42 protein-coding genes (2 of these 42 only partly in view) are annotated in these 57,671 nt (G+C 58.2%); 35 read left to right on the plus strand and 7 right to left on the minus strand.

The window, feature by feature from the left end; translation table 11 throughout:
• The 8 genes from gshAB to G3M56_RS11220 form a co-directional block, all read left to right on the plus strand.
• Nucleotides 1-1,918, plus strand: the 3' portion of a protein-coding gene (gene gshAB, locus G3M56_RS11185; protein WP_164365086.1) for a bifunctional glutamate--cysteine ligase GshA/glutathione synthetase GshB. It extends 392 nt beyond the left edge of the window; 1,918 of the gene's 2,310 nt are visible here — the last part of the coding sequence; the start codon falls outside the window, past its left edge; its stop codon occupies nt 1,916-1,918.
• A gap of 212 nt (nt 1,919-2,130) precedes the next feature.
• On the plus strand, nt 2,131-3,363 hold the full coding sequence (locus tag G3M56_RS11190; protein ID WP_164365085.1) for a nucleoside recognition domain-containing protein: 1,233 nt from the start codon (nt 2,131-2,133) through the stop codon (nt 3,361-3,363).
• Between the two features lie 27 nt (nt 3,364-3,390).
• The gene (locus G3M56_RS11195; RefSeq protein ID WP_235203404.1) at nt 3,391-4,548 is read left to right on the plus strand and encodes a hypothetical protein; all 1,158 of its coding nucleotides are present in this window, start codon (nt 3,391-3,393) and stop codon (nt 4,546-4,548) included.
• Nucleotides 4,549-4,822: 274 nt separating this feature from the next.
• Complete coding sequence (locus G3M56_RS11200; RefSeq protein WP_164365083.1) at nt 4,823-5,221, plus strand: hypothetical protein; 399 nt, start codon at nt 4,823-4,825, stop codon at nt 5,219-5,221.
• A 15-nt stretch (nt 5,222-5,236) separates the two neighbouring features.
• Nucleotides 5,237-5,461, plus strand: a complete 225-nt coding sequence (locus G3M56_RS11205) for a hypothetical protein (RefSeq protein WP_235203405.1) — start codon at nt 5,237-5,239, stop codon at nt 5,459-5,461.
• A 3-nt stretch (nt 5,462-5,464) separates the two neighbouring features.
• Entirely contained in the window at nt 5,465-6,145 is a 681-nt protein-coding gene (locus G3M56_RS11210; protein ID WP_164365081.1) for an MBL fold metallo-hydrolase, read from the plus strand.
• 51 nt (nt 6,146-6,196) lie between these two features.
• Complete coding sequence (locus G3M56_RS11215; protein ID WP_164365080.1) at nt 6,197-6,406, plus strand: addiction module protein; 210 nt, start codon at nt 6,197-6,199, stop codon at nt 6,404-6,406.
• The gene (locus tag G3M56_RS11220) at nt 6,403-6,705 is read left to right on the plus strand and encodes a type II toxin-antitoxin system RelE/ParE family toxin (RefSeq protein ID WP_164365079.1); all 303 of its coding nucleotides are present in this window, start codon (nt 6,403-6,405) and stop codon (nt 6,703-6,705) included. The genes G3M56_RS11215 and G3M56_RS11220 overlap by 4 nt, the downstream gene beginning before the upstream one ends.
• A 141-nt stretch (nt 6,706-6,846) precedes the next feature.
• On the opposite strand, the gene G3M56_RS11225 is transcribed toward G3M56_RS11220, so the two are convergent.
• Nucleotides 6,847-10,086: a DEAD/DEAH box helicase gene (locus tag G3M56_RS11225; RefSeq protein WP_164365078.1), complete on the minus strand. Its 3,240-nt coding sequence runs from the start codon at nt 10,084-10,086 to the stop codon at nt 6,847-6,849.
• A gap of 918 nt (nt 10,087-11,004) precedes the next feature.
• Between G3M56_RS11225 and G3M56_RS11230 the strand changes: the two genes are divergently transcribed.
• From G3M56_RS11230 to G3M56_RS11265, 8 genes are all read left to right on the plus strand, one after another.
• Nucleotides 11,005-11,847, plus strand: a complete 843-nt coding sequence (locus G3M56_RS11230; protein WP_164365077.1) for a ParA family protein — start codon at nt 11,005-11,007, stop codon at nt 11,845-11,847.
• A gap of 149 nt (nt 11,848-11,996) precedes the next feature.
• Entirely contained in the window at nt 11,997-15,170 is a 3,174-nt protein-coding gene (gene secA / locus G3M56_RS11235; protein ID WP_164365076.1) for a preprotein translocase subunit SecA, read from the plus strand.
• An 836-nt stretch (nt 15,171-16,006) separates the two neighbouring features.
• Nucleotides 16,007-17,419, plus strand: a complete 1,413-nt coding sequence (locus G3M56_RS11240) for a Wadjet anti-phage system protein JetA family protein (RefSeq protein WP_164365075.1) — start codon at nt 16,007-16,009, stop codon at nt 17,417-17,419.
• Nucleotides 17,416-18,120, plus strand: coding sequence for a DUF4194 domain-containing protein (locus G3M56_RS11245; protein ID WP_164365074.1), 705 nt, complete (start codon nt 17,416-17,418; stop codon nt 18,118-18,120). The genes G3M56_RS11240 and G3M56_RS11245 overlap by 4 nt, the downstream gene beginning before the upstream one ends.
• On the plus strand, nt 18,117-21,464 hold the full coding sequence (locus tag G3M56_RS11250) for an SbcC/MukB-like Walker B domain-containing protein (RefSeq protein ID WP_164365073.1): 3,348 nt from the start codon (nt 18,117-18,119) through the stop codon (nt 21,462-21,464). The genes G3M56_RS11245 and G3M56_RS11250 overlap by 4 nt, the downstream gene beginning before the upstream one ends.
• 1,380 nt (nt 21,465-22,844) lie before the next feature.
• Nucleotides 22,845-23,900 (plus strand): quinone-dependent dihydroorotate dehydrogenase, encoded by a 1,056-nt coding sequence (locus tag G3M56_RS11255; RefSeq protein WP_164365072.1) that lies wholly within the window; start codon nt 22,845-22,847, stop codon nt 23,898-23,900.
• 117 nt (nt 23,901-24,017) lie between these two features.
• On the plus strand, nt 24,018-24,662 hold the full coding sequence (gene pdxH / locus G3M56_RS11260) for a pyridoxamine 5'-phosphate oxidase (RefSeq protein WP_164365112.1): 645 nt from the start codon (nt 24,018-24,020) through the stop codon (nt 24,660-24,662).
• Nucleotides 24,663-24,707: 45 nt separating this feature from the next.
• Nucleotides 24,708-25,058, plus strand: coding sequence for a DUF2288 family protein (locus tag G3M56_RS11265; RefSeq protein ID WP_164365071.1), 351 nt, complete (start codon nt 24,708-24,710; stop codon nt 25,056-25,058).
• A gap of 215 nt (nt 25,059-25,273) precedes the next feature.
• Here G3M56_RS11265 and murI read toward each other — a convergent pair whose 3' ends face one another.
• Nucleotides 25,274-26,080, minus strand: a complete 807-nt coding sequence (gene murI, locus G3M56_RS11270; protein ID WP_164365111.1) for a glutamate racemase — start codon at nt 26,078-26,080, stop codon at nt 25,274-25,276.
• A gap of 127 nt (nt 26,081-26,207) precedes the next feature.
• Here murI and G3M56_RS11275 point away from each other — a divergent pair, with 127 nt between their 5' ends.
• From G3M56_RS11275 to G3M56_RS11310, 8 genes are all read left to right on the plus strand, one after another.
• Entirely contained in the window at nt 26,208-26,771 is a 564-nt protein-coding gene (locus G3M56_RS11275) for a sigma-70 family RNA polymerase sigma factor (protein ID WP_164365070.1), read from the plus strand.
• Nucleotides 26,768-28,315: a FecR domain-containing protein gene (locus G3M56_RS11280; RefSeq protein ID WP_164365069.1), complete on the plus strand. Its 1,548-nt coding sequence runs from the start codon at nt 26,768-26,770 to the stop codon at nt 28,313-28,315. Before G3M56_RS11275 ends, G3M56_RS11280 begins: the two co-directional genes overlap by 4 nt.
• 143 nt (nt 28,316-28,458) lie before the next feature.
• Nucleotides 28,459-29,127: a PEP-CTERM sorting domain-containing protein gene (locus tag G3M56_RS11285; protein ID WP_235203408.1), complete on the plus strand. Its 669-nt coding sequence runs from the start codon at nt 28,459-28,461 to the stop codon at nt 29,125-29,127.
• 258 nt (nt 29,128-29,385) lie between these two features.
• On the plus strand, nt 29,386-30,087 hold the full coding sequence (locus G3M56_RS11290) for a PEP-CTERM sorting domain-containing protein (RefSeq protein ID WP_235203409.1): 702 nt from the start codon (nt 29,386-29,388) through the stop codon (nt 30,085-30,087).
• Between the two features lie 178 nt (nt 30,088-30,265).
• Nucleotides 30,266-30,970: a PEP-CTERM sorting domain-containing protein gene (locus tag G3M56_RS11295; RefSeq protein ID WP_235203410.1), complete on the plus strand. Its 705-nt coding sequence runs from the start codon at nt 30,266-30,268 to the stop codon at nt 30,968-30,970.
• Nucleotides 30,971-31,135: 165 nt separating this feature from the next.
• Nucleotides 31,136-31,786: a discoidin domain-containing protein gene (locus G3M56_RS11300; protein ID WP_164365110.1), complete on the plus strand. Its 651-nt coding sequence runs from the start codon at nt 31,136-31,138 to the stop codon at nt 31,784-31,786.
• Between the two features lie 178 nt (nt 31,787-31,964).
• Nucleotides 31,965-34,490: an alpha-N-acetylglucosaminidase gene (locus G3M56_RS11305; RefSeq protein ID WP_164365068.1), complete on the plus strand. Its 2,526-nt coding sequence runs from the start codon at nt 31,965-31,967 to the stop codon at nt 34,488-34,490.
• A gap of 164 nt (nt 34,491-34,654) precedes the next feature.
• Complete coding sequence (locus G3M56_RS11310; RefSeq protein WP_164365067.1) at nt 34,655-37,945, plus strand: proprotein convertase P-domain-containing protein; 3,291 nt, start codon at nt 34,655-34,657, stop codon at nt 37,943-37,945.
• Between the two features lie 177 nt (nt 37,946-38,122).
• Here the strand turns inward: G3M56_RS11310 and nagA are convergent, their stop codons facing one another.
• Nucleotides 38,123-39,268, minus strand: coding sequence for an N-acetylglucosamine-6-phosphate deacetylase (nagA, locus tag G3M56_RS11315; RefSeq protein WP_164365066.1), 1,146 nt, complete (start codon nt 39,266-39,268; stop codon nt 38,123-38,125).
• A gap of 296 nt (nt 39,269-39,564) precedes the next feature.
• Between nagA and G3M56_RS11320 the strand changes: the two genes are divergently transcribed.
• Nucleotides 39,565-43,137, plus strand: a complete 3,573-nt coding sequence (locus tag G3M56_RS11320; RefSeq protein WP_164365065.1) for a bifunctional proline dehydrogenase/L-glutamate gamma-semialdehyde dehydrogenase — start codon at nt 39,565-39,567, stop codon at nt 43,135-43,137.
• A 191-nt stretch (nt 43,138-43,328) separates the two neighbouring features.
• Here G3M56_RS11320 and G3M56_RS11325 read toward each other — a convergent pair whose 3' ends face one another.
• The 4 genes from G3M56_RS11325 to G3M56_RS11340 all read right to left on the minus strand — a co-directional run bounded on the left by G3M56_RS11325 (nt 43,329) and on the right by G3M56_RS11340 (nt 47,901).
• Nucleotides 43,329-44,537, minus strand: a complete 1,209-nt coding sequence (locus tag G3M56_RS11325) for an IS256 family transposase (RefSeq protein WP_235203411.1) — start codon at nt 44,535-44,537, stop codon at nt 43,329-43,331.
• Between the two features lie 214 nt (nt 44,538-44,751).
• Nucleotides 44,752-45,345 carry an SET domain-containing protein gene (locus tag G3M56_RS11330; RefSeq protein ID WP_235203413.1) on the minus strand — a complete coding sequence of 198 codons (594 nt, stop codon included), beginning with the start codon at nt 45,343-45,345 and terminating at the stop codon, nt 44,752-44,754.
• A gap of 136 nt (nt 45,346-45,481) precedes the next feature.
• A complete protein-coding gene (locus G3M56_RS11335; protein WP_164363605.1) occupies nt 45,482-47,419 on the minus strand; it encodes an O-antigen ligase family protein in 1,938 nt (645 codons plus the stop codon).
• 50 nt (nt 47,420-47,469) lie between these two features.
• A complete protein-coding gene (locus G3M56_RS11340) occupies nt 47,470-47,901 on the minus strand; it encodes a hypothetical protein (protein ID WP_164363606.1) in 432 nt (143 codons plus the stop codon).
• A 79-nt stretch (nt 47,902-47,980) separates the two neighbouring features.
• Between G3M56_RS11340 and G3M56_RS11345 the strand changes: the two genes are divergently transcribed.
• The 10 genes from G3M56_RS11345 to G3M56_RS11390 form a co-directional block, all read left to right on the plus strand.
• Nucleotides 47,981-48,508 carry a low molecular weight protein-tyrosine-phosphatase gene (locus G3M56_RS11345; RefSeq protein ID WP_164363608.1) on the plus strand — a complete coding sequence of 176 codons (528 nt, stop codon included), beginning with the start codon at nt 47,981-47,983 and terminating at the stop codon, nt 48,506-48,508.
• A 242-nt stretch (nt 48,509-48,750) separates the two neighbouring features.
• On the plus strand, nt 48,751-49,398 hold the full coding sequence (locus G3M56_RS11350) for an ATP-binding cassette domain-containing protein (protein WP_164363610.1): 648 nt from the start codon (nt 48,751-48,753) through the stop codon (nt 49,396-49,398).
• Nucleotides 49,399-49,431: 33 nt separating this feature from the next.
• Nucleotides 49,432-50,202 (plus strand): hypothetical protein, encoded by a 771-nt coding sequence (locus G3M56_RS11355; RefSeq protein ID WP_164363611.1) that lies wholly within the window; start codon nt 49,432-49,434, stop codon nt 50,200-50,202.
• A gap of 27 nt (nt 50,203-50,229) precedes the next feature.
• Entirely contained in the window at nt 50,230-51,531 is a 1,302-nt protein-coding gene (locus tag G3M56_RS11360; protein WP_164363613.1) for an urease accessory protein UreE, read from the plus strand.
• A 21-nt stretch (nt 51,532-51,552) separates the two neighbouring features.
• Nucleotides 51,553-52,872 carry a type IV pilus twitching motility protein PilT gene (locus tag G3M56_RS11365; RefSeq protein ID WP_164363615.1) on the plus strand — a complete coding sequence of 440 codons (1,320 nt, stop codon included), beginning with the start codon at nt 51,553-51,555 and terminating at the stop codon, nt 52,870-52,872.
• 68 nt (nt 52,873-52,940) lie between these two features.
• Nucleotides 52,941-53,363: a type II secretion system protein gene (locus G3M56_RS11370; protein ID WP_164363616.1), complete on the plus strand. Its 423-nt coding sequence runs from the start codon at nt 52,941-52,943 to the stop codon at nt 53,361-53,363.
• A 230-nt stretch (nt 53,364-53,593) separates the two neighbouring features.
• Nucleotides 53,594-55,369, plus strand: coding sequence for a hypothetical protein (locus G3M56_RS11375; RefSeq protein WP_164363618.1), 1,776 nt, complete (start codon nt 53,594-53,596; stop codon nt 55,367-55,369).
• Nucleotides 55,370-55,405: 36 nt separating this feature from the next.
• Nucleotides 55,406-55,951, plus strand: coding sequence for a hypothetical protein (locus G3M56_RS11380; protein WP_164363619.1), 546 nt, complete (start codon nt 55,406-55,408; stop codon nt 55,949-55,951).
• Nucleotides 55,952-55,965: 14 nt separating this feature from the next.
• The gene (locus G3M56_RS11385; RefSeq protein ID WP_164363621.1) at nt 55,966-56,436 is read left to right on the plus strand and encodes a hypothetical protein; all 471 of its coding nucleotides are present in this window, start codon (nt 55,966-55,968) and stop codon (nt 56,434-56,436) included.
• A gap of 78 nt (nt 56,437-56,514) precedes the next feature.
• Nucleotides 56,515-57,671, plus strand: the 5' portion of a protein-coding gene (locus G3M56_RS11390; protein ID WP_164363624.1) for a type II secretion system protein GspD. The gene runs 700 nt beyond the window's last position; the window shows 1,157 of its 1,857 coding nt (coding positions 1-1,157); its start codon is at nt 56,515-56,517; the stop codon falls past the right edge of the window.

Consider the following 57,671-nt stretch of genomic DNA (forward strand, 5'->3'; position numbering starts at 1 on the left):
CGCTCAAACCTACGGACGCAAACGCCAGCTAATCTCAGGAGTGCACATCAACCTGAGCTTTGCACCTGAGCTGATTGCCTGCATGCGCACATCTCTGGGGCTCGAATCCGTCCCCCTCTCCGAGTTCAAATCTCAGATCTACATGAAGGCTCTGCGCAACATGATGCGCTTCCGGTGGATGCCACTGGCACTTCTAGGCAACAGCCCTGCCGTGCACAACAGCTACGCCGAAACATTCTGTGAAATGCAGGCACTCGGCCCCGACAGCCGCGGCAACCCACTCACCACCTCTATTCGAGCCAGCCAGTGCGGCTATCGTAACAAACTCGATTTCATTCTAGACTACTCAGACTGGCCCCGCTTCCACCGGTCGCTACGTAATCTCGTCGAAAGTAAGCAACTCGTTCACGAGAAAGAACTCTACAACCCAATCCGGGTGAAAACCGATCTCACCAGCGGCGAGATCACCCATTTGGAAATTAGACTGGTCGACTTGGATCCGACAGTCAAAACCGGCGTCCGCCCCGAAAGCCTCCACCTCCTCCACCTCTTTATGCTGTGGGCCATCGCGATTGAGGAACCCGGCGAGTTCGATGAGGTGCAACAACTCATCGCCAGCAAGAACCAATACAACTGTGCTTGTTGCGGTTTGAAAAGCCGGCTCAAAACGATCGCCGGCGATGAGCTCACCGAGGAAGAAGCATCCAACCACGTGGACAGCTTCCTCACCGAACTCAGTGCACTGGTTCCCGCTTCCGCCTCCGAGGCGCAGGACTATCAGGCATCGATCGAAACACTGCGCACCGAACTCAAGACCCCCACCTCATCGCCACTCGAGATTGTACGCAAGGGAGTCATCGAGCAGGGGTTCATCCAGTACCACCTCACTCAGGCGCAGCACTTTGCCGAACTGAGCCAAGTCCGCGGATTCCGATTCAACGGTCTGGAAGATTTGGAGCTCTCGACCCAACTCATGCTGCGTGAGGCCATTGTCAGAGGCGTGACATTCGAGCTTCTCGACCGCAGCGAAAACTTCGTCAAGTTCAGTCGCGACGGACACGATGAGTTCGTCCAGCAAGCCACCAAAACCTCGAAAGACCGCTACAGTGCGGTGCTGATGATGGAGAACAAATTGGTCACCAAAAAAGTGCTCGCCGCTGCCGGTCTCTCGGTACCGCCTGGCGGGCACTACACGGATCAAGATCAGGCGCGAGCCGAGTTCCCCCGCTACCAAGGCCGCCCCATTGTCATCAAACCCAAGTCGACCAATTTCGGACTGGGGATCACCATCCTCAAAAGGAACGACGACCCACTCCACTTCGAGCGAGCGCTGGAGATGGCATTTTCCGCTGACAGCAGTGTGCTGGTAGAACCCTTCGCAGCCGGTCGTGAGTTCCGCTTTTTCCTCATCGGAGACCACGTGGAAGCCATCCTCCACCGGGTTCCAGCCAACGTTCGGGGCGACGGACATCACACCATCGCCGAACTCATCGAGCGCAAGAACCAATCGCCGCTGCGAGGCAAGGGCTATCGCACGCCACTTGAGCTCATCGCCACCGGTCAGGCTGAGCAACTCTTCCTCGAAACGCAGGGGCTCAGCTTTGAATCGGTTCCCGATAGCGGCGAAACCATCTTCCTGCGCGAGAACTCTAACATCAGCACCGGTGGTGACAGCATCGACTTCACCGACGACGTGCACGCCAGCTACAAGGAGATCGCCGTACAGGCAGCACAGGCAATGGGTGTCGCGATCACGGGACTCGATATGATCATCGCAGACATCACCACCCCTGCCACGGACGAAAACCACTCGATCATCGAGATGAACTTCAACCCGGCGATCCACATCCATTGCTTCCCGTTCCAAGGCGAGAACCGTCACCTCAACGCGAAGCTGATGGACTTCCTCGGCTACTAGCGTGCAGCCGCTTCGCTGACGCCCTAGTGGTCTCACAGAGAGTCCTCTTGTTTGGCGTGGCGCAGGAATCACTGCTTTGGCTCTCCAGAGCAGGCTGTGGCCGGACACGATTATCGGGATTTCGCAGTTTCTATCGCCTGTCAGATTCTGTTATCTGATGACGATCAAAGCCCCCGCCCTCCATCTGCGGATCCTTTCCCCTCCCCTCCACCATGGTTCTCAACTTCATCTTCGTCGGGTTCTTCCTGACCGCCTTCGTCTTCGCGTTCGTTCAGTGGACGTTCTACGGTAACCACGAGATCTTCCCCGCAATGCTCGACGCCACATTCTCGATGTCGAAGACGGCATTTGAGATCGCGCTGGGGCTCACCGGCGGCATGTGCCTTTGGTTAGGCATTATGAAGGTCGGCGAGCGCGCCGGGGCGGTAAACATTCTCGCCCGTTTGGTAAGGCCTCTGTTCCGCAGACTCTTCCCCGACCTGCCGCCCGACCACCCCGCCCACGGCAGCATGCTGATGAACATCAGCGCCAACATGCTCGGCCTCGACAACGCCGCCACCCCGCTCGGGCTCAAGGCAATGCAAGAGCTGCAGTCGGTCAACGCCAGCAAGGAGACCGCGTCGAACAGCCAAATCATGTTCCTGGTACTCAACACGTCCGGGCTCACATTGATCCCGATCTCAGTCATGATCTACCGGGCGCAAATGGGAGCCGCCAACCCGGCCGACGTCTTCCTCCCCATCCTGCTGGCCACTGCGATCTCCACACTCGTCGGACTGATTGCGGTCTCTTTGTTCCAGCGCATCAAGCTGTACAACCCAGTGGTGATCGCGTGGCTCCTGGGGATCATCGGCGTGCTCGGAACATCGCTTTGGTTTCTCACCCAACTCCCGCAAGACACCATCTCCGTGATCTCGCGCACGTGGTCTGCCTTTATTATCTTCTCGGTAATTTCAGGGTTCATCGGCCTTGGACTCGCCCGCAAGATCAACGTCTACGATGCCTTCATCGACGGAGCAAAAGATGGGTTTTCCGTCGCCACGCGCATCATTCCCTACCTCGTCGCCATCCTGGTAGCCATTGCTGTCTTCCGTGCAGCCGGGGTGATGGACCTACTGTTGGACGGCCTGCGCTACGCTGTCGCGTTCACCGGACTCCCCAACCAGTGGATCGACGCCATGCCCACTGCCCTGATGAAGCCACTGAGCGGCTCAGGCGCACGCGCCATGATGGTCGATGCCATGGACACCCACGGCGCCGATTCCTTCATCGGCCAACTCGTCAGCACCCTCCAAGGCAGCACCGACACCACCTTCTATGTGCTCGCGGTCTACTTCGGCTCGGTCGGCATCAAAAACACACGCCACGCCGTCACCTGCGGCCTCCTCGCCGACGCCGCCGGCATCATCGCCGCCATCATCATCGCTTATATGTTCTTTGGGTAACCCGCGATGTCGTCACTGCAGCTTCAAATGAAACCACAACTTATACTGATCACACTTTTGAGTGTGATTCTCCTGAGTACAAGTCAGGCGAGCATTGTCTCAACGCCCGAACCGTTCATCATCACATCCCCAAACGGCCAAGCCACCCTGAAGTACATTCCCAATCCCAAAGCCTACAGATCACTCACTGTCGCCCACCGGCTAACTCCGAAGGGCAAACTCAAGGAAGTTTGGAGAGCTTCCGGGCTGAATCTTGGGAAGAGATCAACCCACATCTCGAACTGCGGTCGATACTTGGCTGTACGCGGCAGCGCCAACTTCACCGCTGACTTTGACGTACAGAAAAAAACCAACTCTGAGACGCTCATTACATTTGTGAGGGACGGCCAATCCTTCAAAACGCACACCGCCGACACGCTCATCAAAGATTGGTCACTAGTCGAAGAACGGTTTGCCGGCACAGCTTACAACTTCCACCCATTCGAGCAAACCACACCCAATGGATTTTCGAATGAAACCTTCTTCATGACGCTCATCGACGGCACATGCTACCACTTCGACTACACTACCGGAGAGATTGTCGCCTCAGGCACCGATCGAGGTGCAAAAGGATATTGGGCTCAGGAAAAAGAGGGCATCAAAAGAGGGCTGCAAATCCTCCACACCAACAACAAAATCAAGCAGTTTGAGGAAGAGTTTGAGTTCTCCGGAACCAGAGCAACTAGCTCCTGCGATCGACCCACAAGCAGCCACATCGAACTTTGCAACGAGGGAGCGAACTGGCGCACCGTGATGCTGCTCAAAGATAGCAAAGCTCCTGAGATCGTCGTTGTACACTCTTATATCCCGCTCACGAACGACCACAAAGCAATCCTGAATCTCACCCCGCAGGATCTACTCGCTGTGATCGACCTGGTAAAAGCCAACCAGCAAGTCAGAGCGAAGCTACAAGAACATGAAGCCTTTGGATTCGAGCTATTTATGCAGGGTGACCGCTTCCATTGGAATCAAATCGCGCTCAACCGAGCACTCCTCCAATCCGGAAAGGCCATCAGCGAAACAGATCTGACTGACTGGGTCGGCATCTACGTGAACGACGATACCTACCGCGGAGAAAACGAACGAGAATACCTTTTCCTAAACCGCAAAACCGGAGAGCTACTCGAACTCGAAGACGACGAATAGTCCCACTTCCCCATAGCGCTTGAAACCAGCGCTCTCCAAGGAGATCTTCCCGTAGCTTGAAAACGGCAGACCATTTCCATCCCTCACACTGACGGCGGGACGCCGTCACTCCCGAGACGAGTCTGGGCACTCGAACGCAGATCTCTGCGTCTCCGCGTCTCTGCGTGAGATCGCCCCTTATCCACTCCGCCCGCCAAATCCGCGCCTTTTGCTCTTTGACTCCCGCGCCAGGGCACTGAACACTAGCAAACCGAACACGAGCAAACTTCTACCCATGGAGACCTACGATCCTTACACCGCCCCGGACCCGCAAGAATGGCTCGCGCTGAGCGAACCGAACCGATTCGAGTTGGTCACTGAGTACCTGACCGAAAACGAACCACGGGTGGAAGGTGCGATGATCCACGTGGCCATCCACGTGATGGTGGAAACCCAAGCCGCACTCGGCGACCAAACCAATGTCGCCTACACGCTGGAGCGCTTGCAGGACGAAGGCCTCGACCGCCATGAAGCCATCCACGCCATCGGCCTCATCTTTGCCGAGTTGATGATGGAGTCGGGCGGAACTCAGTTCACCGCCGATGACTACACCGGCGCGCTCGACCGCCTCAGCGCCAGCGCCTGGCTCGAGATGACTGAGGAGCGCAAAAACATGGACGAAGAGGAAATGTAACGGATCGACCACGCCATGTCCCCACATTCCCCCAAACCAAAAATGAGCCCCATGGTGTTCCGCATCATCATGGCGGTGATCGTTTTGTCATCCATCGGCTTCCTGATGATGGTCCACCAGATCGGGTTACCAGACATCGCCGGCATCCCGATGATCGTCCCGATCGCGATCTTTGAACTCGGCACCATCGCAATCGTCGGGTTCGTCCTCCATCGGTCAATGGTTGGTGGAAACCACTAAGCCATGGAGCCGTCCGACATCCTGCGCATCCGCGGAAGTGGCGTCCGCCACCACGTGATCCGCGATGCCTCGGAGCTCTATCTCATCGATACCGGGTTCATCGGAGGAATCCGTCAGCTTGAACAGGCTCTCACTGCTCGCGGATGGCGCCATCTTCCCATTCGCGGGATCCTACTAACCCACGGTCACCTCGACCATATCCTCAACGTCGCACGACTGGCGGCCCAATACGACGCGTGGATCGCCGCACCAGAGGCGGACCTCGCCCACTACGAGGGCAAAGCCCGCTATCACGGAATGTCCCGGATAGCCGGCGCACTGGAAGCGGTTGGCAAACCATTACTCGGCTTCCACACATTCACTCCGAACCGCCTGATCAACGACGGAGATCAAATTGAAATCGGCAGTGGGCTTCGCGTCGTCCAACTGCCCGGACACACCGCAGGGCATTGTGGATTCTTAAATGAGGCATCGGGCCTTCTCTTCTGCGGCGACCTGTTTGCCAGCTTCGACCGGTTCAGCCATCTTCCTCCGACCATCTTCAACCAGGACAACCATCAAGCCAGAGCAAGCCTGACCAAAGCGCTGGATCTACCACTGACCGGCGTTCTACCCAACCACGGAGACATGGCACCATCAGGAGTACATCTGAAACGGATGCGAAAGCTGGCAGAGCGGCTGTGATCTTTTTTTCAACTCGCGCCCCAAGCTGATTTGACGCTATAAATAGACGCGATGATTCCCACTGACGTCTCAAAATTAGCTCCGCAAGAGAAGTTCCAGCTAATGGAAGCTTTGTGGGACGACATGCGTGAAATCGTCGATGGAGCCGATGTTCCAGATGAGCACAAGGAGCTCTTGGATGGCAGACGCAGTCAGGCAGAAGCAGACCACGCCGAACTCATCCCTTGGGCCCAAGCCAAAGCCGATCTGATCAAGGGGTGAAAGCTCTGGTCATCTCCAAAGGTGCCGTTCAAGACATTCGTGACGGAAGCTCATTTTACGATGCTCTGGATCTGGGTCTTGGCGAGTATTTCACCTCAACGATGATCGCCGAGATCGAAGGGCTCCGGATCACCGGAGGAACCCATCGGAAAGCCTACGCGGATTACCATCGACTACTCGTCCGAAAATTTCCGTACGCCGTCTACTACACGTCGGAAGATGACAGAATCATCGTTTGGGCCGTTGTCGACTGCCGCCGCAATCCAGACTGGATTCGCGACCACTTGAAGCAGCTGTAAGCCGCCTCCAGCTAACCCGCCGCTCCCGACTGCCGCTCATTGTCCGATGACCTTTTTCATAAAACGTAAAACCTAACCACCCTAAAACCATCTCCATCGAACCGCGACAACTGAAAACTGCCAGCTGGCACACCCGCAAACTTACCCCAACAACTCCTTCAAATCCTTGTCATCGAGGCCACCCATCATCGGTGCACGGTCGTCGATTGCCAGGTCGATCACGCCCTGTTTGCGTCGCTGAAGGCGCAGCACTTTCTCCTCGATCGTTCCGCGGGTGATGAGCTTGTAGACGGTCACCGGACGGTCCTGTCCGATACGGTGGGCGCGGTCGGTGGCCTGGGCTTCGACCGCTGGGTTCCACCACGGATCAAAATGCACGACGGTATCGGCGGCGGTGAGGTTGAGGCCATAGCCGCCGGCCTTTAGGCTGATCAAGAACACAGGAGCCTTCCCCTTTTGGAAACGATCCACGACCTCGCGGCGGTTCTGGGTCTGGCCGTCGAGATAGCCATAATCCCACCCTTCCGCCTGCAGGTCCTCTTCGATCAATCGCAGCATTTGAACGAACTGACTAAAGACCAAAACGCGGTGTCCCCCCTCAATTGACTCGCGCAATATCTCGCGCAAGAGCTCACGCTTGGCACTCAGATCGGCGTCTGAAACCTTCGCCAATGCCGCCTCATCGAGCCCCAAAAGACGCAAATCACAGCACGACTGACGTAGCCGCAGCAGTGCGGTGAGCATCGCCATCCGGCCTGCTCCGCCACCCTGTTTTGCCAGATCCTTGACCTTGCCACGTGCCTCGTTGACGAGCTTTCTGTACAGGGATGCCTGGGCTGCAGTGAGGTCGGCATAGGCAACTTGAACCAACTTTTCGGGCAACTCCGGAGCCACTTCCGACTTCGTCCGACGCAGGAAAAACGGCTCGACCCGACGTGCCAATCGCCGCCCGATCGACGTATCCGGAGCCCCTCCGGCGAGTGGTTTTTCATAGCGATCCTGGAACGTTTTGAAGCCTCCGAGATACCCCGGTTGGATGAATTCGAAGATCGACCACAGGTCGCGAACCGAGTTTTCCACAGGCGTTCCAGACAGTGCCACACGCGCTTTAGCCTGCAGTTCGCGCACTGCTTTCGCTGCCTGTGATCGAGGGTTTCTTAACAAACTCGCCTCATCCAAAATCACCGCCGAAAACTCAAAATCTCGGTACAGCGAATCGAGGTCACGAGACACCAATCCATAGCTCGTGATGACAATATCCGAGGCATCCAACCCTGTGAATAACTTCTTACGCTGGGGGCCGTGGAGCGTCACCACCTGACGATCCGGCAACCACTTGGCCGCCTCCTGCTGCCAGTTCCCCAGCAGCGAGGTGGGAACCACAACCAGCGCCGGCGCCGACTTCTTTTCCCGCCGCTCCCCGCGCTTCAACCAATAGTCGATGAAGGTCAATGTCTGCAGCGTCTTGCCCAAGCCCATGTCATCGCCAAGCAATATGCCTCGTCCAGCCTCCGCCTGACGAATCATCCACTCAATTCCCTTCTTTTGGTAGTCGCGTAAGAAGCTCTCCAGATCAGCGATAGAGGACCAATTAACCGGCTTTTCCACAAGTCGCTGTGGTGGCTCGCTCCCCACCGCAGCCGACAGGAAATCGGCCTGCACAGAGTCCACCTGGTAGCGCCCGGCGGCCGATTGACGCGGGTCGACATCGAGCAAAGTCTCGTGCATTTCCCGCACGGAATCGAGGTCGACTGCCACCGTCTGGCCACCAGCCTTGAAATGACTGCGGTTTGAGCGCAGCAAGTTATTCACATCCGCGCTGCTCAGACTGATCTCACGCCCCTGATGAACGACCTTGTAGTCGATTTCTGCCATCAACCAGTCCTCCCCGGAGCCCTGCCAGGCAATTTGGGGCCGAACCACCGGTACATTGCCCGCGACGAAGGTAAACCGCTCGCCAAACTCGACGACCCACCCGTTTTCACGCCATCGTGGTGCTTTTTCTGCAATGAACTGAAAAATAGCGTCCGGTTGCTTATTCTTAAAGGATCCGTCAGCTTCCAAAATCCAGCCGTTCGACTCAATTTCGGCCAAAACCGCCTTCTCGAAGTCCCTGCGGCGCTGACGCATCATCGCCCGGCCATTTTCATCGATCGACCACACAACACTCGATTTTGCGTCGGGAGCGACCAAATTGGCACTTTTTACGCCCTCAGAGGAAGATCCTTTATTTACAGGGATGTAAGCGAATTTGACCGATCCTGCCAAATAGTTGGTCGACCCCTCGACTTCGAGCACAGGAACCGGCGGCGCATCGTCGAGTTGTACACATTGGGCCAGCTCATTTTCCAACGCAGTCATCTCAAAGGTCTCGCGCAGATCGTCCAAATGGCCGACCAACCACTCAACTGAAACCGTCAGTGGCGCGACGGTGGCGTCGAGGGCCGCTGCCAGCCAACCTGCGAGCTCGCGCTGCTCGATCGGTGACCAGCCATCGCCAGGGCCAGCAACAGGAACCGCAGACCAACGACCCGACTGTGAATAACTCAACCGCCAGCAATTTACGCCTCCAGCCCCTTTAAGAAGGACATCCGCAGACTTACTCTCAGACTTATTGATGCAGTTATTCGCATCATTATTCACAGTTATCGACACCTCCCAATCGCCCGGATCATCAGAGTCGCATGAGAATTCCGCAGTGAGCTGGGGTCGATGTTCCAAGCCATTCAGAGAGACCGCGTGATCGCCGACAAAGACAACCTCCCCTTCCCCTCTGCCCGTGGGGATCGATCCCTGGGCGGCTCTAAGCTGTGTGAATAACTCAAGCACCTGCGCAACCGGCACCGACAGCATGGCCGAAGTGCGCGGAGCACCAATCTTCTCCAACCACTGGTTGAGCACCATCTGCTCGACCGGTGAAGAGTTCGCATTCGAGGCATCGCCACGCACCACTTTGAGCCCGGCATTTTTCGCACCGGCAGCTTTTCCAACCCATGCTTCGGAGAGCTCGACTGCGGTCGCCCATTCCGAATCGCTCAGAGGCTTCGCTTGAGAGTTATTCACAGCGGCCGGCTTAGGCTTCTTCGCGGTCGGCTTCGGTGTCGGTGCAACCGACTGCTCGATCCACGCCAACGCAACCGCTACCGAGTGACCGCACAGCGCCCCGGTTGATCGCGCTTCCGGACAGCTGCAAAAGTTTTTCACATCGTCACGCCCGAGCACGCGGAAGCCGGCAGCCATCGCGCGTCCACCGGCACGCACCGATCCACGCATCACCGGGTCCTGCCAATCGGCCGCGGTGACCGAGGCGACGAGTTCCTTGCCTTGTTTCATTGCCTTCCATCCGGCGACGTTGCCGAGCCATTGCGTGGTGAGTTCCATGAAGATGATTGGGTAAAGGGAGCGAGCGCTTGTTCAACGCCGAGTCTGCGGGTGGATTCGACGATACGCCATCCCGCATGATCACCCGTACCATGATTTCGCCGTGCGCAAAGACGTAGAAGCCCCGAGGCGTGAATCGCAGCGACCATCTTCGTCCCCCGCCCAGGTAAACCGCACCTTCGGCGCGTGGATCAATTGGCCAACCCACCTGCGGTTGAAACCGCAGGCTAACCAGTAAGCGATCGCTCCGCGATGTCCCCGAGATCCAACCAGCCCCTCCAAAGGCTACGAGCCCGACGCGGGCCTCGATGACGCCCGGCAACCAATCCCCACACCTCACCTCTCCTTCCTCTGCGTCTCTGCGTGAGCCCTCCCTGTCATTCTCCCTTTGGGTTCTTTGGGGCTTTGCGTGAGATTCCAAATCCCCTCCGCGACTCGATTGCGATATCGATGAGAATATCGATGAGGATTCCGCCCCGACGCCCAATCCCCACTCCTCACCTTTGCGTGTCACCGGCTCCGCGTGAGCCCTCCCTTTTAAATTCCCCCTTTGGGTTCTTCGGGGCTTTGCGTGAGATTCCAAATCCACTCCGCGACCCGATTGCGATATCGACGAGAATATCGATGAGGATTCCGCCCCGACACCCAATCCCCACTCCTCACCTTTGCGTCTCCGCGTCTCTGCGTGAGCCATCCCAATCGATCACCTCTCCTCGGTGCTCTGCGTGAGCCCCCCCACACACAAAAGGCGGTCGAATTTTCTGAAAGGTCACCTACCATCGCGGGATTTTACTTTCCCTTTTCCGAAGGCGGAGGATTATGCTTGCCGTCTTTGGTGAATCCATTCACTCATCCACCAGCACCGCCCGGATGCGCTCATCCCGGCGCGATCACCCTTCGCTCACTTCCGACTGCTTCATGAAGATCATTGCCATTGCCAACCAGAAAGGGGGCGTGGGAAAAACCACGACCTCGATCAACCTCTCCGTATGTCTTGCCGAGCTGGGCAAGCGGGTGTTGTTGATCGATCTGGATCCGCAGGCCAATGCAACCTCCGGACTCGGAGTCGAACTTCCCGACGATGACGAGGACGCCTCATTCAGTCTTTACCACCCGTTGATCGGTGACGTCCCCGCATTGGACAAAGTGATGCCGACCCGGATTGAGAACCTGTCGATCATTCCATCGGAGATGAACCTGGCGGGAACCGAGATCGAGCTCGCCCGCACCGACAACCATCTCACTCGATTGCAAGAGGTGCTCGCCCCATTGCGCGAGGCCGATCAATTCGATTACTGTTTCCTCGACACCCCGCCCTCGCTCGGTGTTCTGATGACCACCTCGCTGGCCGCGTCCGACGAAGTACTCATTCCACTCCAGTGCGAATGGTTCGGCTTGGAAGGCTTGGCCAAGATTGTCGGCGTGATCGAGCAGATCCGCGATTCGGGTGCCAATCCTAATACCGGGGTGGAAGGCATCGTGATGACCATGTTCGACAGCCGCACCAATTTGGCACGTCAGGTCACCGACGAAGTACGCGCCCATTTTGAGGAACAGGTTTACAACACAGTGATCCCACGCAGCATCCGTCTCGGAGAGTCCCCTAGCTTCGGCTTGCCGATCATCGAGCACGACCCACGAGGTCCGGGTGCCAATGCCTACCGCTCGCTGGCAAAAGAGTTTCTTGCACGTCACACGACCACATCCGATCCATCAACAGAGGAACACAGCGCGACGGATGCAGCCGCCGATGGCGCTTAATACCCACACTCCTGAACCCGTGCCGACCGCACGGGTTTTTCGTTCCCCGACAGGTGCGATGCAAGAAATCCGCCCTATATCACATATTTTCCTTCCATCATCCGGCGCAATGCCTTGACTTTGCCCCACAACTCGAAAGATTTCCCCAAATGCTTAAATGGATCATGAACAAGGTCGTTGGTTCCCGAAACCAACGAATCCTGAAAACCTTCCGTCCGCTGGTCGCCGAGATCAACCAACTCGAAGAAGAACTGCAAAAGCTTCCTGAAAGCGTCCTGCAGCAGAAGACCGCCGAGTGGCAGCAGCTCTTCAAGCCGTTCCACAACCCGAACATTGCGCCGGAAGCCAAGCTGGCGCGGATGGAGGTCAGCGAACTTCGCGAGATCGGAGACGCGCTGAACAAGCAGTTGCTCGCCATTGCAGACCACCTGCCTGGGTTCGACACCACGGTGCTCAGCGGCAGCGAAAGCACCGCAGAAGAATTTGCAGCAGCCATCACAGCGGCCAAGGAACGCTTCCTCGAAAACGAAGAGAAGTTCCCCGCGATCGAAGAGAAACTCCTCAACGACATTCTCCCTGAAGCCTTCGCCGTGGTGAAGAACGGCGCACGCCGCCTCTGCGGCCAGAGCTGGGACGCCTGCGACACTCCGGTGGAATGGAACATGGTCCACTTCGACGTCCAGCTGATGGGCGGCATCGGCCTCCACCGCGGACTCATCGCCGAGATGCAGACCGGTGAAGGTAAGACACTCGTCGCCACCCTTCCCGTCTACCTGCGCGCGCTCACCGGCCGCGGGGTGCACGTCATCACCGTCAACGACTACCTCGCCCGACGTGACTCGGAGTGGGTTGGTTACCTCTACAAGTTCCTCGGTCTGACCGTCGGCTGCATTCAGAACCAGCAGCCACCGTCATTCCGCCGCGAGCAGTACGAGTGCGACATTACCTACGGCACCAACAGCGAGTTCGGCTTCGACTACCTGCGCGACAACGGCATGGCAACGTCCAAGGCCGAGCAGGTGCAGCGCGGCCACTACTTCGCAATTATTGATGAGGTCGACTCCATCCTCATCGACGAAGCGCGTACCCCGCTGATCATTTCCGGTCCGGTCACCACATCGACCCAGCAGTTCGACCAGTACAAGCCGCTCGTCGAGCAGCTGGTGCGCAAGCAGAACGTGTTGGTCAACGAAACTCTGGCCGATGCCAAAAAGGCGATCGAAGCCGAAGACCTCGAGACCGCCGGATTGTTGCTCTACAAAGTGAAGTGCGGCCAGCCTCGCAACCGCGGACTCGCCCGCTTGATGGAAGAACCGGAAATCCGCCGCGCCATCGACAAAGCCGAGTTGACCCTTCTTCAAGACACGAAGAAGAAGGCCATGATCGACCTCAAGGAGGAGCTCTACTTCTCCGTCGACGAAAAAGGCCACGACGCCGACCTCACCGAGATGGGCCGTCAGTTCCTCAACCCGGACGATCCGGATGCCTTCATGCTGCCTGACCTGGCCACCGAGTTCGCCGAGCTCGACGCCCGCACCGACGTCGACGACGCCGAGCGCGCCCAGCTCAAGGAAGAACTCCAGCAGCGCCTCGACCACCAGGGCATGCGCATTCACAGCATCACCCAGCTGGTCAAAGCCTACACGCTCTTCGAGAAGGACGTGAGCTACGTCGTCACCGAAGGCAAAGTGGTCATCGTCGATGAAAACACCGGCCGTGAAATGCCGGGCCGCCGCTGGTCCGACGGTCTCCACCAGGCGGTGGAAGCCAAGGAAGGCGTCACCATCGACAAGGAAACCCAGACGCTCGCGACCATCACCATCCAGAACTATTTCCGGATGTACGAGAAGCTCGCCGGCATGACCGGAACCGCGGAAACAGAAGCCGCCGAGTTCCACGACATCTACAAGCTCGATGTGTTGGTGGTCCCTACCAACCGCCCGTCCCGCCGCGAAGACGAAAACGACCGCATCTTCAAGACGCGTCGTGAGAAGTTCAACGCCGTGATCGGCCGCATCAAGGAAGCCCATGCCGCCGGCCAGCCGGTGCTGGTGGGTACCGCCTCGGTGGATGCCTCGGAAACCTTGGGCCGCATGCTCAAGCGCGAGAAGATCCCACACGCCATCCTCAACGCGAAACACCACCGTCAGGAAGCGGAGATCGTGGCACGCGCCGGCCAGCCCGGTGCCGTCACCGTCGCCACCAACATGGCGGGCCGTGGAACCGACATTAAGCTCGGACCAGGCGTGGACGAACTCGGCGGCTTGCTGGTGCTCGGCACCGAACGCCACGAGTCGCGCCGAATCGACCGCCAGTTGCGCGGACGATGCGCCCGTCAAGGTGACGCCGGCCAGTCCGTCTTCTACCTCTCGTTCGAAGACGACCTGATGCGTAACTTCGGAGCCTCGGAGCGCATGACCTCGATGATGGAGCGCTTCGGCATGGAAGAAGGCGAAGAGCTGCAACACCCATTGCTCAACCGTTCGGTGGAAACCGCTCAAAAGCGTGTCGAACAACGCAACTACACCATCCGTAAGCGCGTGCTCGAATACGACGACGTGATGAACCAACAGCGCCAGGTGGTCTACACCTACCGCAACGAGATCATCGAGTCGGAGCGCCCACGCGACCTCATCTACGAACTGATCGAGGAAGCCGTGCCAGCACGTGTCAGCACGTATCTTTTCGACGACGCCGACGCCGAGAACCCGAACGACTACGAAGGCCTGATGCAGTGGGTCAACTCCACCTTCCCGCTGCGCATGACCCAAGAGGAAGCCGACTTCGAAAACAAGTCGGTGGACGAAGCCTCACAGTTCATCATCGACCAGGTGCGCAAAGCGTACGACCTCAAGGTGGCTCATGAGAACGAGGACGTGGTCGAGGAGCTAGAGCGTTACATCGTACTCAGCGCGGTCGACAAGCTGTGGCAGGAGCACCTCTACAGCATGGACTCACTGCGTGAGGGCATCCACTTGCGCTCGCAGGGCCAGAAGGACCCACTCGTCGAGTACAAGAAGGAAGCTTACGAGTTGTTCGACGAATTGATGGGCACCATCCAACAGGAAGCGCTCGGCAATTTGTTCCGATCGACCACCAACTTGCAGCAGTTCGAGCAGTTCTTGCAAAGCCTGCCGACCCAGCTCAGCGGCGCCGGCCTGCCGGATGGCGGGATCCCACAGCCAGCATCGGACGCACCAGCCGAGCCTGCCAAGAAGCTCAGCATTGGATTGCGCAAGGCACAGCCACGCGTGGGACGCAATGACGACTGCCCATGCGGCAGCGGCAAGAAGTTCAAATCCTGCTGTGGACGCACCGCCTAAGCGCGAGCTCTGGCAGTAGAAACTCATCAAGGAGCTTCGGGAAACCGGAGCTCCTTTTTTGTTTGAGTAGCAGGTAGCCAGTAGGGCGTAGGTTGGGCTTGTTCGGCGTCCCACGAGATCGCGGACGTCTACTGGAACGCGCCCCGGACCGCCGGATTGCACCCAGCCATCAAAAAACAAGCCGAGCGCAGCGAGCACTCTCGCCCGTCGCTTCCAGACACGTCTTCGCACGCGCCCCACCATCCCGTCGCAGCGCGACGACTTACCGGCTAGCCTGCGGTTTCAACCGCAGGAAATCCCCGTCCGCATAGATCTCGTCCCGCAAGGGACGGATTACCATCGCTGACCTTGTTGGCGGATAAACCGCACCTTCGGCGCGGGAACACATTCATTCCTCTCCCCAGAGGATAAATCCTCTGGCTAACCAGTAACCCATCGCTTCGCGATGCCCATGGGACGAGCGCCAAGAGCGCCACAGAGACAACATCCATGCGGATCCCATCGCAATCCCAACAAGAACGCGCCCATCGGACCGCCGGATTGCACCCGGCCATCGAAAGCCAACGCGAGCGCAGCGAGCACTCTCCTCGTGCCTTGTTGTGCTTTTTCGTAGCTATCCCAGCGCCGCACGACACACACCGCATTTGATTGCAATATCGATCCGGCTCTGACGGGCTCTCTGTGAACCCCGCGTCCTCTGTGGTTGCTCCTCCCCCCCACCGCCGCGCAGCGCGCTGACTTCTACTGAAAACCGCCAATCTAAAAACGAGCAAACTATCGCCGCATTTCCCGCTTTTCAGAATGCCGAATCGGTCCTAGTCTGCGCGGCTGTGAGTTTGAGCCAACATATCTTTGACGACACCCCATCGTCGTTTTTCGCCGTGCTGACCTGGCGCTACGGACGCCAGTATATCGACGCGCTCGACCGCATGGAGGAAATGCAACGCCATCGCCATGGCGTGGGGCTGACGCGTGAGGAATTGCTCGATGTGTGCGAGGACGTGATCTCCGCCAGCCGGGAAACACTCGACACCAACGGGGACGACGACGACACCAAACTCACCGCCCCAGGCATGCTGCGCCAGATGTTGGTTTCCAAATGGCTCGAAGAACCCAAGCGCAGCGACTACCAGCGCGTCTACTACTTGGACAACCGCGCAGAGATCCTGCTCGACTGCCTGCGCCGCATGGCCTACCCCGAGCAGGTCACGTTCACGGACAAACTGCACCTCGTCTGCGCCCGTATCCAGGACAAGACTGCGTTCACCGATCATCCGTTGTCGGACTTGGAAGCCTGTACCGACAACCTTCGCTACGGCTTGCAGGAACTGCGATCGCTGCAGCAAGGCATGGCACGCCTTACCCAGCGCCAGCTGCGCTCGGACTCGCTGAAGGAGAACCTGCAGGTGCTCTATGATGATTTCTCCGAGAACATTGGCCAGCGTTGTTACAAACAACTGATCGATCTCGATATCCCGGTGCGCCTCCCATTGGTGCGCGAGCAACTCGACGCCATCCGCCACGACCCGACCATCGTTGCCAAGATGGAGATCGAGCTGCAAAAGCGTCGCCCCGAGCTCAGCGATGACGAAATCTCGCTGCGCGTGGCACGCAGTATCCAGGATGCCGTGGACATGCTCGACAGCGTGGAGCCGCAAAGCGAGGCGGTTGACCGTCGTGCCGCGGACTTTGCCCGCCGATCGTTCGCACGCTTCCGTTACCTGCAGGAGGTTTCCAGCGGCCGCCGCTCCGAAATGCGTTCGCTCTTTGAACTGATCAACGAACGTTACGCGGAGTGCAAACTGAGCAACCTCCCGGAGGACTTGCAATTGCCATCGCTGAACATTCCAGCAGTCGGCCTGCTCTCCGGCACGGATTCACTCTTCCGCCCGCGCGGTCCGCGTGCCAAGGGCGTGAAAACGCGCATCCTCGAAGATCTCGACGACGGCGTGGATCTGGACCACGCGGTGGATGAGATGACCGACAACATCAACAGCTCGCTGACAACGATGCGGGCCAACCGATTCTACCAAAGCCTAGGTGTTCCCAAGGACGGCCTCGCTTCACAACACCTCGAGCCCGCCGACGACGAATGGCTGCTCGAAGTGGTGGGCTTGCTGCTCCACGGAGAGACCACCGAAAGCGATTACCGCGTGCACTCACCGCGCGAAGACCACAACGAACCGGAAACCAGCACGACCGGCGACTACGTGCTCGACCAATTTACGATCCATCCGAAAGCGCGATGAACGAGATTCCCACACCCCAAGATGAAGCATCCCAGCAGTCCGCCGGGTTGTTTACTCCCAACCTGCAACCGCGGGACAAGCAGATGCTGCAAGACGTGGCGCACCGATTGCTGGCGCACGGATCGTTGCTACGCGCCCGCGGATCGGAAAAAGCACTCTACGACTGGGCGATGGAGCACATGGGCTGGCTTGAGGACTGGGCGGAGGTCATTGGTCTCAAGATCATTGTCCAACGGGACGACCGCTTGATCATGGCGGTGCCTGAGGTGCCGAGCCTGACGCGCCGCCTGCGCCGGGACGAGACGCTCGTGGCGCTGGCCTTGTGGTACGACTACGACGTCGAGGTGCGTGAAAATGGCGCGCACGATGTGTTCCTGACGGTGCGCGATTTCAACGAGCAGTTCTGCAGCAAGTTCCCATCGATGCAGCCGCTGTCGGCGTCGCGCTTGCGCGAGATCCTGCGAGGCTTTGCCAAGTTCAATTTGATCGAAACCGATTGGACCGACGACTTTTCCGACAGCGTGATCCAAGTGCTGCCGACCCTGCGCTTCGCCATTCCATTCCCGGACATCGAAGAGTGGCTCAAGGCTGCCAGTGCGTTCAACACAGAGGCCGAAAACCCGGCGGGTGACGCAGCTGAAGAATCACCGGCAACCGAAGACGCCCCATCCAGCGACGAAACTGAAGACTCCGAGGCATGAGCAAAAAGATCGAACTCACACGCATCCACGCGATCAACTGGTTTGGCTACCAGGATGTCTTCGACATCTCGGGCAACTTGCTGATCGCCGGCATCACGGGCTCCGGCAAGTCGATCCTGATGGACTTGATGCAGCTGGTGCTCATCGGCGACCAGAAGTCGAAGTACAACCAGTCGGCCACCGGCAAGGCATCGTCGCGTACGTTGAAAAGCTACTGCCTCGGCGACACCAAGGACGAGATCGAGGGCGTGCCCCAGTACATGCGCAACGAAGGCGCCACGACTTACGTCGCGCTCGAGTTCACCTGGCCGGATGGACAACGCAAGGAAACCTGGGGACTTCGCATTGAGTTCGACAGCGCGGCCCAGAACCAACCGTCACGCCGCCATGGGTTCTGGCTCCAGGGCGCGATGACCAAGGACGACTGGATCGACGCCTTCGACTATCCATTGGACTACGCCGAGTTCCGCGACCTCACTCACGAGCGTGGGGGCCGTGTGTTCGACACCATGGAAGCCTACCGCCGTGAGATGGCGCTGCCAGGGCACCTGAACTTCGACCGCGAAACGCTCGACTATTTGTTGCCGGCGGCAATGTCGTTCACCTTCCTCGACAACTTCAACCGCTTTTGCCGTAACTACGTACTGCCACCGGATGAAATCCGCATCCAGGAAGTCCGCGATAGTTACCACGCATTCCTCAGTCTTCGTCACGAGCTGGCCGCACTCAACCAACAGCTCGATCTGTTGGAGCGGATCCACAAGGATTACCAAACCCATCACCAGTCGCAGATCGACCGCGACCTCTACGCCGACATCAGCCGGGAGCTCGCCGTCGAGGACCTGCGCGAACAAGTGCAGGAACTGGAAGAGGAAATCGAAGAACTCCAACAACAGGCCGAGGAGGAAACCCGACGCGAAAGCGAGCTCGAAGAACAACTCGGCGCCAACCGCGGCCGCCGCGATTTGCTGCGCGATGCCATCAACGCCACCGACGAAGGCCAACTCTACCGCCACCTCAAGGACGAAAGTCGCGAGCTGGTTCGCCGCATCGCCGAACTCTCGGAAGCCGGTCGCAATGTCTCGGAAGCCCGCGAGCTGCGCTGCCGCATGATTGAGAAGTGGATGAACCAACTGGGCCAAGCCGGCATCAAGCTGCCCACCCCATTGGTCAAATCCGTGCAGAAGCAAATGAAGGCGGTGAATGGCGACGACCTCGACCAACTGCCACAAAACCTCGAACTGCTCGCCGATGCCGTGCGCGACCTCCACGACGCCTCGAAAGACGCGGAAGTCCCACTGCGAGAGGACGCGGAGAAGAAGATCAACAAGATCAAGGCGCTGACCAACCGCCTCGAAGCACTGGAAAGCGGCAAGCTCAACCACCGCACCGCTCTGCTCGATGCGATCAACATGTCCCTCCCCCGCCGCCGCAATGGCGATCCCGCCGCGTTCGCGCTGCGCGAACTGTGCGAGGTGAAGGACGAACGCTGGCGCCCTGCGCTGGAGGTAGCGTTCACCCGTAAGTTCGCCGTCGTGACCGAGCCTGAGAACTACGGCTACGCCGAATCGATCTACCGCGAGATGAAGGCGGCGGCTCCAGGCGAGTCGTTGATCAACCCAATGCAAGCGCTGGAGCTCAACGCCACTCGCAGGAGCGGGTCGTTGGCGGAGAAGCTGGAGTGCGCGCACCCGGTCGCCCAATCGATTGTCGACCATTTGTTCGGCCGCATCATCTGCGTGGAAGATGCCCGCGACCTGACGAAGCACGACGCAGCCATCCTGCCGGACGGGTTCTCGTACCGCAAACCATTCGCCGAGCGACGCGCCCACTACGACAAGATCCCGTGCATCGGTGGTCGTGGATTGGAACAACAACGCGAAACCCTGACCAAGGAACGCACGCAGCTGCGCCGCGAACTCGAGCGCTTGCAACCGCTCGCCAACCTGCTCAACGAAGCGGAGCAGCTCTTCCGCAGCCAGCGCCTCGACTCGCCGAGCCTCGGTGCCCAATTGGCGGACTTACAAAAGCTGCACGAACTCGAACAACGCCGAGCCGCGGTGGTCGAGCAGTTGGGAACCATCGAGGTCGCGGACTTCGAAGCGAAGGATCAGGAGTTGCGCGAGATCGAGCTCCAGATCGATCAGGCGGAACAGGAACTCAAAGACCTGCGCAAGAGCGACCTCAAGATGCAGATTGGCGGGTGCCAACGCAGCCTCGACGACGCGAGCGAAAAGCTCGAACGCGCCGACACCGAGCTCAAGCGCTTCCGCGCCGAGGGGCCGAACCTGCGCGATCATCAAACGCGTCGCGCCGAGCTCTACAAAGAACTCACCCACGAGTACCCGGTCACCGACGTGGCCTGCTCGCAGGCCGAGCGCTTCGAACGCAAGTGCGCCGAGCGCGCAATCACCGCACGCAGCGAATTGGTCGAAGCTCGCAAGGAACTCGCCCGCGACTTCCCCGCATACAATGAGTTCTCTCCGGAAGACCCAGGCAACGGACCGTGGGACGAACGCCTCACGCGCATCGCCAACAGCGATATCCCAGCCTACGAAAACAAGGCCAAGCGCGAGGAAAAGAACTGGCAGGAAATCTTCCGCAAGCAGGTGTTGGTCAAATTGCGCAGCGCTCTGATGCGCGTCGATATGACCTTGAAGCTCCTCAACAAAGAGCTCAAGAAGCCTATCGGCCACCACGTCTATCAGATCCGCAAAAAGCGCAACCCGGACTACGCCACCTACCAACAGTTGGTCGACAACTCGGCACTCGCCGATGAGGGGGGATTGTTCTTCGACACGATCGACAGCGAGACCAAGGACGAAGTGGAACGCATCTTCAACCTGCTCGTCGACGACCCGAATAACACCGAAGCGCTCAACTTCCTCGATTACCGCAATTACTACGACTACGACATGTCGGTGGTCGACACCCGCGATCCGGATGCCCGCGAAACCTCAGTGGACAAACAAAGCGGAAAGTTCAGTGGCGGTGAGAACCAGAGCCCGTATTTCATTGCGATCCTGGCCTGCTACCTGCGCGCGTATCACCGCTACGAACGCGGGTCGAACAACCCAAGCATTGGACTGGTGCCAATCGATGAAGCCTTCTCGAAGCTCTCCGGCGAACGGATCCGCGACTGTATCGAAGCACTCAAATCACTTGAGCTGCAAGGCGCGTTCTCGATGTCGTCAGGCAACATTCCTTACGCCATCGACCTCTGCGACCAGACCATGGTCGTCTCGAAACGCGAAACCACCAAGCAACGCAAGACATTCATCCGCAACATCGCAGTGTCGCTCACCCGCGCAGACGCCCGCAAGCGACTGATGGGGGGAAGCTAAGTTTGCAGGGTTGCAGGGATCGTTCATCGAGACCGACCACGAAACGCACATCCCTCAATGCCCGGCCCCATCCTTTTTTCAGATGGGCCGGGACGCTGTTTCGCCGACGGATAAACCGCACCTTCGGCGCGAATGTTGTTCTTGCTCCGGTCCAGAGGTTGAAACCTCTGGCTAACCGGTAATCCATCGCTCCGCGATGCCGCCGGACCCACCGCCAAACGCGGATCCCTTCGGACCGCCGGATTGTACCCGGCCATCCAAACCACTCCGTGCGCAGCGAGCTGACTTTCGCCTACCCTCAGCGCCCGGGCCTCCGGCTTCCCACTTCGTTATCTTTATCCTTGTCCAAATCCTACTCGGAGCGAATGCGATAAAGAATGGCGTCCGCTACACGAGAGAAATTCCGATACCGATAGCGAGACGGAGACCGTCGTACGCGCAATGACGCATCAACGCCGCGCTCAGCTCTCCGCCCACCATCAGCGTTCCCTACCCGTCGCAGCGCGACGCTTTACCGGCTAGCCTGCGGTTTTAACCGCAGGTGGAATCCGTAAATCAAGGCATCGTCCCGCAAGGGACGGTTTACCCTGTCAGCGACATCTCGCCAGCCGATAAACCGCACCTTCGGCGCGATCGCTCCTCGGTCCCCACTCCAGAGGTTAAAACCTCTGGCTAACCGGTAACCCATCGCTCCGCGATGCAGCCGCGCGTACCGCACAATCTGGATCCCGCCGGATTGTACCCGGCCATCAAAACCACGCCGAGCGCAGCGAGCTGACTTTCATCTGCCCACAGCGCGCACGCTCCACGCCATCTGCCCTCCGCGTGCTCATTATCCAAATCCGAATCGGAACGAATGCGGTGTAGAAAGGCGTCCACCGCACGCGGAGGCATTTCGATACCGATATCGATGAGGATATCGATATCGAGCCGGCATACAGACAATCACGCGTGACCCAAGCCCACGTGCCACCTCCGCAAACCGCTCCCTGCAAGGGAGCCGCAACACAGCCCAGGGTGAACGGAGCCTCCGGCGACGTCACCCTGGGAATACCGGCCAGAGATACAATCGCATCCTGCAGGGGTGCTGGAGACCGCCGCTCTAGAGGGGCAATGCGGATAAAGATAAAGAACCCGATAAGGACAAAGATCTCCGGCGGCCTGCAATGATCCTTCATTCGCAGCTGCCCGGAACCGCGCTCCTTATCGTTATCCTCATCCAAATCCTTATCGGAGCGGATGCGATCAGGACGACCCCTCCTCACAATTGTGCGGCGTTCCATGGTTCCGGCGGGGCGAAGACGAGCACACGCGCAAACTTTACTAGCATCGTGCGGTCGCCCCGATACATTGACCGCAAGACCATACCCACGCACGATCATGTCCGACCTTTCTTTTGGCGCCATTGCCGCACTTTCCGCCAAGCTCTACCCTTTTTCCCGCAAGCAGCTCTTCAAGATGGATGCGGAGGACGCGCACCATTTCTCGATGAAGATGCTCAGCTCCCTGCAAAGCGTCGGTCTGACGGGCAATGCCACGCCTCCCGGCAAACCGGTGAAGTGCATGGGTCTCACGTTCCCCAACGCGGTAGGTCTTGGCGCAGGTCTCGACAAAGACGGCGTAGCGATCGACGCACTCGGTGGGCTCGGCTTTGGCGCGATCGAAATCGGCACACTCACACCGAAGCCCCAGCCTGGTAATGACGCGCCGCGTTTGTTCCGCATCATCGAAGCGGAAGGCATCATCAACCGCATGGGCTTTAACAACGACGGCATCGACGCCGCGCTCCCACGCGCCCGCGCCCGCCGCTACAAGGGCATCCTCGGCATCAACATCGGCAAAAACAAAGTCACGCCGAACGAAAACGCCGTGGACGATTACCTCTACTGCTTCCGCGCCGCTGCCGACACCGCGGACTACATCACGGTGAACTTCTCGTCGCCCAACACCCCGGGCCTGCGCGACCTCCAATCCGCCGAGGCATTGACTTCGCTGCTCGCTCCACTCAAGGACGAGCAAAAGAAGATCGCCGACAAAACCGGCAAGTACACGCCGATTGCCGTCAAGATCGCTCCGGACCTGGACGACGATCAACTCGCCTCGATGGCCAAGGTTTTCAAAGACGTCGACATCGACTGCGTGATCGCCACCAACACGACCATCTCCCGCGACACCGTCGAGGGCATGCCGCACGCCAGCGAAACGGGCGGACTCTCCGGCGCCCCGGTGCGTGACCTCAGCACCGCGATCATCCGCAAGCTGCGCGACCGCCTGGACCCGGAAATCCCGATCATCGGCGTGGGTGGCATCACCCGTCCGGAAGACGCGGTAGAGAAGATCCAGGCAGGCGCTGCAATGGTTCAGATCTACAGCGGATTCATCTTCAAAGGGCCAAAGCTGATCCAGGACAGCGTCCGCGCACTGGCGAATCTGTAGCACGGAGACGGATCTGATTTTTAGACAGGATTCACAAGAGGGACGTGGTTAAATGTTCATCACGCCTGGGTCTGAAAACTTCAAACCAGTAAACCAGAACACTTCATCATGAGCGAAATGGACCTTTCCGACTACCGCCGCGAGTACCTCAAAGGCGGACTACACGAAGACGAAATGCCTGCCGATCCATTCGAGCAGTTTGCGTTCTGGTTCAAGCAAGCGACCGACGCCGACTATCCGGAGCCGAACGCGATGTCACTGGCGACAGCGGACGCGAATGGCCGCCCGTCGTTGCGCACGGTCTTGCTGAAGTATTTCGACACCAACGGCTTTGTGTTTTTCACCAACTACACCAGCCGCAAGGCAAAGGAGATCGAGCAGAACGCGCAGGTCTCGTTGCTTTTCCCATGGGTCACGCTGGAGCGCCAGGTCATCGTCGTCGGGCGTGCGGAAAAGATTTCCACCGCGGAATCGCTGAAGTACTTCTCGAGCCGGCCGCGCAGCAGCCAGTTGGGAGCGTGGGTATCGGCTCAGAGTCAGGCCATCCCGACGCGGAAGTTCCTCGAAATGAAGCTGGCTGAGATCGGGCGTAAGTTCAAAGAAGGCAAAGTGCCGCTGCCCGACTTCTGGGGCGGCTACCGCGTGGTTCCGGAAGAGATCGAATTCTGGCAAGGCGGAGCGGCCCGCCTCCATGACCGCTTTCAATACACCCGCGAATCGACTGAGACCAACGACTGGTCAATCCAGCGCTTGTCGCCATGATCGGCACGATTGCCGCCCCTAGCACACCCAAGATTTCACAATCCCATGAGTGACCAACAGAGCAACAATACCCCGGAACCGATGAAGTACGGACTCCTCGGGGAAGACGACATGCCATTCGAAGAAAAAGTCGCAAAGTACACCGGCGAGGTCGATTGGAGCTACCTCGAGCCCCACTACAAAAACGAGGCGCTGTTATGGGTCGATCCATCCTTGGAACTCAAGGACGTAGCCAAGGCTCTGGGCGACGACGACACCGAAACCGTCGCCAACTGGCTCGGCAATGGCGATCTGGTGAAGATCGGTAGCCTCCATGCCATGCAGTGGGAAGGCACCGATGAAAAGTTCACCGCACTCGTGGTGACTCCCTTCGTTCTGATGCAGCAGAAGAGGTAACGGGCACTGAATCAAGCGACAACGTCGCCACGATCTCGCTAAAAGCGAGTCTCATAACAGCCTGGGGTCAGCGAGCCTCCGGCGAGCGCCACCCCAGGGTACGCCCGCCCCCATTCTCTCGGCCGAGCGTGCGGTTCCGCCAAAGCGCAGCTCCCCGCCCGATGGCCGCTCTCAACACGGCAAGACACCATGATGCAGTGCCATTCGAGACGAGCCTAATTCTCCTCGATCGCAATCGACTCCACCTCCACATCGTCATGCAGCAAGCGCGGGGCGAGCTCTTGCCAATGCGCCACATCGCCTGTGGTAAAAACGCGCAACCCGCCTCGGGACGGAGACACAACCAACAAGCCCTCGCCTTCCAGCCTGCGCTGAACCTGACGCGCCACGGCGGCTCCGGTGTCGATCACATCGGCCGCATCGCCGGCTGCAGCTTCAATCAACGGGCGCAAGAACGGATAGTGCGTGCAGCCAAGCACCAACACGTCCACCCCTTCCTCCAGCATCGGATCCACATACGAGCGCACCACGGTCACCGCGCGTTCGCCAACCAACTCGCCGGCTTCCACCAACTCGACAAACTCCGGACACGGCTTGGTGATCACCCGCACCTTGTCCGCGTGATGATCCAGCAATCGGTGAAACTTCTCCCCCCGGATCGACGCCTCGGTGGCAAACACACCGACCACCCCCGAACTCGTCCGCTCAACCGCCGGTCGCACGCCCGGCTCCATCCCGACAATCGGCAACGGATACGCCACACGCAATGCTTCCACTGCGGCAATCGTCGCCGAGTTGCACGCGATCACCAGCATCTTGCAGCCACGACCAATCAACGCATCGGCAATAGCAAAGACGCGGCGTTGGATCTCCTCAGCCGATTTCGTTCCGTACGGACACCACGCGGAATCTCCAACGTAAAGCAGCTCCTCCGCCGGCAGCAGACGCTGGATTTCCCGAACGACGGACAAGCCGCCGACGCCTGAGTCAAGAATTCCTATCGGTTGGTTCGCGCCTGCCATCATTGTCTCCATCTGTGATGCGCCGGATCCCAGCGTGGAGCAACTCGAAAAGAATGCGATTGTATATGGAAACTCTGTCAGCTTTCGTGGTCGGCGGGTATGTTCTCCCCCCGACTACGCGCATCCCATGGCGGCTCAATCCAACCAACCCGAAGAAAGCACAGGTGATCACTTGGATGACCAAGGGGTCACTTTGCGTATCGAAGAGCTCCGCCCTGCGCTGTTGGCCTACGTCACGTCGCTCACCCGCTCGAGCGAAGCCGCCGAGGACATCGTCCAGGAAACCCAGGTCTTTCTCTGGACCAACCGCGACGACTTCCAACAAGGCACCAACTTCAAAGCGTGGGCCTACAAGGTGGCGTATTTCAAAACCATGGCCTGGCGGCGCGACTCAATCCGCCGCGGCGAAGTCGTTTTCAGCGAAGCCATGACCCAAACACTCGCCGCAGCCGCAGCCAACCACTACAGCAATGAACACGAACGCCTGGAAGCGCTCGACGACTGCTTGAAGGAACTTACGCCAGCGCATCAACGCCTGGTCATGGCCCGCTACGCCTCCAGCCACGGTGTCCTCACCCGCCACGCCAACACCGTAGGAAAATCGATCAACACCATCCACAAAATGGTATCACGCATCCGCTCCACATTGCGCGACTGCATTCAACGCAAGCTCTCCCACCACCGTCCATGAACTACCAGCCACCCAAGGAACTGCGCACTCTGGTCGACCGTGCACTGGATCAAACCATCGACGCCCAGCAACTCGCCCACCTGGAACAACTCCTCCAGGATGAAGACGCGCTGCGTTACTATCTGGATCTCGCTGGACTCGATTCCGCACTGCGCAATTACGCCGGCTCCCCTCTCGGTCAGGCAATGATGGGCAATCAACTTCCCGCCCCACTCAGCGCCAGACTCGCTCGTTTTGCCAGATCCCTACGCGTTCCAGCCGCAGCGGCAGCCCTGCTGGTGACTGGCCTTTTCATCGGAAAACAAATCTACGCCCCTGAGGCCCCCACCTTCGCAAGCAGCTCCAGCAGCACTACCGCCAAAAAGGCAACCGACGCCAACACCGTGGCGGCAAACATTACCAGCATGGTCGGCGTGCGCTGGAACGACGGAGTGCCACCAAAAAATATCGGACTCAAAGCCTCCGACCCACCAATCAAGTGGGGCGCCGGACTCATGGAGGTCACATTTGCCAGCGGTGTGCGCGCATTGATCGAAGGACCCGCCGAGCTCAACGTCACCGGTCCAAACGAAGCCTTCATGACCAACGGCCGATTGGTCGCAGACGTCCCCAAGGGGGCCGAGGGATTCACGGTCCATCACAGCCAAGGCAAAGTCATCGATCTGGGAACCGAGTTCGCAGTCAACATTCACGATGAACTCTCCCCGGTCGAAATCGGTGTTTTCAGCGGTGAAGTCGACGTCTACGCCAAAAATGACGCCACACCGGTGAGGGTCTTTGAAAACCACGCAGTGCTGCATGGTGGCAAACTGAACATTCCGATCGAATCGGTCCCGTTCTTCAGGGATGAATACATCCGCAGCGTCCCAAGCCGAGAATTCCCGTGGCAGTTCTCCACCGCCGAAGTGACCAACGACTCGGAGCCGACAGAGATGTACTTTGACGTCTCCCACCTCGTCTGGCGCAGCGGCGACTACCGCGCCGTGGTCAAATGGATGAGCGGGCTCGACGTGATTCTCATCCATCAGGCGGAGCTTCTGGTGGATGGCGAAGTCGTCGCCTCTGACACACACCAAGGCTCCAGCGGCGAGCTCCACAATACCCACAACAACACCTTCGAGTTCTACGTCCCTGACCAGATCAACCTGAAAGGCCGGCAGTGGGAACTGAAACTCACCGTCAGCCCAAGCCGCCCGTCCGCCACCAAGTTCTCGCCCGACTCCAAGGGCATCGTTCTGTTCGAAGAAGGCCACGCCGTCAACGCCACCGCCGACGATTTCATCGGAGCTTGGGAGTACCACCATGATAACAACGTCCACCAACGCGAATTCCGCCCCGATGGCACCGTCGTCTACACCTACAACGGCAAAGAAACCAACCTCTTCAGCAAAGCCCGCTGGTCGGTCGATGACGGCATCCTCACCGTCATCATCCCGCCCGCCGGCACCGAAAAGCGCAAGCTGATCGAACACCACATCCTCAGAAATAGCGACGAGTTGATCTTCATCGACCGTCCCTACCGCAACGCGAAGAAAGTACGCTAACTCCACACTTCCACCGAGCTCCGCCGACCATCCTGTCGACGGAGCTTGTTTTCTTAAAGAAAACAGTCCGCATTCGACGCAGACCGGCATTGCACCGAGCAAACTGAGCGTCCATGGTTCCGCACAACACAAACCGAATCACTATGAACATGAAAGCAACCCTGTCAGCAACTGCGCTTGCACTGACACTCGCAACAAGCGCGCACGCAGCGACCATCGCACTGACCGACGCATCGCTCGAAGCCCCCCTCAGCGGCACCAACGGAGATCCCCTCAGCGGATGGTGGTCGTTCAACAGTGGAGCCGTCGGACAAGCCATCACAGTCTCCAGCGGGTTCTGGACCATCGCCAACAACGACGGCGACAAGGCAATGTACATTGCCAATGATGCATCCGGTATCGACTCCGTCTACCAGTCGGTCACACTCGAAGCAGGCATCACCTACCGCCTCACGGCCGCAGTCGCCCAGTCAGCAAACGTCAGCAAAAACGACGCCAATGTCGCGCTCGCTTTCTTCAACCAAGGGTTCTCCGTGCTCGAAGCCCAAAACAACTTCGTGGTAGCAAACCAAAGCGGCAGCTTCGTCGACTACTTCGTCGAGTTCACTCCTGACACCACCGGCATCTATCAAGTAGGTCTGCGTAACGCCGGTGCCATCATTGGTACGGGCACATCGTCTAGCGCGAACGGCGAATCCACAGTCTTCTTCGACAACGTGCGTCTGGAAAGCCTCAATGCCGTCCCGGAGCCTAGCTCAACAGCATTGCTCGGCCTCGGATCGCTCGCGCTGATCCTGCGCCGCCGCAAGTAACAGTCCACTAGGAAAAAGTCCCTCTGTTCAAGGCATCTTCACCAATCAAATCTCCCGTCCGGCCAGTCGCTGGGCGGGGGATTTTTTTTGTCCAGCTCAACCGTCCAACCATCCTATCCCGGAGCACGCTGCAATCATCACTCACCCCTTTTCCGTTTTAAAAAAAAACAACGTCAGGTTTTCTGCATTCCCCGTATCTACTCCGAGTCGAATCAATCTAACCCTCCGACTCGTTACGAAATGAACCTCAATCAACCAATGAAAATGAAAACCACCTGCGCTCTCGCGCTGGGCTTGGGCATGGTTGCAGCTGCCAATGCGGCTGTCGTCATCCAACCAACCAGCATCTCCTACACTGGAACCAATCCTGACAGCGGCATTACCGGCCTCGACAACGAGGCCGCCCTCATCGACGGCAGCGGTCTTTCCGCAGCCCTCACCGTTGCCAACATCGACACCGTCACCCACGCGAATCCGATCTTCTCATCACCTGGAAACGCTTGGACAACCAACGACCCAGGTGGAGCCAGCAGCGACTTCTTCGCGAGCAGCCCTGGCACCGTCATCTTTGAAGTAACCCTCGACAACACATACGCCCTCGATACCTTTTACAACTGGAGCTATGACTTCGATGAAGGTTCCGGAAACGGCAACAACATCAAGACCGTGAACATCGAGTATGGCATTGGTGATTTCCTCGGTGGAACCCTCACCGGCGTTACCTTCACCACCACAACCAACAACCTGGCCAGCACCGCTGCTCTGGGAGGCATCAATGCCGACCGTCTCCGCATCACCGTCACCGACAACTTCTTCGGCGAGCCAGGCCGAGGCGGTGGTGACCGCGTCAGCGCGGCCGAGTTCGCCTTCGTCGGCGACGTCGCGGCAGTCCCTGAGCCAAGCTCCACGGCACTGCTCGGCCTCGGTGGTCTTGCGCTGATCCTGCGTCGCCGCAAGTAAGCCATTCCCTCATTACAAACAAATAATATCCCCTGTCCGGAACACACCCGGGCAGGGGATTTTTTTTATAACCACCAAAATCTCAACAAATTGCGTCAGATCCAAACCATCATCGGTATTCCCCTTGAGTGCCGATCACAGCCTGTTCCGGACTCTCAACGAACAACAACAATCCAACATGAGAACAAAAATACCCCACGCAATCGCGCTCGGACTCGGTATGCTCGGTGCCAGTCACGCGGCCATGGTGATCACCCCCACCAGCATCACCTACACCGGAACCAATCCTGATAGCGGTCTGGCCGGGCTGGACGACGAATCGGCCCTCATTGATGGCAGCGGACTTTCCGAGCCATTAACCGTCGACAACATCGACTTCGTCACCCACGCCAACCCCGTCTTCTCCGCTCCGGGCAACGCATGGACCACCACAGACCCTGGCGGAGGTGGCAGCGATTTCTTCGCGAGTACACTAGAGACCGTCGTTTTCGAAATCGTGTTCGATCAGGGATACACCCTGGATACCTTTTACAACTGGAGCTACGACTTCGATGAAGGCGCCGGCAACGGCAACAACATCAGAACTGTAAACATCGAATACGGGATTGGTGACTTTCTGGGAGGGTCTTTAACAGACGTCAACTTCACCACCACCGAAAACAACTTCGCCAGCACCGCGGATCTGGGTGGCATCAACGCCGACCGTCTTCGCATCACCGTCACCGACAACTTCTTCGGCGAAGCCGGCATCGGCGGCGGCGACCGCGTGAGTGCCGCTGAATTCGCATTCATCGGCGACAACGTTGGCAAAGTCCCCGAGCCGAGCTCGGCTGCGCTTCTTGGTCTCGGTGGTCTCGCGATGATCCTGCGCCGCCGCAAGTAATAGCCAACCACACCGCCGCGCAAACCATTAGCCCCCGCCCAATCTTTGATTGGACGGGGCTTTTTTTTCTTTAAATAACCAACGCTTATCTATTAAATCGTATCCCGTTCAATCTAGGCGCCCATCGTCGGCGAGATAAAGCTCTAGCAACTTCCATTGCCAACCATGAAAGCAACCGCAGTACTGACAGCCCTGTCCCTGGGATCTCTCACATTCGGCAGCGCGGCAACCATCGTAGACACCACCTACAGCTACGACATTGCCCCGGGCTTCTCCGGTGGTGGCGGACTTTACCTGGACGATCTGGCGGGAACCACACTCAACCAAGCCAACACACCATTCTCAGCCGGCGATCTCAACGACGGGGTGGTCTACAATGGCACCAACCCGGTCACCGACAACGGCGGGATTAACAGCATGGTCGCATGGAACCCAGCCCCTCTGCCGGCGACGATCATCTTTGACCTGGGAGGCGCCTACTCTGTCAACGACGTGGTGATCACTGGATACGCATGGACTCCTTTTAATCTCGGACAGCCAGGAAGCGTTACAATTTCCTACAGTAATGACAACGTGACATACGGGGCCGGAGCCAACTACGCACTTAACGGTGGCAACGGAGCCGTCACCAACAACACCGGCTCGTCCGCAGCTGAAGCCCGCTACGTGAAACTCGCCTTCGATGGGACCACCCAAGCCGGCGACAAATGGGGGCTGACGGAAATTTCATTTGATGGCGATCGCATTCCCGAGCCATCGGCCTCCATGCTCCTCAGTCTGGCGGGGCTTGCCGTGATCCTGCGCCGCCGCAAGTAGCCACATCGAGGACAATACGATTCACAGCTCAACATCCCGCCCTCATTCTTCGCCAATCCGCAGGATGAGGGCGTTTCTTTTTGTTCTGATTTGGTCAGCAATCCCCCGCCTCTGGTATGGTGGACTGCACATCACGCATGCCCATCTCCCCCAATGGGCGAACCAAACCGAAGACACGATGAACCTTACCAAGCCTCTATGGGCGCCAATGCGCCGCCTCACCTGGATCACACTTTGCACGCTGATGACGCTTGGTGCACTACCCGCAGCGTCCCCTGCCCTCGACGCGACCAAAGGAGTACTCAAACGCACGCTTGGCGAAGAAGCGGCAGCCCGCATTGAACTCGCCCCGATCCCGCAGGAAAACGGACAGGATGTCTACGAGTACAGCGCAACTCCTGAAAAGCTGACCGTCAAAGGAAGCAGCCAGGTGGCGATGTGCCGCGGCGTTTATGATTACCTCCGCGCGAAGAAACTCGGCACCGTTGGTTGGGCAGGCGCTCGCTTGAATATTCCGGAGCAATGGCCAGTCGCCGAGCCGACGCGTCAGGTTTGTCCGTTCAAAATCCGCCACAGCTACAATGTGGTGACCGCTGGCTACACGTTCCCGTACTGGACATGGGAGCGCTGGGAGCAAGAACTCGACTGGCAGGCAATGCACGGCTTCAACATGGCCATGGCACCGGTCGCCACCGAAGCCATCGCCACCAAGGTCTGGCTGGGTCTCGGCTTGAAACAGGAAGAAATCGACCGCTTCTACACCGGACCTGCCCACCTTCCATGGCAGCGCATGGGCAACATCCAGAATGTGGGAGGAACGCTCACCGCCGCCTGGCACCGCGATCAGATCGCACTGCAACACAAGATCCTCAAACGCATGCGCGAACTCGGCATGGAGCCGGTGGTTCAGGCATTCGCCGGGTTCGTACCCGAGGAGATCTCCCGCGTTTTCCCCGATGCGGAATTGCACAAGACCTCGTGGGAAGCCGGATTCGGCCAGGGCCAACGCCCGGTCGTCATGATGCCGGACACCCCGGCATTCGCCAAAATCATGAAGCGCTACCTCACCGAATGGCAAAAGGAGTTCGGCGATGCTCGCTACATCCTCGTCGACAGCTTCAATGAAATGAAGTTGCCAAAAACCGGCACGCCGCCAACCGAGCTACTGCGCGGCTACGGCGGCGCCACCTACAAAGCCATCACCAGCGCCATCCCGGATGCGGTCTGGGTGCTTCAGGGCTGGATGTTCTCGTACCAGCGCTACATCTGGAACAACGAAACCATGGGCGCCCTGTTGCAAGACGTACCGGACGACAAGTTGTTCATCCTCGACTACGCCCACGACTACAACCCGGGCTGGGACTACTTCGATGCGTTCCATGGCAAGACCTGGGCGATGGGCTTCGTGCCAAACATGGGTGGAAAAACCGCCTACGTCGGCAAGATCGACTTCTACGCCAGCCAGGCTGCCAAGGTGCTTGCCAGCCCGGACAAGGGCAACCTCGTCGGCTTCACTATCTCCGGTGAGGCGTTGGAAAACAACGAGGTGATCTACGAAGTCATGAGCGACAGCTCATGGTCCAAAGATGCAATCGGTATCGATACCTGGCTGCCGGCTTACGTTGAAAACCGCTACCAAACCGGCTCGCAGACAGCCATCGACGCATGGATGGAGCTGCGCCGCAGCGTCTACAGCAGCTTCACTGACCACCCGCACTACGGCTGGCAAAAGGGCGCGTTCAACCGTGGCACCGCCCACCGCAGCGATGCCTTTGTCGCCGGTATCCAGAAGTTCCTCTCAGTTGCCGATGAACTGCACGCCAACGCGAACTACCGCGACGACGCCATTGAAATGGCAGCACAAGCACTTGGCATGCGGGCGGATGAATGGTTCATCCTCGCGCAAAGTCGCTTCACCATGGGCATGATCGAGGAATCCAAGGAAGCGGGCGAACAAGCCATCGAGCTTTTGCTCGAAGCCGACCGCTTGCTCGAATCCCACAGCTACCTGCGGATGGCATCGTGGATCGACTTCGCCCGCAGCCACGATGGCAGCGCAGAGGAAAAGAACGATTGGGAACGCAGTGCCCGCCAGTTGGTCACTATTTGGGGGCCGCCGATCAACGACTACTCATGCCGTTTGTGGTCGGGGTTGATCCGCGACTTCTATGCGCCACGGATGCAAAAGCAACTCGAAGCCATGTGGACCGGTGAAAGCTTCAACCGCGCACAGTGGGAAGCCGCATGGGTGAAATCACTCGGCCTCTCACCGGTAGAGCCCTATGCCAACCCTGCCCTCGCCGCAGCCGAGGCGGTGCAGAAGGCCTACAGCAAGCCACTGCCGAACGCAGGTGGCGACGACCGCGAAGTCGTCGGCCGCTGGACACCAGACCAAATCGGCACGGAATGGACGACCATTGAGTGGCAACTTCCAACCGCCAAACTCAAGACCCTCAAAGGCGTGACCTTCCTCTACACCCGCGGCAAGCACCGCCTCGACATTCAGTCGGCCGCGGTCATCGCCGATGGCAACGAAGTGGCAATCGACAAGCACGACGGATCGACCGGTCTCCAGCACGTGCAGAACTTCTATCGTCTCAAGATCCCAGAAGGCACCCAGGCCAACAATAGCTGCGTGCTGCGCGTCGTCGTCCGCAGCGACGGCGGCACCGATTCGTTCGGCGAGGTTTTCCTCGTAGAATAACCCCCACGCTCTCCCATTGCGCCCCGTGGCTGATTCGATCGGCCACGGGGCGTTTTTTGTATTCAGATCGAGCGTGGGCACGAGTCCGGCCACATTTCAGTCAGCAATGAAGCCTCGTCGGTATCCAGCATAACTACGCTCCGTTTTTTGCCACGCCGACGCATATGCTCCGCACCCAGACCTCCACTCTGATCCGCCTTGCCCTGGGTCTAATAATCGCCCCATTGGCCGGAGCCTCGACCCCATACCTTCCCGCGGCCGTACAACCTGGCTCGGCAATTGCCACCGCGTCATCCACGGAGGCCGCATTGAGCAATGAGGCGATCTCCGCACGCTGGAGCACAGCTTCCGGCACATGGCGCCTGAACTCGATTACCAATCACTATAGCGGAGAGTTGTTCTCCTCCCCTTCCTCCGCCGAGCTCTTCATCGTGGAGCTTTCGGACGGGGCTCGGGTTGCCGCATCGGAAATGACGGCGACGGTCCCACCCTCGGTAGGCACATTGACCACCGATCCATCCGCAGCGCGCTACGCGGAACGATTGCCCGGACAATCGATCGTGGCGGAATTCCAGGCGCCAGAGCACAATCTGAAAGTACTCTGGACTGCAGATCTTCGCGACGGCTCCCATTACATCCGCCCTCAGATCGAGGTCAGCAGCATCGACGGAACATCGCTCACAACCAACAGAATCACTCTGCTCGAGCTTCCCCAGCCCACCACGGCATCCGGCAGCCATTCGGCGGTCGACACTCCGGTTGAAATATCCAGCACCGGCACCCCGACGATCACCAGTTCCATCACCGTGCCATCCGGCGCCGGCAATCTCACCGACGCCAATGTCACCCTCGACATCAACCACACGTGGGTCGGCGACCTCAGCATCACTCTCATCCACCCGGATGGCACACGCGTCTCCTTGTCATCCAACAACGGAACCAGTGGAGACGACTACACCAACACCACCTTCGATCAGTCCGCCGGAAGCTCGATCACTTCTGCATCCCCACCATTCACCGGCACCTTCCGCCCCGAGGGCGACCTCGATTCTCTAATCGGAAAAACGGCCTCAGGCACATGGACCTTGGAGATCGCCGACAGTTACAGTGCCGATGGCGGTAGTCTCCAGAGCTGGTCACTCGACCTGACAACCGACGCCGCAGACGACGGATCCTTCAGCACGATTGGCACTGTCGATGGCTCCCCTCAGGTTTCCGACGACTTCTTCATCGCCTTTGAGCACCCATCCTCACAGTACGGAAACACGGCACACTCCGGACGGCAGATCGGCACTTGGTCTGTCGATGAACCAGACGGTGTCCGATATGGCCCCACTAATGTGGACTTCGACATCACGCCTTACGCAGCAGAAGGCAACCTCACCATTTCGTTCAATTACGAGTCCGGCCCGCACAGACTCAATATCAACGGAGTCACGTTGCTGGAGGACGGAGTCGCCACCTCATCGGACAACCATTTCGGTTACGCAGGCCTACCAAACAACAACAACAGCTACACAGTAACCCTCAGCGACTACTCGCCCACCAAGAGCTATTCGGTCCGCGCCAACATCGACGTCACCGAGTCCGGATCCAACTCCTACGGATCCGTCACACTCACCACCGGCAGTACGATCGTAGCTACGGTCACCGGCGAGCAAACCATTTCCCCGGGCAACAGCGCCACCTACTCATCGGTCTACGGAGTGGTGGTTCCCGGTCAGTTACGCCGCTCATTCCTTTGTTATACAGAACGCGAACGCGCCCACGCCTACCGCCAGTTCCTGCATTACAATTCCTGGCTCGACGTCTCGTGGAACGATGGCAGCGGATCGACAATGACAGAAGCCAACACCTTGACCTCGATGCAAGGGCACATCGATCATTTCATCGCTCCATTCAATGAGCCGTATGCCGCATTTGTTTTCGATGACGGCTGGGACAACTGGAACTCCCTGTGGGAATTCAACGACATCACATTCCCCAATCAGTTCACCCCCATGGAATCACTTGCAGCCTCGCACGGCGTGAAGCTCGGGGCCTGGCTATCTCCATTCGGAGGATACGATCCCGCCAAAAGCCAGCGCATCGCTTACGGCGCGAGCCAGGATCCGGCATTCGAAACCAACGCCAACGGATTCTCTCTATCCGGCCCGAATTACTATGAAGCCTTCCGCAACCGCTGCCTGCAAATGGTCCGCGACTACAGCTTCTCCTACTTCAAGTTCGATGGTATCGGAGCTGGCAACGGGGCCAGTGGTGCCGGCAGTGAATACTTCGCCGACATCGAAGCCATGCGGAAATTGACCCGCGAGCTGCGGCGCTCACAGAATGACCTCTTCATCAACCTGACTGTGGGCTCTTGGCCATCTCCGTATTGGCTGTGGTCGGCCGACAGCATCTGGCGCGCCGGCTCTGACATGGGCTTTACGGGCGCGGGTAACAACCACGAAAGATGGATCACCTACCGCGATCACGAATGCTACAAAAACGTGGTGCAGCGCGCCCCGCTCTACCCTCTCAATTCGATCATGCTTCACGGAGTCGTCTGGGCTAACTACCAGCATGCGAATGACTCGGACTTCAACTCCGCCTCGTTCAAATCCGATGTGCGCGCGTACTTCGGCAGCGGAACCAACATTCAAGAACTCTACATCAACCCGATCCGCCTCAACGAAGGAGACTGGCACAGCCTGGCTGAGGCCGTGAAATGGTCCCGCGAAAACACTGCGACACTCAGTGACACTCATTGGATCGGCGGCAACCCCGGCAATGCCGAAGTCTACGGATGGGCAGCGTGGCAGCCCGACCAGGGAGTTCTCACCTTGCGCAACCCATCCAACAACGCGCAATCCATTACCTTTACATTACAGGATGTTTTCGAACTGCCCACTACGGGGGCATCCGTCGGCTACTATCTCAAAAGCCCGTGGATCGAGGACGCCGCACAACCAGCCTCATACCACGGCATCAACGAGTCCATCACACTCACCCTCGCTGCATTTGAGGTCGTCACGCTCGATGCCACTCCCACCACTCCTCCCGCATGGCATGGCAACGCTGTGTTTCGCGAATGGGCGATGAAGCGCAGGTCCGGACAACGCGACGGCAATGGATCCTTCGGCTCCACGGGAAGCACCAATGAGGTCGCATTTGCTCTCGGTTTGGATCCGAACTCATCCACCGAGCCGGTTTCCACCCGCACACTTTTGATCGCGAATTCCGATGCCCCCGGCGGCTACCAGTTCCAATTCACCCGCGCCGCGGAGCTCGGCACCACAACACTCGTAACCGAAGTCTCTACCGACATGGAAAACTGGGAGTCCGGTGCCAGCCATGTCGAACCGGTGAGTGAAGTCTCGCTCCCCGACGGATCAAAGCTCGTGACCATCCAAGCCAGCTCTCTCTATCAGGAAGCCGGAAGGATCTTCTTCAGGTTGCGAGTGGGCGAATAGCCCCGCCCTGCCCCGGTTAGCACCACCAAACTGTTATAGGAACGACCGGAACAACCTTTCCTCAACTCCCCCCCCGGTGCCCCGATAGACACAAAAAAATCACCACCCGGGAAAAGCATCCCGGGTGGTGAAAATTCATCCAGAGCAAACTCTGGGAAGATCGGCTACGCCGCGCAATTAGACCTTGCGCACGCCGTCGACCCAAACCGCTTCCGGCTGGAAGGTCTCGCCGCCGAGAACAGCGATATCCGCCTGGAAGCCAGACTCGATCTTACCAACACCTTCGAAACCGAGCGACTGAGCCTGGTTCCACGACGTGGCTTTGACCACTTCGCTGGCTGGCAGGCCGGTGACTTCGAGTGTGTTCTTGAAGCACTCGTAGAAGCGCACGGTGCTACCGGCGAGCGCGCCGTTACCCAGACGAGCCGAGTTGTCCTTCACGTGCACGGCCAGACCACCGAGATCGTACTCGCCATCAGGCAACCACGACGCGGACATTGAGTCGGTGATGATCATCAACTGATCCACCGGCTTGAGCTTCCACACCAGACGCAGCATGTCCGGGCAAAGGTGGATCTTGTCGGAAATCAGCTCGATCTTGATCTCATCGTCGACCAAGCCGGCACCCACCATTCCGATTTCGCGATGGTGGAGTGGTGTCATCTGGTTGCAGAAGTGCGTCAGGTGGTTGAGGCCAGCCTCTTTGGCTTTGGAGAAATCTTCGAAGGTTGCCGCGGTGTGCGCAGCCGATGTCGCGATTCCGGCTTCTTTCATCGCCGCGACGAACTCCACGCCATTCGGCATCTCGATTGCCACCGAAACCACGCCAACCGGAGCGATCTTGTGTAGCTCGAGAAGCTCGGCTGCATCCGGGTCGCGCACGAACGCCGGGTTCTGAGCACCTGTGCAGTTCGGGTTGATGTATGGTCCTTCGATGTGGACCTTAGGCGCCTTGGCCCAGTCCTGGTTGGCCTGGTATCCGGCGATACCTTCCATGATTCCCACCAACTGCTCCTGAGGAAGGGTCAGCGTGGTCGGGCAAAAGGAGGTCACCCCTTCGCGCACCTTGGCCTCGGCCATGATGCGGACTTGTTCTTCGCTTCCGTTCGAAGCGTCGGCACCATTAGCACCGTGGGTGTGAATATCGATGAAGCCCGGCACCACCATGCGGCCAGCGGCATCAAATGTTTCATCGGCAGCCGGCAAATCGCCGCCCGCTTCGATCACTGCAGCGATCTTTCCGTTCTCAATCAACACCGCGGCGTTCTCAAGTTCGACGTCCGGCGACACCAAGTGACAGTTGGTCAATAATGTGGAGCTCATAGCGGCGCAACCATGTCACTCCCCTGCCAAAATTTCAAAGAATGATTCATACACGGCAAATTATCCACTACCGCCCGCAGGGACTGCCGGATGCCCCCCTCTAATTCAGCTCAAAACTATCTTACAGGTCAGTGATTTTGCGCGAGTTACAGCACACGAAAGAAAATCATTCGACGTGAAATTTATCAGTTGCACCCCCCACCCTGAATAGTGAAACAGTTCGGCTTGCGCGGGCATTAGGTGATGCCATGGCGCGCATTTTTTTGCACTACCCCGTACCGAATTGTTATCGCCCTATGAAAGCCCTTGCCAACGTTGATCTGCGCACCGTTGCTGAATCGGATTTGCCTAATATCGCCATCGATGTTGCTGCCGAACTCTTGAACGAAGCCGCAAATCATAAGACCGCCCGTGAAAAACGGGACGCAGTTCAGATCGGGGGCATGATGGACGACCCCATGGGCAAAGCGATGACGCTTACGATGGCGGACCAGGTTTTCCGCTCGACCTCGCCAGTGCGATGCGCGGATCAATTCCGTTATTTGATCGACCAGTACGGGGTGCCGCAATACCTGCCGAAGATTTCCCAACTGGCAATGAAAATGGGTGCGGCCGCCTCGGCGCTGTTCCCTCAGTTGGTCATGCCAATGGTCACCGAGCAGATGCGCAAGGAGAGCAGCACCGTGATTCTGCCGGCAGAGAAGGAGAAGCTCTATCCTCACATCGACCGCCGCACCGCCAATGGCGTTCGCATCAACGTGAACCTGCTCGGTGAAGCCATCCTTGGCGAGGCCGAAGCCGCCCACCGTCTGGAGGGCAATCTGGAACTCCTGCGCGACCCACGCATCACCTACATCTCGGTCAAGCTTTCCAACGTCTTCTCGCAGCTCAACCTGCTGGCCTTCGACCACACCATCGAGCGCGTTCAGATCAACCTGCGCAAGCTCTACCGCGAGGCAATTGCCAACCCATACCAGGACGAAAATGGCAAGAAGCGCGCCAAGTTCGTCAACCTGGACATGGAAGAATACCGCGACCTGCAACTCACCACCGCCGCCTTCATGCGCACGCTGGATGAAGATGAGTTCAAGTCGCTGGAAGCCGGAATCGTGCTCCAAGCCTACCTCCCGGACTCCTACAAAGTGCAGCAGCAGCTGACCGAATGGGCGAAAAAACGCGTCGCCAATGGTGGTGCCGGCATCAAGGTGCGACTCGTCAAAGGCGCCAACCTCGCCATGGAAGAAGTCGAAGCCGACCTCCACGGCTGGGAAGTGGCTCCATACCACAGCAAGCATGACTCGGACTCGAACTTCAAGCGCATGGTCGAGTTTGCCGTGCAGCCTGAGAACGCAGCCGCAGTCCGCATCGGTGTGGCATCGCACAACTTGTTCGACATCTCCTACGCCATGGTCCTTCGCGAGCGCCACGGCGTAACCGACCGCGTGGAGTTCGAAATGCTCGAAGGCATGGCCAACAGCCAGGCAAAAGTGGTCCAAGACGCTTCCGGCGGCATGCTGCTCTACGCTCCGATCGTCTCGAAGCACGACTTCCACTCGGCCATCGCCTATCTCGTGCGCCGACTCGACGAAAACACCGCGGAAGAAAACTTCCTGCGCGATCTCTTCGCTCTGAAAGTCGGATCGGATACCTGGGACAAACAGAAGAAGCGCTTCCTCGACGCCTGCCGCGACAAGGACACCGTGCGCGACACCCCATATCGTGATCAGGACCGCTCACAAGCCGACCAGCGCGTGCCTGCCTGCCTGCCCGGCCAACCATTCATCAACGAGCCGGACACGGACTGGACCGTTCCAGCCAACCGCACCTGGATCCACGACTGCCGTGAGCGCCGCCTCGCCGCAGAGCCTGAGCAGATCCCTGTGGTCATCGATGGTGAGGAAATCGGCTACGATTTCCGCGGCACCGGCAGCGACCCATCACGCCCGGGCGTGGTCGCCTACCGCTACGCCCTGGCCAAGATGAGCGACGTCAACAATGCCCTCGACGTCTCGGAGCGCGCATTCGCCGACTGGAGCAAAACCAGCATCGACGAACGCAAGGCGCTGCTCGACAAAGCAGCCGCTCTGATTGCCGCCGAACGTGGAGAAATCCTCGCCGCAATGACTCTCGACGGCGGAAAGTCCATCGTCGAGGCAGATCCGGAGATCTCGGAGGCCATCGACTTCGCCACCTACTATGCCCGCAGTTTCGACGCGCTGGTCAACCACTCCGACGTCGAAGCACAGCCACTCGGCACGTTCGTCGTCGCTCCACCATGGAACTTCCCATTCGCCATCCCATGCGGTGGTGTGCTCGCTGCACTGATGGCAGGTAACACCGTGATCCTCAAGCCAGCCCCACAGGCCGTGCTTTGCGGATGGGTGCTCGCCCAACTTCTGTGGAAGGCTGGCATTCCTAAGGACGTCTTGCAGTTCGTTCCGGCTCCGGACAACGAGATCGGCAAGCGCCTGATCACCAGCGAAAAGACCGCAGGCGTGATCCTCACCGGCGCATTCGACACCGCCAAGCTCTTCCAATCTTGGAAGCCAGAGCTCAACCTGTACGCTGAGACATCCGGCAAGAACTCTCTGATCATCACCGGAGCAGCCGACCTCGATCTCGCGGTCAAGGACTTGGTGCGTTCCGCGTTTGGTAACGCCGGCCAGAAGTGCTCGGCCGCATCGATCGCCATTATCGAAGCCGAAGTTTACGACAACCCAATCTTCATGCAGCAGCTCAAGGATGCCGCGGAATCACTCGCAGTGGGCTCCGCTTGGGATCCCGCTTCGGTCGTCACCCCGGTGATCCAAGCTCCTGAGGAGAACTTGTCGGAAGCCCTCCACTCGCTTAAGGACGGCGAAGAATGGTTGCTCGAACCGACGATGGTGGACAACAACCCATGCCTCTGGTCACCAGGCATCCGCACCGGCGTCAAGCCAGGCTCGTGGTACCACCGCACCGAGTGCTTCGGTCCGGTGCTCGGATTGATCCGCGTCGAATCGCTTGAGGAAGCCATCGCGGTCCAGAATGATTCGCAGTTCGGACTCACCGGCGGAATCCACTCGCTCGACCCACGCGAGATCGCAATTTGGCGCGAAAAAGTGGAAGTCGGCAATGCCTACATCAACCGCAGCACCACTGGCGCGATCGTCAACCGCCAGCCATTCGGCGGCTGGAAGAACTCGGTCTTCGGCCCCGGCACCAAAGCAGGCGGCCCGAACTACACCCTCACGCTCTGCCGCTGGGAACAGGTCGCTCTGCCATCCACACGCACCGAGCTCAGCAACGAAACCAGCGAGATCCTTCAGACCATCCGCCGCTGGATCACCGATACCGAATCGGTTGCCATCGTCGAAGCCGCGGCCCACAGCTACACCGAGGCATGGAAGACAGAGTTCAGCCAGGAGCACGACCCATCGCAACTCCTCGGTGAAACCAACCACTTCCGCTACCGCCCGCTGACCAACGGCGTGCTGATCCGCGTGGAAGATGATGATCCAACCTACATCGCTGGAGCTGCGCTGGCCGCTGCAATCACCGATGTGCCATTGCAAATCAGCCTGTCCGCACCATCGGCTCTGGCTGACGCACTCGGCTACGAAACCATCATCGAAACCGCCGACGACCTGGCCAAGCGCCTCGCCGCCGGCAAGGAGAAGTTCGATGTGGTGCGTATCCCGTGGAGCGTTCCAACCGAAGTCTGGCAAGCCGCAAACTCGCACCACTTCAATGTGGTCGACCAGCCAATCCTCGCCAATGGCCGCCTTGAGTTGATCTTCTGGACCAAGGAGCAAGCCGTCAGTGAAACCGTTCACCGCTACGGCAACCGAATTCCAAAGCCTCACGAGGTCGAGTTGGCCAAAGCCTAATCACCCCAAATGGCCGCGTCGGACCCCTATCCGGCGCGGCCATTTTTTTTTGCCGTGCCCGCAGCGCTCCCGCGAACCCACCGCAGGCCGCGCCTCCGGCGTCGTCCCGCGACCGCCCGATCCGTCCGATCCCGCGTTCGCGGGAGGTTATGTACGTCAAGTTCTGCAAAAAGGACTTTGAAGGATGATGATCAGGCTGCGGACGTTTGATTTGAAGTGAGGCTGAGCTTTTGGGCTTCTTTGAGGTGATCCATGTTCAGGTAGCGGTGTTGATCGATCCACTGCTCATGGACTTGATGCGTGACAGCCCGGATTAAGCGTTGGGCTGCAGCCTGGTTGGGGAAGGTTCGGATAATGTGCGTACGACGCTTAATCTCCTCATTGAGTCGCTCGAGCATATTCGTGCTTTTGAGATGCTTGTGATGCTCTCTGGGAAGTCGATAAAAGGTGAGCGTTTCTTCGATCTCACTTTCGACCCAGTCACAGAGCTTGTGGTATTTGCCTCCCCACTTCGCCAACCATGCCCGCAGATCCTGACGCGCTTCATTGATGTCTCGACGGTCATAGATCCAGCGCCGCTCGGTGCAGCAGTCGTCGTCATGCTTGCGAGGTAGATGATCAAGAGCGTTGCGAAGGAAGTGGACGTAGCAGCGTTGCCACAGCGCCTCGGGAAGCACTTCGCTGATAGCTCGCCGCAGGCCGGCATGGTTATCAGTCACGCAGAACTCAACACCCGTCAGTCCGCGTTGCTTGAGTTGAAGTAGGAAGTTCTTCCAGCTACTTCCGCTTTCCCTTTGATCGAGCTCGGTAGCAAGGACCTCCCGTCGGCCATCCCAACTGATGCCAATGGCGATCAACACAGCCTGGCTGCGCACCACGCCGTTCTCTCGAACCTTTTCGTACCGGGCGTCCAGGATGAGATAGGGATAGGCATGGCTGAGCTTGCGTCGGGCGAAGTTCTCAAGCTCTTCATTCAACGTTTTGTTCAGCCTGCTTACCACACTGGCGCTAACTCGGTGACCGCAGAGCTCCTCGGTGATCTGCGCGACTTTACGTGTCGAGACGCCCTGCACGTACATTTCGATCAGGGTGCTTACCAAAGCCTTCTCGCTGCGTTGATAGCGATCGAAGATCTCGGTGCTGAAGAGTCCGTCGCGATCTTGAGGGACGCGCAGCTCGATCCTTCCTACCCGTGTCAGGAGACTGCGTTGATAACTGCCGCTGCGATAACCTCGGCGTCTGTCGCTGCGTTCTGATTTTACCGCCTGGAGTGTCTCGTTCATTTCTTCTTCGAGCATCTCCTGCATCAATTTCTGAACCAACGGCCTCAGAAAATCTTCCTGCTCGGCAAGAATACTTTTCAACTGCGGCGTTGTGGTCTTATCTGGTCGTGGGGTCATGGTGTGACGATTAGGGGTTCTTGTTTTGTTAAAAACCTAATCAATCATCATGACCCTTTTTGCAGAAGCTTTGGCACACTACCTCGCGGGACTGCGCTCGAGGCGCAGCCACCTTCCACCGTGCCAACGGCACATCTCATACCAGCCTGGGACCCAGTCCCTGGTCCATATCCAAAATGCCCCTGCCCTGAAGGGACATTTCATCACACCTCTTCTATCTCTTCTTCCCCTTGCGGGCGCGCTTGGCCTTCCGCTTCTTCGCTTTCTCCAGCCGCGCCTTCTCCTTCTTCAACAACTCGTCCCAATAATCCCGGCCAACGATGTACCCCACGCACCCATCCTTCCCGCAATAACACGGATGATCAAGGTAGTGGTCGAGATCGAAGCCGTAATCAAACCCCAGCTCCTCCCCTTTCTTAATATCACGCAATGCCGACACCCAAATTCTGTCGTCCTCATCGATTGCACTCTCGCAGTTGGGATCGCACGAATGATTGATCAACCGCGCCACATTCCACTCAAAGTTGCCGTCGATATCATAGTCATCATTGATGATAAAAACGTACACCGCCGCATCACCGGTCTCACGCGCCACCTCCATTTGCTCGAGCCCTCGCCGCTCAGCCTCATCCTTATCGATGATCTCCCCAAGATACTCAACGATCGGGGTGCCCGCCGGAATATCCTTGGCGGCAAAAACACCGCTGCCATGAATACCGGACTGTTCGACCCGGATCCACTCCGAGGGTTCTCCACGACGCCACATGCGGCCGTCGTCATCAATTTCGAAATCGATTGAGGATGTCATTTGTGTGTTCTGCTAACACGCATCGCTGCCCACGCTCCAATCCGGGAACACAGGGCTCGATGAGTGCCCACATCCAATCGCATGATTCGCTTCGCCTTGTCGCGAAAAATCCTCAGGAATCTTCACCCGATCCGGGCTACTGCCTCTGCACGGTGCCTTCGGCAATCTGCCGCCACTGCTCCATCGTCGCGATCACCTGCTCGTTGCCTGGGTCAATCTCAAGCGCACGCTGCAACGCCGCCATTGCCTGAGGATAGGCCGCCGGATTGCGGATCAACAGGTTCGCATAACGAATCCACAAGATCGAATGCTCCGGTGCCAACCCGAGCGCCTTTTGATAACTCGCAACCGCCTCGCCATATCGTGACGGCATCACGGCCAAGGCATCGCCGCGATCGGCCCACTGTCTCCACGTCGGCCGGCCAAGCTCCATTGCCGTATCAAAATCAGCCACCGCATCATCCACAACACGAGGGGTCGCCTTCGGATGAAGATGTCGAAAAAGCAGTTTCGCCTTTCCCCAGCCCGCCCAGGCAGGCACGTAACGCTCGTCCAACAACAAAGCCGCTGCGTATTCGTCGGATGCCTCTTGCAGCAACTCCCCGTCCAGCGGTTCTCCTGCCGACAATTCGCTCTTTAAATGATAGATCCGGTTGTCAGCTCCATAGGTCATCCGCTCGACCTCAAAAACAGGCCGCACCACAGCAAGCCCCCAGCTCGCCACCAAGGCCGCACACACCACCATCATCACCCGTGCCCCACTGGCATCATCCAAAACCACCTCGCGCTTGAAGAACACAGAGGCAATCCAAGCCAGCATCACAAACTGCAGAAACAACAACGACGGAATCTTCATCAAGAAGTCCACCGCATTGTGCGCGGCAAACCCACAAAGCCCCACCACCGCAATCGCCAACCACATCCGGGCTCCCGAAAAATCATCCCGCTCCCGCATCACACGGATCAGTCCAAACACCAACAACCCAAACAGCGGCCCGTAGAGCAAAACAAACCCAATCACGCCCTCATCCGCCAGCGTCTGCAGATAGTCAGAGTGCGCATACTTGGCTTCTCTTGCGTTGTTGACCGGCACCAGTTCATCCCACAGCACCGGAAAGCTCCCCACACCATTGCCGGCGATGGGTTCATTAAGAAACAACTTCCAAGCGGCTGGATACAGCAACTGACGACTACTTTCACCCTTCGCCTCCATCATTCCGGCAAAACGACCACCCACCCGCTCGTTCATCGTCGACTGCCCAAAAAACACCAGCCCATAAACGACCAACAACAACGCCGCCACGCCCACTCGCCTCTTCCACCCGGAACAAAACAAGAAACCACCCAACACCAACATCGGCAAAATTGCCAACACCCCGCCGCGACTCACCGTCAGCACGTGACACCAGAAAAAAGCCAACACCTGCGCGCCCCCCAGAACCCGCACGGTCAAGCCTCGGCGGGTGTCGAGCGCCAAATACAGCGGAGCGGGAATAAGCAGCAACATCAATGCCGCCAAGCTGTTCGGGTTACCAAAGAATCCCACCGAACGTCCGGCGTACTGCTCCCATACGCGCCCGCCAGCCGGGTGCCATCCTGTATCCACGTACCCTTGGTAGACCGCTACACCCAATGCCGCCAACCCAAGCCCCAAAACACCTCCTACCAAAATCCACCGAGCGCGAGCCGAACGCACGGCGTGTACCACTACAAAAAACAAAACCGCCGCGTGGCAAAAGGCAAACAACTCAAGCCTGCCCACCCAAGGTGCCGGTGTGATCACCCAATTACTGACCGCAAGGAACGCCAGCCAGGGCACAAACAAAAAGCCCACCGGACGGATCACGCGCCGCCCCTCTGGTAAACAAACCCACCACAAAGAAAACCACACCGCCAACCCGGCCAACATCCAGGTTGAGAACACCATCCCCTTGCCCGTGTTCAGCGCGCCCCCGAAGAAAAACGTCACTCCGGCGATCTGGGCCGCGATCCAAAGAGCGATCACCCGCTCAAGCCAACCAACCAGCCGACCGTCACCATCATTGACGTTCATCCCCTCTGCAGTCTGAGCCATAACGGGTAATCCCTCGCCTTGAACAAAAAATCGCTTCCTAAAAACCGTACCTAACGGCCCTCTCCATCATTCGCCAAAACCGTCCGCATCTGAGCCACACTGGCCTGGATCTCTTCCAGGTCGGCAGCATGGGAATCAATCAGCAACAGGATCTCATCGCGCATTCCGTCAAGCGACACCTCATTCCCCATCTCCTTCGCACTGACAACCTCACGCCGCACTACCGTCAGCGATTCACGAATATTACTTAACTTTTCGCGGTTCCCTTCAAGCGTCGCGCGTACCCATTCACGATCCAACGAGAAATCGCCCGCACCCACCTCAGTAACAGGAGCCTCTTCCACGGGCCCCTCCACTTTAACATCCGCAGACTCCGATCCGCAGCTTGCAAATCCGAAACAAGCAGCGACAATCAAACAAACCTTCGCAACATTACGCGGAAGCCCGCCCGAGCGCTGACGACAAAAATTCAAATAGTCCATAACTTCTCACACGCTAAAGAATCCGCGACCAACGACAAGTGCAGACTCTGCACCCAATGGATTTTCATCACGACCCCGAATGAGCCACGCACCTGACAGCAACCAACTGCCCACCCTGCCATCCCACGGCTCGCTGCGATTGCTCTTCGTTTGCATGGGCAACATCTGTCGCTCACCCGCAGCCGAGTGCATGATGCGCCATCTCGCAATCAAAGCCGGACAAGGCGAATCAATCCTTTGTGACTCCGCCGGCACCATTGGCTACCACAGCGGAGCCGCACCAGACCCGCGGATGCGCGCCGCAGGGCGCCAGCGCGGACTGGCCATCGAAGGAAGTGCCCGCCAGATCTCGCGTGACGACTTCGACCGCTTCGACCTCATTCTCGTAATGGACAAGGAGAACCTGAGAAACGTCACCAAACTCGCCCAAGACCACCAAACACCGGTCCGGCTCTTGTGTGATTTCACCACTCATCACGATGACATCGAAGTCCCCGACCCCTATTACGGCGGGGACGCAGGATTCGAACACGTACTCGATCTGGTCACCGACGCCTGCGCGGGGCTTCTTGCGGAGCTCACGGGTACGTCAAACCGGACCGAATAGGACAAACTTCACAAAACTTAAGAAAACCAGGGAATCACCGAGTCCAAAACCGCATCCAAACCGTAGCACTCCGCGCATTCCTTGAAACCGCATCGCCAAAAACGAAGCCAGTCACGGCAAATCCGCGCGTACGAATTCAAACCGGATGCACAGTTTTGCCAATCGACGGATTTTTTCTTGTCCGCCCCGCCCTTAGTTGATTTTTAAACCAGCACGCAGCAACCAGCAGCAGATCCCCCGTCATGCCACAACCGAAAATCCAACTCTCCGAACAGTTCGCAATCGGCTACAAACAGCCACTTGCCACCACCAGTGACGAGATCTCACTCGGTGAAGGCAACCATTACCTCCTCGCCCGCAACGGCCGCGGAAAAACCACACTGCTCAAAACCCTCGCAGGAAACCTCAAGAGCAAAAGCGGATCGTTCCAGATCGATGGCAAACTTCAGTTCGTAAACGAATTCCTCGATTTCGACCGCGAGCTCACGCCCACTTCCATCTTCAAAGCCCTCGTACCAAAGAAGCGCCGCGCCGAAGCCATCTCCATGGCCAACAAGGTGGAACTCGACGTCAAAAAGCCATTCGGTCAGCTTTCGCGAGGCAACCGCCAAAAGACCATCCTCATCATGGCGGAGTGCCGCACCTCCCCGGCCATTCAAAACATCATGTTGCTTGACGAACCATTCACCGGACTCGACGCGTTCACACAGCAATTCTTCCTCGACCACTGGCAGAACGACACCGCCAACACACTGCGACTGATCACCTGCCACCCGGATTCTGATGAGATGCAGTTTCCGAGTGTCGTCACCATTACCGACGGCAAACTCACCCACCTCACCAACGAGCAATCCCATCGCTGGAGTTCGCTGAAAGACCAATTGAACTAACGTTCTCAATCCCCAACGCAGAACAATTTCACTATGGACATCTTCCGCCTATTCCTCGCCACCATCATACAGCACAAGGTCTGGATCGTTTGGACACTGCTGCTCGTCGTCGGGGCCTTGGTCTTCCCGACCATGACTCCATGGGAACAAGAGCCGTCACTGATTGAGCCGGCACGCGCCCACACGGCTTGGGTTCTCTTTTGGCTCATCTGCCTGACCTGGGGACTCTACCAAGCGGCAGCCATCGGCACCCGCCTCCGCCGCGACGGCCTGGGCGACTACTTCGCCAGCCAGGGAACCGGCCAACTCAGCCAACTTTTCCAAGGGTGGAGCGCCGTGATGGTATTCGTCATTGGTTTCACCTTGATCACCGGTGCCATCACCATTTTCGGAGCCTCCCCGGCCGCTGAAGACCAAGCCACCGCTTGGAGCCACCTCACGCTCCAATACATGCTGCTTGCTGGCATTTCGATCGGCTCTCTGGTCTTCCTCGCCGTCAGCCTCGGCACTCGCGTCGGATCCACCGTCGCCTATCTGGTCACTCTCGGGCTTGGGCTACATGGACTCTACGGAGTCGGCTACCTGCGCATGTTCTCACGTGAAAGCGGTAGCCCAGTCGCAGACACCCTGTGGACCGTCAGCCCTCATTTCCACCTCGCCGATCTGACCCACCGCTTGGTGTTCAAATCCGGACAACTGACATCTTCCACATTTTTTGACATCCTTATTTATTTGTTGGGCGTAGCGCTCGTGCTGCTCGGTATCAGCGCGATTGCATTCAACTCGCGCCAATCCAGCAAGTAATCCCCCAATCCCCCAATCCCCCGCAACATGCCCTCGCTTCTTTCCAATCCCCGTACCCTCGGTCTCGCCGCTATCGGCGTCGGCGCAGGCTTGTGGGCGCTTGGTGCCAACGGCTTGTCGTCCGGCGGACAAAGCGCATTCGAGTACGAGCCAAACGTAGCCACCATCAACGGCAGCCCGTTTGGCAAAACCCTCGCGCTCACGGCACAGGGATCAATCGACTTCTACTGGCACGAAGGAGCAGATGACCCGAACGCACCACACGTCCACGGCCCCGAATGCGCCGACGGCTGTACCCACGGCAGCAGTGAAGACACCCACGTCCATGGACCAGACTGCGGTCACGACCACCGCGGCACAGCCGACCACAAACCTCACGCACACGGCCCGGATTGCGGACCTGACTGTGGCCACGACCACCACGACAAAGCCGACCACAAACCCCACGCACACGGTCCGGATTGCGGACCCGACTGTGGTCACGACCACCACGCCAAAGCCGATCACAAACCTCACGCGCACGGCCCGGATTGCGGACCCGACTGTGGTCACGACCACCACGCCACAGCCGATCACAAACCTCACGCACACGGTCCGGATTGCGGACCCGACTGTGGCCACGACCACCACGCCAAAGCCGATCACAAACCTCACGCGCACGGCCCGGATTGCGGACCAGACTGTGGTCACGACCACCACACGCCAAAAGTAACTCCAAGCTCCGCAACACCACAGGAGCCGATGCTCAGCCGCGCGAAAACTCGACTACAGCAACTCTCGGCCGCTAGATTCACCAAAACATCGGACGAACCGATGACCCCTCGCCACAAGCAATTCATTTCTAACGAAATTGAACGTAAGCTGGAGTTCGCCCACAAACTCGACCCGCTCAACTACACCAATTTCAACAACCTCTATCTTTTCTACTCAACCAATGATTTAGGCAGAGAACTCAAGTCCACATCGGAGCTGCGCGAGCTCGCTCAAAGCGTCCGTAAACTGGCAGATGAGTCGTCAGAGAACCCGGCTCCATGGCTCACAGCCGCCGCCACTCAGGACATCCTCTTCAGCCTCATCTACGATTGGGAACCGGAAACCGCCACTCCAGAAAAGCTCGTTCCTATCCTCCAAGACTACCACTACTGCCTGACCACTTTTGTGCAAAAACGCAACGCTCTTAAACAAACAGGCCTCTGGACCAACATTTCTGCAAAACGCAGGACACAAATGGAAGATCGCTTTCTTTTCCTCTCCAAGCTTTACAAAGCCAAGCTAATCACGTTAGAACAGATGGTCCCACAGGTCTCTGTGGAACTTGGCAACCGCTAATCCCCCCTCCCCCGATCCCGAATGGAAGCCGCCCACGAAACACCTGATCCGCGCTTTACCCTCGACCAGACCGGCACGTCGCTGCGTCTGTCTGTCGATGACGCGGACAGCACTCTCCAACTCTCATCGGACCAGTCCGCTGCTGCGTTCCACTTGCGGAGCGGCGCTGAACTGCTGCGTTGGGCATTGGCTGTAGGTACCGACCTCGGGGTTTCAGACATTCAGTTCCGCTCGAACCGCCTGCTCTACGTCGAAACCAGCCAAGGCATGCGCATCCTCGCCGAGCCCGGCATCCTTTCCGAGGAAATCGTCCTCGACGTGCTCAAGGAACTCATCCGCTTCAAGGAGGAAACCAACCGCAATTTCGAAGGCTTCGAGGCCAACCGAGAAGACTCTGATGTCCTCTACTGCCTCCATAAAACCAGGGTCGCAGACTTCGCTTGCCAGCAGATCGATATGGATGGCGCAGGGCGCCTCAGCGGCCGCTTGCGTATCCAGGCACACTTCAGTGCCTCCGGCCTCGGGGTCACCTGCCGTATTCTCAACGACTCCATCCCAGAGCTTGAGGAGCTGGGGCTGTCCACTGACCTCATCGACGCCATGCGCGCCGCGGTCCAGCGTCGTGCAGGACTTGCACTTGTTACTGGACCAACAGGGTCCGGTAAATCCACCACTCTCGCCGCCTTGATCGACTGGCTTCGCCGCAACCACGCGAAGCACATCGTGACCGTGGAAGACCCTGTCGAATACTCTTACCCGCCGAGCATGGACGACCCCGAGGGATCCGGCTACCAAATCGCCAGCCCCGGCTTGGTCACCCAGCAGGAAGTCGGCCGCGACGTCTCGAGCTATCACCAGGGGCTCAAGGACGTGCTGCGTAAAGCACCTCACATCATCCTGCTCGGTGAGATCCGTGACCGCGAAGCCATGGAGACCGCGCTTGAGGCGGCCCAGACCGGTCACTTCGTGATCTCCACACTCCACACCACCGGCGCGGTCAAAACCATGGGACGTATCCTTGAGATGTTCCCTCGCGAGAAGCACGAGGCCATCCTCGGCCGCATGAGTGAAATGCTCGTATTCATCCTTTCCCAGGGACTCCTCAGAACCGAAAACGGACGCGTTCTGACCTACGAGTTCCTCCAAAACGGTGACGATGCCTGCTCATCAGCCATCGCCAACTACTACGGCGGCTCCCGCGCCCTCGAAGACGTCATCAGACGCTCGGGTAACATCGAGTGGGACGCCCAACTCTACAACCTTTACAGTCAAGGTCTCATTGACGCGGAAACTTTTGAAAACAACCGGATGAAACGGGGTGAAGACACCTCCGAATTCTAACTCCATTCCATTACGGAGTTTTCAAATAAACAGAAACTGGTAATAACTAAATTAATACCCCAACCATCATGAAAAAAAATACACTGCGTAAGAACAAGGGCATGACCCTTCTCGAGCTCACCATCGTGATCCTCGTCCTTCTCACCCTGATCGGCGTCCTCTTCTTCGGCGCCCAGGCATACAAAGAGGGATCGGACCGCACTGCCTGCGTCCTCAACATTCGCAACGTTCAACTTGCGATGCGTTCCTACGTGAACCTGAACGGCATCCCGCAGGACACTGCCATGAGCCAAGGCGACTTCATCGGGACTGGCAAGTTCTTGGAGGCATTACCAGAGTGCCCCGGAGGAGGAACATACACCTTGGATCTCGGTACCGAAGTCCCAGCAGCGGGTGATGTAGTCACTACATGCTCCCTCAACGCTTCCAAAAACCACGACCCACAGTGGGACGGGAGCGGGCTTGACGCTTCGAAGACCGGAGATTGGTAAGCCTCTAGGTTAACCATCAAGCGACTTTACCGTATCGGCTGCGCCCCCCCCTGCTGGCACGGTACTACAAGTTGATAAATTCCGCCGCCCTGCGCTGCTTGCGGGCAACGCAGGGCGGCCCTTTTTAACAGCCGATCGGCTAGAGCAAACTCCATCCTCCTTTTTGCTCAACCTGGCTGTGATCCTGCTCCAGTTTTCCGCCCTCCCTACCTGGTCTCAACACAGAAATCGTGAATCAGCTCCATCACCCAGAGACACTCTCAGCAGTCAAAGCCTACCGTCAGGCCTGCATGGTCGCGAACTCAAGCTCGCGCGCATCCAATCCGGACTGGTACAAGCCGGCTCATCAAGTTGGACTCCAGTGGCATATCCGGACCACCGGCTCGCCACGTTTGGCGTCTGCCGTGTATTCAGAGTCCGACCAAGCTTGGAGCGACGGACCGAACCTGAATCTGCCTCAACTGCGCTCGATGGATGCCTTGGAGGCTGCCATTGACGAGATCCTCAAACGCCACCCGAAGGCCAAGAGCCTGGGCATCGTGCTCCATATCGCGGACGAGTTCGCGACCACTGAGATTTTCGAAGATTTTTCCGATTGGAACCAGCTCGACGCCTTGAGCGAGCAACTGTCCACAAATCCCCACTCACTCATCGGCGACGAAGGCATGGCGACCGAAGACACGTCATGGCGCATCATCCCAACGCCTGGCGCCATCACGCCTCCGATCTGCACCACCGTCGCGATCTCGCACCGATACCAAGAGGTGCTCGCCAACCTGCGGGCACTGGGCGAAAAGCGCAACTTCCCAATTGTCACGGAAGGCGTCAGCGCTCCACTTGCCTTTCTTGCCCTACTGCCGGCATTCCTCGACTTTGAGAACGAAGCACCCAAGTTGGTCGTCCTGCACTACCACAAGTTTTCGGCGCTCTCGATCTTCAGTCCAAATGGCGAATTGATCAAAGTGCGTGCGCTGCCACACCGGGGCCGCCCTCATCCGCCCAACCTGAGCGACACATTGACCGCTGCGGTCCACGCGAACGAGTTGCAAAAGCCGCAGATCATTCTGGTACCGATGACCTCGACGGACATCGAGCCCTTGGTGACCCAGCTCCACGCCACCTTGCACTTGGACGACGATCCCGTGATCGACGTGATCAAGCCAGGAGTGGAGCCAGTGACCCAATGCGCAGGCAGCCGTCCGGAAATGCTCATGGCTCTTCCCGACTACACCGCATCCGAGCACTCTAACACGTTCAAGATGCTTGGTGGGCAAGGTTGGGCTTTCCAAGACTTCCTCGCCCCTCCCGCTGATGAGTCCGCTGCCATTCCGTCGTGGAAGGAGATGCAGTTGCTCAAGCTGAGCAAATTGGCGAAACCTGTCTTTGCCTTGGTGGCGATCGGCGCTCTTGGATTGACCATGACCGGAGTCATTAGTGCCATATCCAACGAGAGCTGGCAGTACGATGAGACCACCACCTCGATGCTCAATGGCGAAATCAATCTCTTACAACAAAAACAAAAGGCGCATGCCCATTGGGAAAATATCCTCGCAGACCGTACCTCTGCTTGGACCACTCTCGAATTGATTGCCCGGATTTTCCCAAAGGACTCGGGGGTCCTTGTAGAGAACGTCGAATATTCCGCCCGCGTCGAGCAGGCTAAGAAGGGCAACACCCTTCCATTCGCCCGCAGTTGGACGATCACTGGCGCTGCAACCGATGTCGGCGAGGAGCACCTCACTTCGCTGAACTCACGCGATGGAATCAGTGCCGTCTTCACCGAAATCACCGACGCCACAGGCATTCAATCGTTCGACCCGAGCTCGGATACGCGGCAGTTACTGATCAACGTGACCCTCGGCAACAACCCGCAATACAATCGGAGTGCCCGAGTCACCCGACCGCTCGATCTGGAGAACTGCCCGACACGTTTTACCATGAAGATCGATCTCCAGTACTCGGCCAAAGACGACTTGGCTCTCACCAGAGGCAAGCAACCGAAATAAATCACGGAGAACATCTCACAGTATCAGATATTCTTTATGAGCGCTTACACAAAGCCTATCACCCTGTTTGGAATTGCGATCCCTGCGGTTGCAACCATCGTATTCTGCATTGCCTGCGTGGTGGTGAAGAGCAAGATCTCCGCCAAAGCGGATGAGCGCGAAGCCGCGTTCAGCCAGCACAACGCACTCCAGCAGCAAGTCAATAAACTGCGCAGTGACGTACAACCGACCTCAAAGGAACTTGATGATTGGTACAAAGTGCTGACGGATGACATCCGCCCGACGGCAGCAGAAACACTAAAGTCCGTCGAGTCTGACTTCACTCCGTCCCAACTCGCGCTGACCTCCCGCCAGTTCTCACCCAGCAAGCCTGGCAGTCTCGCCAACGGAGCACGCCAAAGATCATCCACGGTAAAACTGGCATTCCGCGGAACCTACCTACCGATGCAGCTCGCATTGCAGAAAATCGAGACCTCGCTGCCTCAACTCGCTCTCGAATCGATGACCATTGGCCGTGAACGCGGCTACGATGACCTCATCTTCAACCTCTCCTACACAGCGTGGGAGAAGGAGACCAAGTAACCCCATTGAATTCCATGACCATTCCAATCAAATCTCTCGCTACAGCAGTGGTCACCTGCACATGGGTGTTGTCGGGGGCCGCTTATGCAGCGGAGGCTAACGAAGCCGCCCCCCAATCAGACGTCGCCATTGAGCTTGCCATGGCAGATGAAGACCGACTCTACGATCCCTTCGGTGTGATCAAAGACGGTGAGATCGAGCCACCAAAGGAACCCGAGATAATCAAGCCTATCCGAGGCCCCAAAGAGGCCGTTCAGTCCACCCCATTCCAAGATCTGGTCGACCGCCATGTCCGAATCCGTGCGATCAACGCGGCGCGCGGCCAAGTCTATATCGGCATGCGCCCCTACCAGCAAGGCGACACCGTCACCATTAAAACCGGAGGCGCTCCTCTGAACTGTAAGATCCTATCGGTCGACAGCGGCGGCATTGTCCTCCAAGACGTAACCTCCGAAGAAAAGGCGACCGCCCGTCACGGCCGGTAACAAAGCCACACCAAGCCACAAGCTCATCTTCCCATCCAACCACACCAAAAACTCCCCCCACTTTCCTCCATTGCCATCATGAAAACGAAGCCCTCCATCCCAACCTTGGCCATGATCGCCGCCACGGCGATTGGGTCGATCTCCTCAATCCATGCCCAAGGCGAACCGCCTGCCGACGCTCCGGTAAGTGCGCTTGAGCGCGAACGCGTTGCCGCCGAGGCCGCCTTTGACGGTCTGATTTTCGAGGGCGAACCCCTCAATGACGTGATCGGTCTGCTCGCCACCCAGGCCGGCAAATCCTACACCCACAACCCGGCACTTAACGGACCACAATACTCCGTCGCCGGTAACATCGCCGCTGGAGATCCACTTGCCACCATCCAAGAGCTCGCATTTGGCTTCAATGTCGAGATTCACGTCCGTGGCAACACCATCTACGCACTCTCGCCTCAGGATGTGCAACAATTGCCGCAGGAAGAGTGGGCCTATCAGCTCAAGTATCTTCGCCCATCGGACTTCGAGAACCTGCGTGGCATCATCCAACCGCTGCTGACTCCTGGCACGGGAACCGTCAACTTCGAGCCGAAAACCAACACCCTTTTGGTGATCGATTCGAAACGCCGGATCGAGCGCATCAACAACTTCATGGCAAAGCTCGACCGACCAAAGGGGCAGATCATCGTGGAAACGAAGATCCTGCGTATCAATAGCTCGGCCGGCAGCCGCATTGGTGTCGACTGGAGCTCGACTCTCGGCGAGCAGGGCCTGACCTTCGACGCCATTCAGAACCTTAACTCGCTCTTCAATCTGCCAGATTCACGCTCGCTGTCGAAGGTCACCACCGACGACTTCACTTCTGGACAGGAGCTTGCAAACTCCGTTACAAACGGCTTGATCGGAGGCGCCAATGGCCAACTTACCAACAACGGCTCGCTCAACACCAACTCGATCGAAACCCGCTCCTCGACCCCAGGTTCCGGATTGGTTCTTGCTCCGGTTCAGCTCCAAGCCGTGCTCCGTGCACTCAACGAAGGCAACATTGCCAACCAGCGCACCAACCCGACGTTGATCACCGAGGACAACGAACAGGCACTCATCACGATCATCGACCGTGTGCCAATCATCACCTCGACCATCTCGCAGACATCCGCCGGCCAGAACATCACCGACGAAGTCCGCTACACCATCGACGAGTCCGACCCAACTCTCTCCGATGCGGAGAACCCTGGCGAAAC

Origin of the sequence: Sulfuriroseicoccus oceanibius, from assembly GCF_010681825.2 — a bacterium.
GTDB lineage: Bacteria > Verrucomicrobiota > Verrucomicrobiia > Verrucomicrobiales > SLCJ01 > Sulfuriroseicoccus > Sulfuriroseicoccus oceanibius.

Coding starts and splice junctions, on each gene's coding strand:
- secA (WP_164365076.1), top strand. CDS start 11,997: ATGCTTAAATGGATCATGAACAAGGTCGTTGGTTCCCGAAACCAACGA.
- G3M56_RS11325 (WP_235203411.1), bottom strand. CDS start 44,537: ATGACCCCACGACCAGATAAGACCACAACGCCGCAGTTGAAAAGTATT.
- G3M56_RS11225 (WP_164365078.1), bottom strand. CDS start 10,086: ATGGAACTCACCACGCAATGGCTCGGCAACGTCGCCGGATGGAAGGCA.
- G3M56_RS11360 (WP_164363613.1), top strand. CDS start 50,230: ATGCCCTCGCTTCTTTCCAATCCCCGTACCCTCGGTCTCGCCGCTATC.
- G3M56_RS11365 (WP_164363615.1), top strand. CDS start 51,553: ATGGAAGCCGCCCACGAAACACCTGATCCGCGCTTTACCCTCGACCAG.
- G3M56_RS11335 (WP_164363605.1), bottom strand. CDS start 47,419: ATGGCTCAGACTGCAGAGGGGATGAACGTCAATGATGGTGACGGTCGG.
- G3M56_RS11190 (WP_164365085.1), top strand. CDS start 2,131: ATGGTTCTCAACTTCATCTTCGTCGGGTTCTTCCTGACCGCCTTCGTC.
- G3M56_RS11245 (WP_164365074.1), top strand. CDS start 17,416: ATGAACGAGATTCCCACACCCCAAGATGAAGCATCCCAGCAGTCCGCC.
- G3M56_RS11380 (WP_164363619.1), top strand. CDS start 55,406: ATGAGCGCTTACACAAAGCCTATCACCCTGTTTGGAATTGCGATCCCT.
- G3M56_RS11290 (WP_235203409.1), top strand. CDS start 29,386: ATGAAAATGAAAACCACCTGCGCTCTCGCGCTGGGCTTGGGCATGGTT.
- G3M56_RS11285 (WP_235203408.1), top strand. CDS start 28,459: ATGAACATGAAAGCAACCCTGTCAGCAACTGCGCTTGCACTGACACTC.
- G3M56_RS11195 (WP_235203404.1), top strand. CDS start 3,391: ATGAAACCACAACTTATACTGATCACACTTTTGAGTGTGATTCTCCTG.
- G3M56_RS11350 (WP_164363610.1), top strand. CDS start 48,751: ATGCCACAACCGAAAATCCAACTCTCCGAACAGTTCGCAATCGGCTAC.
- pdxH (WP_164365112.1), top strand. CDS start 24,018: ATGGACCTTTCCGACTACCGCCGCGAGTACCTCAAAGGCGGACTACAC.
- G3M56_RS11275 (WP_164365070.1), top strand. CDS start 26,208: ATGGCGGCTCAATCCAACCAACCCGAAGAAAGCACAGGTGATCACTTG.
- G3M56_RS11230 (WP_164365077.1), top strand. CDS start 11,005: ATGAAGATCATTGCCATTGCCAACCAGAAAGGGGGCGTGGGAAAAACC.
- G3M56_RS11385 (WP_164363621.1), top strand. CDS start 55,966: ATGACCATTCCAATCAAATCTCTCGCTACAGCAGTGGTCACCTGCACA.
- G3M56_RS11310 (WP_164365067.1), top strand. CDS start 34,655: ATGCTCCGCACCCAGACCTCCACTCTGATCCGCCTTGCCCTGGGTCTA.
- murI (WP_164365111.1), bottom strand. CDS start 26,080: ATGGCAGGCGCGAACCAACCGATAGGAATTCTTGACTCAGGCGTCGGC.
- G3M56_RS11370 (WP_164363616.1), top strand. CDS start 52,941: ATGAAAAAAAATACACTGCGTAAGAACAAGGGCATGACCCTTCTCGAG.
- G3M56_RS11295 (WP_235203410.1), top strand. CDS start 30,266: ATGAGAACAAAAATACCCCACGCAATCGCGCTCGGACTCGGTATGCTC.
- G3M56_RS11320 (WP_164365065.1), top strand. CDS start 39,565: ATGAAAGCCCTTGCCAACGTTGATCTGCGCACCGTTGCTGAATCGGAT.
- G3M56_RS11355 (WP_164363611.1), top strand. CDS start 49,432: ATGGACATCTTCCGCCTATTCCTCGCCACCATCATACAGCACAAGGTC.
- G3M56_RS11205 (WP_235203405.1), top strand. CDS start 5,237: ATGTCCCCACATTCCCCCAAACCAAAAATGAGCCCCATGGTGTTCCGC.
- nagA (WP_164365066.1), bottom strand. CDS start 39,268: ATGAGCTCCACATTATTGACCAACTGTCACTTGGTGTCGCCGGACGTC.
- G3M56_RS11215 (WP_164365080.1), top strand. CDS start 6,197: ATGATTCCCACTGACGTCTCAAAATTAGCTCCGCAAGAGAAGTTCCAG.
- G3M56_RS11200 (WP_164365083.1), top strand. CDS start 4,823: ATGGAGACCTACGATCCTTACACCGCCCCGGACCCGCAAGAATGGCTC.
- G3M56_RS11250 (WP_164365073.1), top strand. CDS start 18,117: ATGAGCAAAAAGATCGAACTCACACGCATCCACGCGATCAACTGGTTT.
- G3M56_RS11300 (WP_164365110.1), top strand. CDS start 31,136: ATGAAAGCAACCGCAGTACTGACAGCCCTGTCCCTGGGATCTCTCACA.
- G3M56_RS11340 (WP_164363606.1), bottom strand. CDS start 47,901: ATGGACTATTTGAATTTTTGTCGTCAGCGCTCGGGCGGGCTTCCGCGT.
- G3M56_RS11255 (WP_164365072.1), top strand. CDS start 22,845: ATGTCCGACCTTTCTTTTGGCGCCATTGCCGCACTTTCCGCCAAGCTC.
- G3M56_RS11345 (WP_164363608.1), top strand. CDS start 47,981: ATGAGCCACGCACCTGACAGCAACCAACTGCCCACCCTGCCATCCCAC.
- G3M56_RS11280 (WP_164365069.1), top strand. CDS start 26,768: ATGAACTACCAGCCACCCAAGGAACTGCGCACTCTGGTCGACCGTGCA.
- G3M56_RS11210 (WP_164365081.1), top strand. CDS start 5,465: ATGGAGCCGTCCGACATCCTGCGCATCCGCGGAAGTGGCGTCCGCCAC.
- G3M56_RS11330 (WP_235203413.1), bottom strand. CDS start 45,345: ATGACATCCTCAATCGATTTCGAAATTGATGACGACGGCCGCATGTGG.
- G3M56_RS11305 (WP_164365068.1), top strand. CDS start 31,965: ATGAACCTTACCAAGCCTCTATGGGCGCCAATGCGCCGCCTCACCTGG.
- G3M56_RS11265 (WP_164365071.1), top strand. CDS start 24,708: ATGAGTGACCAACAGAGCAACAATACCCCGGAACCGATGAAGTACGGA.